This window comes from Streptomyces sp. ADI95-17, assembly GCF_003846175.1.
Lineage (GTDB): Bacteria > Actinomycetota > Actinomycetes > Streptomycetales > Streptomycetaceae > Streptomyces > Streptomyces sanglieri.
The window spans coordinates 969,038-1,025,974 of the sequence record NZ_ML123045.1 but is presented as its reverse complement, the minus strand read 5'-3'; the positions used below and the strand labels follow the sequence as shown (position 1 = coordinate 1,025,974).

53 protein-coding genes are annotated in these 56,937 nt (G+C 71.7%); 21 read left to right on the top strand and 32 right to left on the bottom strand.

Going from position 1 to position 56,937, the window contains the following annotated elements; translation table 11 throughout:
* The first annotated feature begins 74 nt into the window (after positions 1-74).
* Genes EES42_RS12675 through EES42_RS12650 form a run of 6 tightly spaced genes read left to right on the top strand, consistent with a single transcriptional unit; the run spans position 75 to position 6,650 of the window.
* Positions 75-1,253: an ADP-ribosylglycohydrolase family protein gene (locus tag EES42_RS12675; RefSeq protein ID WP_124718530.1), complete on the top strand. Its 1,179-nt coding sequence runs from the start codon at positions 75-77 to the stop codon at positions 1,251-1,253.
* A complete protein-coding gene (locus EES42_RS12670) occupies positions 1,195-2,382 on the top strand; it encodes an ADP-ribosylglycohydrolase family protein (protein ID WP_164495229.1) in 1,188 nt (395 codons plus the stop codon). The genes EES42_RS12675 and EES42_RS12670 overlap by 59 nt, the downstream gene beginning before the upstream one ends.
* Entirely contained in the window at positions 2,379-3,752 is a 1,374-nt protein-coding gene (locus EES42_RS12665) for an ADP-ribosylglycohydrolase family protein (RefSeq protein ID WP_124718226.1), read from the top strand. The genes EES42_RS12670 and EES42_RS12665 overlap by 4 nt, the downstream gene beginning before the upstream one ends.
* On the top strand, positions 3,749-4,633 hold the full coding sequence (gene rbsK, locus EES42_RS12660) for a ribokinase (RefSeq protein ID WP_124718225.1): 885 nt from the start codon (positions 3,749-3,751) through the stop codon (positions 4,631-4,633). The genes EES42_RS12665 and rbsK overlap by 4 nt, the downstream gene beginning before the upstream one ends.
* Complete coding sequence (locus EES42_RS12655; protein WP_124718224.1) at positions 4,630-5,829, top strand: CaiB/BaiF CoA transferase family protein; 1,200 nt, start codon at positions 4,630-4,632, stop codon at positions 5,827-5,829. Before rbsK ends, EES42_RS12655 begins: the two co-directional genes overlap by 4 nt.
* On the top strand, positions 5,826-6,650 hold the full coding sequence (locus EES42_RS12650; protein WP_124718223.1) for an HpcH/HpaI aldolase/citrate lyase family protein: 825 nt from the start codon (positions 5,826-5,828) through the stop codon (positions 6,648-6,650). The genes EES42_RS12655 and EES42_RS12650 overlap by 4 nt, the downstream gene beginning before the upstream one ends.
* A 58-nt stretch (positions 6,651-6,708) precedes the next feature.
* Here the strand turns inward: EES42_RS12650 and lgt are convergent, their stop codons facing one another.
* The 11 genes from lgt to hisI all read right to left on the bottom strand — a co-directional run bounded on the left by lgt (position 6,709) and on the right by hisI (position 15,639).
* Positions 6,709-7,719 carry a prolipoprotein diacylglyceryl transferase gene (gene lgt, locus EES42_RS12645; RefSeq protein WP_124718222.1) on the bottom strand — a complete coding sequence of 337 codons (1,011 nt, stop codon included), beginning with the start codon at positions 7,717-7,719 and terminating at the stop codon, positions 6,709-6,711.
* Between the two features lie 110 nt (positions 7,720-7,829).
* Positions 7,830-8,654 (bottom strand): DsbA family protein, encoded by an 825-nt coding sequence (locus tag EES42_RS12640; protein ID WP_124718221.1) that lies wholly within the window; start codon positions 8,652-8,654, stop codon positions 7,830-7,832.
* 74 nt (positions 8,655-8,728) lie between these two features.
* A complete protein-coding gene (gene trpA / locus EES42_RS12635) occupies positions 8,729-9,541 on the bottom strand; it encodes a tryptophan synthase subunit alpha (protein ID WP_124718220.1) in 813 nt (270 codons plus the stop codon).
* Positions 9,538-10,818: a tryptophan synthase subunit beta gene (gene trpB / locus EES42_RS12630; protein WP_124718219.1), complete on the bottom strand. Its 1,281-nt coding sequence runs from the start codon at positions 10,816-10,818 to the stop codon at positions 9,538-9,540. Before trpB ends, trpA begins: the two co-directional genes overlap by 4 nt.
* Positions 10,819-10,955: 137 nt before the next feature.
* A complete protein-coding gene (locus EES42_RS12625; RefSeq protein ID WP_093543548.1) occupies positions 10,956-11,135 on the bottom strand; it encodes a tryptophan biosynthesis modulator TrpM in 180 nt (59 codons plus the stop codon).
* A 47-nt stretch (positions 11,136-11,182) separates the two neighbouring features.
* Positions 11,183-11,992: an indole-3-glycerol phosphate synthase TrpC gene (trpC, locus tag EES42_RS12620; RefSeq protein WP_124718218.1), complete on the bottom strand. Its 810-nt coding sequence runs from the start codon at positions 11,990-11,992 to the stop codon at positions 11,183-11,185.
* Between the two features lie 124 nt (positions 11,993-12,116).
* Positions 12,117-12,506, bottom strand: coding sequence for a DUF2752 domain-containing protein (locus EES42_RS12615; RefSeq protein WP_241196382.1), 390 nt, complete (start codon positions 12,504-12,506; stop codon positions 12,117-12,119).
* A gap of 191 nt (positions 12,507-12,697) precedes the next feature.
* Entirely contained in the window at positions 12,698-12,946 is a 249-nt protein-coding gene (locus tag EES42_RS12610; protein WP_124718216.1) for an HGxxPAAW family protein, read from the bottom strand.
* Positions 12,947-13,074: 128 nt separating this feature from the next.
* Entirely contained in the window at positions 13,075-13,734 is a 660-nt protein-coding gene (locus EES42_RS12605; RefSeq protein ID WP_124718215.1) for a TIGR02234 family membrane protein, read from the bottom strand.
* A 14-nt stretch (positions 13,735-13,748) separates the two neighbouring features.
* Entirely contained in the window at positions 13,749-15,320 is a 1,572-nt protein-coding gene (locus EES42_RS12600) for an anthranilate synthase component I (RefSeq protein ID WP_266494648.1), read from the bottom strand.
* Positions 15,256-15,639: a phosphoribosyl-AMP cyclohydrolase gene (gene hisI / locus EES42_RS12595; RefSeq protein ID WP_093543499.1), complete on the bottom strand. Its 384-nt coding sequence runs from the start codon at positions 15,637-15,639 to the stop codon at positions 15,256-15,258. The genes EES42_RS12600 and hisI overlap by 65 nt, the downstream gene beginning before the upstream one ends.
* An 84-nt stretch (positions 15,640-15,723) precedes the next feature.
* On the opposite strand from hisI, the gene EES42_RS12590 reads away from it, so the two are divergent.
* Positions 15,724-16,356 (top strand): TIGR03085 family metal-binding protein, encoded by a 633-nt coding sequence (locus EES42_RS12590; RefSeq protein WP_124718213.1) that lies wholly within the window; start codon positions 15,724-15,726, stop codon positions 16,354-16,356.
* A gap of 17 nt (positions 16,357-16,373) precedes the next feature.
* On the opposite strand, the gene EES42_RS12585 is transcribed toward EES42_RS12590, so the two are convergent.
* The 10 genes from EES42_RS12585 to hisD form a co-directional block, all read right to left on the bottom strand.
* A complete protein-coding gene (locus EES42_RS12585; RefSeq protein ID WP_124718212.1) occupies positions 16,374-17,624 on the bottom strand; it encodes an MFS transporter in 1,251 nt (416 codons plus the stop codon).
* Positions 17,625-17,650: 26 nt separating this feature from the next.
* On the bottom strand, positions 17,651-18,238 hold the full coding sequence (locus EES42_RS12580) for an ArsR/SmtB family transcription factor (protein WP_124718211.1): 588 nt from the start codon (positions 18,236-18,238) through the stop codon (positions 17,651-17,653).
* Between the two features lie 158 nt (positions 18,239-18,396).
* Positions 18,397-19,152, bottom strand: coding sequence for an imidazole glycerol phosphate synthase subunit HisF (hisF, locus tag EES42_RS12575; RefSeq protein ID WP_124718210.1), 756 nt, complete (start codon positions 19,150-19,152; stop codon positions 18,397-18,399).
* On the bottom strand, positions 19,149-19,547 hold the full coding sequence (locus EES42_RS12570; RefSeq protein ID WP_124718209.1) for a RidA family protein: 399 nt from the start codon (positions 19,545-19,547) through the stop codon (positions 19,149-19,151). The genes hisF and EES42_RS12570 overlap by 4 nt, the downstream gene beginning before the upstream one ends.
* Positions 19,544-20,269: a bifunctional 1-(5-phosphoribosyl)-5-((5-phosphoribosylamino)methylideneamino)imidazole-4-carboxamide isomerase/phosphoribosylanthranilate isomerase PriA gene (gene priA, locus EES42_RS12565; protein WP_124718208.1), complete on the bottom strand. Its 726-nt coding sequence runs from the start codon at positions 20,267-20,269 to the stop codon at positions 19,544-19,546. The genes EES42_RS12570 and priA overlap by 4 nt, the downstream gene beginning before the upstream one ends.
* Positions 20,269-20,910 (bottom strand): imidazole glycerol phosphate synthase subunit HisH, encoded by a 642-nt coding sequence (hisH, locus tag EES42_RS12560; protein ID WP_124718207.1) that lies wholly within the window; start codon positions 20,908-20,910, stop codon positions 20,269-20,271. The genes priA and hisH overlap by 1 nt, the downstream gene beginning before the upstream one ends.
* Before the next feature lie 11 nt (positions 20,911-20,921).
* Positions 20,922-21,089 carry a hypothetical protein gene (locus EES42_RS44685; RefSeq protein WP_164495228.1) on the bottom strand — a complete coding sequence of 56 codons (168 nt, stop codon included), beginning with the start codon at positions 21,087-21,089 and terminating at the stop codon, positions 20,922-20,924.
* A complete protein-coding gene (gene hisB, locus EES42_RS12555) occupies positions 21,086-21,682 on the bottom strand; it encodes an imidazoleglycerol-phosphate dehydratase HisB (RefSeq protein WP_124718206.1) in 597 nt (198 codons plus the stop codon). The genes EES42_RS44685 and hisB overlap by 4 nt, the downstream gene beginning before the upstream one ends.
* 115 nt (positions 21,683-21,797) lie before the next feature.
* On the bottom strand, positions 21,798-22,931 hold the full coding sequence (locus EES42_RS12550) for a histidinol-phosphate transaminase (RefSeq protein ID WP_124718205.1): 1,134 nt from the start codon (positions 22,929-22,931) through the stop codon (positions 21,798-21,800).
* Positions 22,928-24,250: a histidinol dehydrogenase gene (gene hisD / locus EES42_RS12545; RefSeq protein ID WP_124718204.1), complete on the bottom strand. Its 1,323-nt coding sequence runs from the start codon at positions 24,248-24,250 to the stop codon at positions 22,928-22,930. The genes EES42_RS12550 and hisD overlap by 4 nt, the downstream gene beginning before the upstream one ends.
* 138 nt (positions 24,251-24,388) lie before the next feature.
* Here hisD and EES42_RS12540 point away from each other — a divergent pair, with 138 nt between their 5' ends.
* From EES42_RS12540 to ybaK, 4 genes are all read left to right on the top strand, one after another.
* Positions 24,389-25,990 carry an oxidoreductase gene (locus tag EES42_RS12540; RefSeq protein ID WP_124718203.1) on the top strand — a complete coding sequence of 534 codons (1,602 nt, stop codon included), beginning with the start codon at positions 24,389-24,391 and terminating at the stop codon, positions 25,988-25,990.
* Positions 25,991-26,258: 268 nt separating this feature from the next.
* A complete protein-coding gene (locus tag EES42_RS12535) occupies positions 26,259-27,296 on the top strand; it encodes a hypothetical protein (RefSeq protein ID WP_124718202.1) in 1,038 nt (345 codons plus the stop codon).
* Between the two features lie 5 nt (positions 27,297-27,301).
* Positions 27,302-28,045, top strand: coding sequence for an LON peptidase substrate-binding domain-containing protein (locus EES42_RS12530; RefSeq protein ID WP_124718201.1), 744 nt, complete (start codon positions 27,302-27,304; stop codon positions 28,043-28,045).
* 40 nt (positions 28,046-28,085) lie between these two features.
* Positions 28,086-28,589 carry a Cys-tRNA(Pro) deacylase gene (ybaK, locus tag EES42_RS12525; protein WP_124718200.1) on the top strand — a complete coding sequence of 168 codons (504 nt, stop codon included), beginning with the start codon at positions 28,086-28,088 and terminating at the stop codon, positions 28,587-28,589.
* A 318-nt stretch (positions 28,590-28,907) separates the two neighbouring features.
* Here the strand turns inward: ybaK and EES42_RS12520 are convergent, their stop codons facing one another.
* The 4 genes from EES42_RS12520 to EES42_RS12505 all read right to left on the bottom strand — a co-directional run bounded on the left by EES42_RS12520 (position 28,908) and on the right by EES42_RS12505 (position 33,179).
* A complete protein-coding gene (locus EES42_RS12520; protein WP_124718199.1) occupies positions 28,908-29,723 on the bottom strand; it encodes an ABC transporter permease in 816 nt (271 codons plus the stop codon).
* 34 nt (positions 29,724-29,757) lie between these two features.
* On the bottom strand, positions 29,758-30,486 hold the full coding sequence (locus tag EES42_RS12515) for an ABC transporter permease (protein WP_206433467.1): 729 nt from the start codon (positions 30,484-30,486) through the stop codon (positions 29,758-29,760).
* Between the two features lie 289 nt (positions 30,487-30,775).
* Complete coding sequence (locus EES42_RS12510; protein WP_124718528.1) at positions 30,776-31,750, bottom strand: ABC transporter ATP-binding protein; 975 nt, start codon at positions 31,748-31,750, stop codon at positions 30,776-30,778.
* A gap of 145 nt (positions 31,751-31,895) precedes the next feature.
* The gene (locus tag EES42_RS12505; protein ID WP_124718197.1) at positions 31,896-33,179 is read right to left on the bottom strand and encodes an NYN domain-containing protein; all 1,284 of its coding nucleotides are present in this window, start codon (positions 33,177-33,179) and stop codon (positions 31,896-31,898) included.
* 224 nt (positions 33,180-33,403) lie between these two features.
* Here EES42_RS12505 and EES42_RS12500 point away from each other — a divergent pair, with 224 nt between their 5' ends.
* On the top strand, positions 33,404-33,583 hold the full coding sequence (locus EES42_RS12500) for a hypothetical protein (protein WP_072483193.1): 180 nt from the start codon (positions 33,404-33,406) through the stop codon (positions 33,581-33,583).
* A gap of 94 nt (positions 33,584-33,677) precedes the next feature.
* On the opposite strand, the gene dnaE is transcribed toward EES42_RS12500, so the two are convergent.
* Entirely contained in the window at positions 33,678-37,217 is a 3,540-nt protein-coding gene (gene dnaE / locus EES42_RS12495; protein WP_124718196.1) for a DNA polymerase III subunit alpha, read from the bottom strand.
* A gap of 233 nt (positions 37,218-37,450) precedes the next feature.
* Here dnaE and EES42_RS12490 point away from each other — a divergent pair, with 233 nt between their 5' ends.
* The 6 genes from EES42_RS12490 (at position 37,451) to EES42_RS12465 (ending at position 44,190) form a co-directional block, all read left to right on the top strand.
* Positions 37,451-38,776 (top strand): DUF2252 domain-containing protein, encoded by a 1,326-nt coding sequence (locus tag EES42_RS12490; RefSeq protein WP_124718195.1) that lies wholly within the window; start codon positions 37,451-37,453, stop codon positions 38,774-38,776.
* A gap of 177 nt (positions 38,777-38,953) precedes the next feature.
* Positions 38,954-39,394, top strand: a complete 441-nt coding sequence (locus tag EES42_RS12485; protein ID WP_124718194.1) for a hypothetical protein — start codon at positions 38,954-38,956, stop codon at positions 39,392-39,394.
* Positions 39,395-39,569: 175 nt separating this feature from the next.
* Complete coding sequence (locus tag EES42_RS12480) at positions 39,570-40,289, top strand: hypothetical protein (protein WP_124718193.1); 720 nt, start codon at positions 39,570-39,572, stop codon at positions 40,287-40,289.
* A gap of 46 nt (positions 40,290-40,335) precedes the next feature.
* Entirely contained in the window at positions 40,336-41,151 is an 816-nt protein-coding gene (locus EES42_RS12475; protein WP_124718192.1) for a DsbA family protein, read from the top strand.
* 97 nt (positions 41,152-41,248) lie between these two features.
* Positions 41,249-42,907 carry an alkaline phosphatase D family protein gene (locus tag EES42_RS12470; RefSeq protein WP_124718191.1) on the top strand — a complete coding sequence of 553 codons (1,659 nt, stop codon included), beginning with the start codon at positions 41,249-41,251 and terminating at the stop codon, positions 42,905-42,907.
* A gap of 314 nt (positions 42,908-43,221) precedes the next feature.
* Complete coding sequence (locus EES42_RS12465; protein WP_124718190.1) at positions 43,222-44,190, top strand: zinc metalloprotease; 969 nt, start codon at positions 43,222-43,224, stop codon at positions 44,188-44,190.
* Positions 44,191-44,232: 42 nt separating this feature from the next.
* Here EES42_RS12465 and EES42_RS12460 read toward each other — a convergent pair whose 3' ends face one another.
* Entirely contained in the window at positions 44,233-44,811 is a 579-nt protein-coding gene (locus EES42_RS12460; protein ID WP_124718527.1) for a dienelactone hydrolase family protein, read from the bottom strand.
* Between the two features lie 37 nt (positions 44,812-44,848).
* Here EES42_RS12460 and EES42_RS12455 point away from each other — a divergent pair, with 37 nt between their 5' ends.
* Positions 44,849-45,970: a mechanosensitive ion channel family protein gene (locus EES42_RS12455; protein ID WP_124718526.1), complete on the top strand. Its 1,122-nt coding sequence runs from the start codon at positions 44,849-44,851 to the stop codon at positions 45,968-45,970.
* Positions 45,971-46,003: 33 nt separating this feature from the next.
* On the opposite strand, the gene EES42_RS12450 is transcribed toward EES42_RS12455, so the two are convergent.
* Positions 46,004-47,590 carry a Na+/H+ antiporter gene (locus EES42_RS12450; RefSeq protein ID WP_124718189.1) on the bottom strand — a complete coding sequence of 529 codons (1,587 nt, stop codon included), beginning with the start codon at positions 47,588-47,590 and terminating at the stop codon, positions 46,004-46,006.
* A 240-nt stretch (positions 47,591-47,830) separates the two neighbouring features.
* On the opposite strand from EES42_RS12450, the gene EES42_RS12445 reads away from it, so the two are divergent.
* Positions 47,831-50,146 carry a glycosyl hydrolase family 95 catalytic domain-containing protein gene (locus EES42_RS12445; protein ID WP_124718188.1) on the top strand — a complete coding sequence of 772 codons (2,316 nt, stop codon included), beginning with the start codon at positions 47,831-47,833 and terminating at the stop codon, positions 50,144-50,146.
* A gap of 13 nt (positions 50,147-50,159) precedes the next feature.
* Here EES42_RS12445 and EES42_RS12440 read toward each other — a convergent pair whose 3' ends face one another.
* From EES42_RS12440 to EES42_RS12425, 4 genes are read right to left on the bottom strand one after another with little or no spacing between them, the layout of a single operon-like run.
* On the bottom strand, positions 50,160-50,642 hold the full coding sequence (locus EES42_RS12440) for a GNAT family N-acetyltransferase (RefSeq protein WP_124718187.1): 483 nt from the start codon (positions 50,640-50,642) through the stop codon (positions 50,160-50,162).
* Positions 50,639-51,580: an RluA family pseudouridine synthase gene (locus tag EES42_RS12435; RefSeq protein ID WP_124718186.1), complete on the bottom strand. Its 942-nt coding sequence runs from the start codon at positions 51,578-51,580 to the stop codon at positions 50,639-50,641. The genes EES42_RS12440 and EES42_RS12435 overlap by 4 nt, the downstream gene beginning before the upstream one ends.
* A 23-nt stretch (positions 51,581-51,603) precedes the next feature.
* A complete protein-coding gene (gene lspA / locus EES42_RS12430; RefSeq protein ID WP_124718185.1) occupies positions 51,604-52,206 on the bottom strand; it encodes a signal peptidase II in 603 nt (200 codons plus the stop codon).
* A gap of 58 nt (positions 52,207-52,264) precedes the next feature.
* Complete coding sequence (locus EES42_RS12425; protein ID WP_124718184.1) at positions 52,265-53,083, bottom strand: TraR/DksA family transcriptional regulator; 819 nt, start codon at positions 53,081-53,083, stop codon at positions 52,265-52,267.
* 540 nt (positions 53,084-53,623) lie between these two features.
* Here EES42_RS12425 and ileS point away from each other — a divergent pair.
* Complete coding sequence (gene ileS / locus EES42_RS12420; RefSeq protein WP_124718183.1) at positions 53,624-56,773, top strand: isoleucine--tRNA ligase; 3,150 nt, start codon at positions 53,624-53,626, stop codon at positions 56,771-56,773.
* Positions 56,774-56,937 lie beyond the last annotated feature (164 nt).

The following is a 56,937-nucleotide window of genomic DNA, read 5'->3' as shown; positions in this document are numbered from 1 at the left end:
CCCCCGCCACCTCCGCGCCCGCCTCCCCCGCCGCCCGGCTCCGCACCCGGCCCGCTGTCGGGCACCGGGCCCGGATCGAGGGGCTGCTGCTCGGGCTCGCCGCAGGTGACGCCGCCGGATGGCCCGCCGCCCGGCACCGGGCGGCCCGGATGCCCGAGTGGACCCGGCGCCTCACCCGGGAGCTCGACACCTTCGCCGAGCTGAACGCCACCACCACGCTGCCCGTCCCCATCGCGCTCAACCAGCCGCCCGAACCGCTGCGGCTGGGGCCCTCCGACGACGCCGAATGGGCGGCCTTCGCCGCCGGGACCGTACTCACCTCGGCGGCCGGTCCGCTGCACGGCCTCTCCCCCGGACGCCGGATGCGGGCCGCCATCGACGTCGCCTGGAACGCGCTGGCCGCCGAGGTCGCCGCAGCCGCCGCCCGTGCCCCCGAGGTCGAGTCCGCGGTGCTCCCGCTGCGTGCCCGGATCTCGGTACGGGCCGGGCTCGGCAATCTCGCCGCCGGACTGCGCCCGCCCGCCACCGGCCACGACAACCCGCACTACTTCGACGACGCGGCCTGCGTACGGGCCGCCGTGCTCGCCGTCGCCCACCCCGCCGACCCCGCGGCCGCCGCCGACCTCGCCGAGTTCGACGCGCGCTACACCCAGGACGGCGACGGGGTGCACGGTGCCCGCGCGATGGCGGCGGCGATCGCCGAGGCGCTGGGCGGTGCGGATGTGGACACCGCGGTGAACGCCGCGCTCGCCCAGCTCCCCGAAGGCACCGAGATCGCCCGCAACGCCGCCCACGCCGTACGGATCGCCCGTGACTTCGTCGGCGAGGCGGCGGGCGCCTTCGCCCTGGTCCCGGTGCTGGAGCATCAGATCGTCGACCACGTCTACAGCTACGGGATCGCCGCCGCCGAGACCGTCCCGGTCACCCTCGCCCTGGCCACCGCCGCCCGCGGCCAGATCGCCCAGGCCGTTCCCGCGGCGGCGTGCCTGTCCCGGGTGGCGGACTCGGCGCCCGCGCTGGCCGGCGCGCTGACCGGCGCACTCGGCGGGATCGGTGCCGTCCCGGACGGCTGGCGCGAGGCCTGCCGCACCCTCGCGGGGTGTGCGCTGCCCCGCCTCGCGGGGACCGATCTCATCGAACTCGCCGGGCTGCTGGCAGACACGGAACCGAAGCCCCCGGGTAGACAATTCGGACATGACATCCATGACGCCCACGCTGTCCGAGGCCGGACCCACGACACTCACACTCGATGAACGGATCGCCGGCGCACTCGTCGGCGCCGCCGTCGGCGACGCGCTCGGCGGCCCGGTGGAGGGCCGGTCCCCCGAGCAGATCGTGGCCCGCCACGGCGGGCGGATCGACGGCGTCGTGGGCCCGTGGGACGGCGAGGACTGGCGCACCGCACGCCCCATCGCCCCGTACCACAAGGGTGATGGGCACGTCACCGACGACACCCTGATGACCCATGCGCTGGTGCGGGTGTACGGCGAGGTGCGCGACCATCTCGACGCCTACGCGGTCGCCGGCCATCTCGTGCCCGAGCTGATCTCCCGCCCCCGCTGGATCCCGGAGCTGGAGGCCGAGGCGCTGCCGCTCCAGCGGATCTTCCTCGCCGAGAAGTGGATCGTCGCCCGGCTGCACTACGGCCATGTCGATCCGCGCGAGGCGGGCAACGGGAACATCGTCAACTGCGGTGCGGCGATGTACATGGCCCCGGTCGGCCTGGTCAACGCCGCCCACCCGGAGGCCGCGTACGCCGAGGCACTGGATGTCGCCGGCGCCCACCAGTCGAGCTACGGAAGGGAGGCGGCCGGGGTCTTCGCGGCTGCCGTCGCCGCCGCCTGCGCGCCGGGCGCGACCCCCGCCACCGTCGTCGACACCTGCCTGTCGCTCGCCAAGGACGGCACCCGCTCGGCGATCGAGGCGGTGTGCGAAGCGGCCGCCGGGCACGACGGCTTCGAGTCGGCGCTGGCCCCGCTGCGCGCCGCCGTCGCCCCCTTCGACACGGTCGGCCCCGACTACCGCGCCCCGTCCCTCGGCGCCCGCAGACCCTCCCGGCTGCACGCCATCGAGGAGCTCCCGATCGCCCTCGGCATGCTGCTCGTCGCGGACGGCGACTACCGGCACACGGTGCTCGGCTCGGTCAACTACGGCCGGGACTGCGACTCGATCGCCACCATGAGCGGCGCCGTGGCGGGAGCACTGCACGGCACTCGGACGATCCCCGCCGACTGGGTGACAACGGTCGCCGAGGCCAGCCGCCTCGATCTGCACGCCCCCGCACGGACCCTGGCGGACGTCGCCCGCGAGGTGTTCGTACGGGACACGGCCCGGCGCCGCGCGCACGAGTCGGCGTTCGCCGCGCTTGTGGGTGCGCCATGACCGTACGGGTGACATGGGTGCAGCCGGAGGACCTCGTCGGGCACGAACTGCGCCAGGCGGCCGAGGACGGGCGGGACGCGCGGGACGTCGCACGCCGGTGGTACGAGGCGGGCGGCGCCCCCGCCCCGGAGCGCGCGGGCGCGTCCACTCCGCCGGCGCCCGAGCTGCGGGCGCTCGCCGAGCGGCTGCTCGACGAACTCGCCCTGCTGGACTCGCCGTCGGCGGTGGACGAGCCGACGGACCGGGCCGCGATCCGGGCCGCGTGCCCCGACTGGCCGGCGCCCCGGACGGACGCCCCGGCGGTGAGCCGGGACCGGCTGCACGCCGCCTGGCTGGGCCGGGCGGCCGGCTGCCTGCTCGGCAAACCCGTCGAGAAGCTGCCGCTGGAAGGCATCCGCGCATTGGCCCGCGCCACCGGCAACTGGCCGCTCACCACCTGGTTCACCGCCAAGGGGCTGCCCGCCCCGCTGGCCGCCACCTACCCCTGGAACCGTCGCTCCGCGCCCAACTCGCTGGCCGAGAACATCGACGGCATGCCCGAGGACGACGACCTCAACTACCCCTTGCTCACTGTGCTGTTGATCCAGCGATACGGCCCTTCCTTCACCACCGGCGATCTCGCCAGGCTCTGGCTCGACGAACTCCCGGCGGGCCGGACGTTCACCGCCGAGCGGGTCGCGTACCGCAATCTGCTGGACGGCGTCGAGCCCCCGCACACCGCCAGGTACCGCAATCCGTTCCGGGAGTGGATCGGCGCGCAGATCCGGGCCGATGTGCACGGCTGGACCAACCCGGGCGACCCGGCGGCCGCAGCGGAACAGGCTCATCGGGACGCCGTGCTCAGCCACACCGCCAACGGGGTCTACGGAGCGATGTTCACCGCCGCGGCGCTCGCCGAGGCGGCCGGCGGCGGGAGCGATGTGCACGGGTGCCTGGCCACCGGGCTGCGGGTGGTACCACCGCGATCCCGGTTCGCGCGGGCGGTGCGCTTCGGCATCGCAGCGGCCCGCGACAACGCCGACTTCGACGCGGTGACCGACCGGCTGCACGCCGAGTACGGCCGGTATCACTGGGTCCATGTGCTGCCCAACGCCGCGCTGCTCGCCGCCGCCCTCACTCATGCCGACGGCGACTTCTCGCTCTCCGTCTGCCGGGCGGTGTCCGGCGGCTGGGACACCGACTCCAACGGCGCGACCGCCGGTTCGCTCGCCGGGCTGCTGGCCGGGGCCCCCTCGCTGCTGCCCGACCGCTGGACCACCCCGCTGAAGAACCGTCTCGCCTCGTCCGTCCCCGGTTTCGACTCCATCGGCTTCGACGAACTCGCCGAACAGACCCACCGGCTCACCCACAAGGAGGCACTGTGCCCATGACCGGCATCGCGGTGCTCGGCAGCACCAATATGGACCTCGTCGCATACGCCGAACGGGCCCCGGGACGCGGAGAGACCGTCACCGGACGGGAGTTCCGCACCGTACCCGGCGGCAAGGGCGCCAACCAGGCCGTCGCCGCCGCCCGCGCGGGCGGCGAGGTGACGATGATCGGCGCGGTCGGTGACGACGAGTACGGCGTACGGCTGCGGTCGAATCTGGAGCACGCGGGCATCGACACCGATCTGCTGCACACGGTCGAGGGCCCCAGCGGCACCGCGCACATCGTGGTGGACGACACGGGGGCCAACTCCATCGTGGTGGTCCCCGGCGCCAACGGCGCCGTCACCGCCCTCGGCCCCGGCGAGATGGCCGCCATCGCCGGAGCCGATCTGCTGCTGCTCCAGCTGGAGCTGCCGCTGTCCGCGGTGATCGAGGGCGCCCGGGTGGCCCACGCCCAGGGCGTCCGGACCATCCTCACCCCCTCTCCCGTGCAGCCGCTGCCGTCCGAACTCCTCGACTGCGTCGACCTGTTGATCCCCAATGAGCACGAGGCTGCCGAGCTCTCCGGATTCACCGACCCCCACGCCTCGGCGCGGTACCTGCTCAGCCAGGTCCCCGCGGTCGTCATCACGCTCGGCTCGAAGGGCTGCCTCTACGCGGCCCGGGGCGGCGAACCCGTCGTCCTGCCCGCCCCCGAGGTCACCGCCGTCGACACCACCGGGGCCGGCGACACCTTCGTCGGCACGCTCGCCGTCGCGCTCGGTGAGCGACGGCCCGTGCCCCGGGCGCTGGCCTGGGCGTCGTCGGCCGCCGCGCTGTGCGTACAGCGGCCGGGCGCCTCGACCTCCATGCCGTACCGCACCGAGATCGACGCCGCATGACCGCGCCCGCGCAGGCCCCCCTGACCGGGCTGCGGGTCGTCGACCTCGCCACGCTCTTCGCCGGTCCGCTCTCCGCCACCATGCTCGGCGACTTCGGCGCCGAGGTGATCAAGGTCGAGCATCCGCGCCGGCCCGACCCCTCACGCGGGCACGGCCCCACGAAGGACGGCGTCGGCCTGTGGTGGAAACTGCTCGGCCGCAACAAACGCAATCTGACCCTCGATCTGTCCACGCCCGGCGGTCGCGACATCCTGCTGCGGCTGGCCGCCGGAACGGATGTGATCATCGAGAACTTCCGGCCCGGGACACTGGAGCGCTGGGGCCTGGGCTGGGCGGAGCTGCACGCGGTCAACCCGCGCCTCGTCCTGGTCAGGGTCACCGGATTCGGACAGTTCGGCCCGTACGCGCACCGCCCCGGCTTCGGCACCCTGGCCGAGGCGATGAGCGGCTTCGCCGCGATCACCGGGGAGCCGGACGGGCCGCCCACGCTGCCGCCGTTCGGCCTCGCCGACTCGATCGCGGCACTGGCCACCGCTTACGCCGTGATGGCCGCGCTCGCCGGACGCGAACGCACCGGCCGGGGGCAGATCGTCGACATGGCGATCATCGAGCCCATCCTGACCGTGCTCGGCCCGCAGCCCATCTGGTACGACCAGCTCGGCTACGTACAGCCGCGCACCGGCAACCGCTCCCGCAACAACGCCCCGCGCAACACCTACCGCACCTCGGACGGGCACTGGGTCGCGGTCTCCACCTCCGCGCAGTCGATCGCTGAGCGGGTGATGCACCTGGTCGGCCGGGTCGAACTGATCGACGAGCCCTGGTTCGCCGCCGGCACCACCCGCGCCGAGCACGCCGACGAGCTCGACGAGGCGGTCGGCAACTGGATCGCCCGGCACACCCGCGAGGAGGCCCTATCGGCCTTCGAGAAGGCGGAGGCGGCCATCGCGCCGATCCATGACATCCAGGACGTGATGGAGGACCCGCAGTACCGGGCCCTGGACTCCGTCACCGAGGTCGACGACCCGGAGCTGGGCCCGCTGCGGATGCAGAACGTGCTGTTCCGGCTCTCCGCGACACCGGGCGCGATCCGCTGGGCCGGCCGCCCGCACGGCGCGGACACCGAGGAGATCCTCACCGGGCTGGGCCTGTCGGGCCCGGAGATCTCGGCGCTGCGGGCGGAGCACGTCCTGTGACGGCGGCGGTCCCGCTCACCTGGCTGTACGTCCCCGGGGACCGGCCGGAAGTAGTGCGCAAGGCGCGGGACTCGGGCGCGGACGTGGTGATCGTGGACCTGGAGGACGCGGTCGCCCCGGACCGCAAGGAGTACGCGCGCTCGGCCACCGCCGAGCTGCTCTCCGAAGCGGCCGGGGACACGGCCGTGCCGGTCCACGTCCGGGTCCACACCGAGGCGGACGTCATCGCCCTGGCCGGGCTGCCGGGGCTCGCCGAGCTCCGGCTGCCCAAGATCACGCACGCCGCGTCCGTCCATCACATCGCGGCCGTGGCGCCGGGCGTCGCGCTCTGCCCGCTGCTGGAGTCGGCGCTCGGCATCGAGCACGCGTACTCGGTGGCCGCGTCCCATCCCCAGGTGCGTTCCATCGCCCTAGGCGAGGCGGACCTCCGGGCCGATCTGGGGGTACGGGACGACGCCGGCCTCGACTGGTCGCGCAGCCGGGTGGTGGTCGCCGCCCGCGCGGCCGGACTCGCCCCGCCCACCCAGTCGGTGTTCCCGGACGTCCGGGACCTGGACGGCCTGTGGACGTCCTGCGCGCACGGCCGGGCGCTGGGTTTCCTGGGCCGGGCGGCGATCCACCCCCGCCAGCTCCCGGTCATCGAGCGGGCGTTCCGCCCGACGCCGCAGGAGATCGAGGCGGCGGCGGAGATCGTGGCGGCGGCCGTGGCGGACGAGGGCGCGCTGGCCCTGCCGGACGGCCGGTTCGTCGACGCGGCGGTGGTGGCCTCGGCCCGCAGGACGCTGGCACTGGCCGGTGCATCGGGCCCGTCCGGCGATTGAGGACAAAAGCGTGGGCCCCGGACCAGCGGTCCGGGGCCCACGCACGGGTTCACACGGTTCAGGCGTTCTTCGCCGCTTCCGCGGTGCCGTTCTTCGCCGGCTTCCGGGTGGCGCTGTCGTCGGGGTCGTCGGCACGCTCGGCGTCACCGCCGCCCTTCGAGCCCTCGCCCGCGTCGTCCTTGTCGTCCTTGGCGGTCTCGACGCCCTCGACGCTCTCGGCGTCACCGGCCTCCGCCGCGGCCGCCGCTTCCTCCGCGGCTCCCGGCTCCACGATCTCCTCGCGCCCCGGCCGCACCTTCGCCGAGATCACGAAGTACGCCACGGCCAGCACGAAGACGATCAGCGCGGTCCACACGTTCAGGCGCAGGCCCAGGATGTGGTGGGCCTCGTCGACCCGCATGTACTCGATCCAGCCCCGCCCCGCGCAGTACGCGGCGACGTACAGGGCGAACACCCGGCCGTGTCCGAGCTTGAAGCGGCGGTCCGCCCAGATCACCAGCAGGCCGGCACCGATGCACCACAGCGACTCGTAGAGGAACGTCGGGTGATAGGTGCCGGCGACCCGGTTGGGGCCCTCGCTGATCTTCAGCGCCCACGGCAGGTCGGTCGCCTTGCCGTACAGCTCCTGGTTGAACCAGTTGCCCCAGCGGCCGCAGGCCTGGGCGAAAGCGAGGCCGGGGGCGAGCGCGTCGGCCCAGGCGGGCAGCGGGATCCCGCGGCGGCGGCAGCCGATCCAGGCGCCGACGGCACCGAGCGCGACCGCGCCCCAGATGCCGAGGCCGCCCTGCCAGATCTTGAAGGCGTCGACCCAGTTCTCACCCTCGCTGAAGTACAGCTGGTAGTCGGTGATCACGTGGTAGAGCCGGCCGCCGACGAGGCCGAAGGGCACCGCCCAGACGGCGATGTCGGCAACGGTGCCGGATCTGCCGCCCCGGGCGACCCAGCGCTTGTTGCCGAACCAGACGGCGACGAAGACACCGATGATGATGCAGAACGCGTAGCCGCGGAGCGGGATCGGGCCGAGATCGATCACGCCGGTCGACGGGCTGGGAATATAGGCAAGGTCCATGGCAAGGTCGACGCTACCTTGCCGGGTGGGGCGTACGGCAACCCACCCGACAACGTCTGGGTAACGGGCAGGTCATCGATTCCCCTTGCCGGACCCCGCCCGGGGGCCGGTCAGGAACCCGACGGGGCGGGGGTGACGGCGCCCGGCTTCTTGCCCTTGTTGGCCTCGGCCACCCACTTCTTCAGGTTCGCCTCGGTGATCGGTTCGTTCCCCTTCTTCGGGAAGATCGATTCGCCGTTGAGCAGCGCGGTCGGTGTGCCCTGGAATCCGCCGTTCTGGAACGCCGTGTTGGACTTCTGGACCCAGCTGTCGTGCTTGCCGTCGTTGACACAGCTGCGGAAGTCGGGGGTGTCGAGCTCCGGCACCTTCCCCGCGAGCTCGATCAGCTTGTCGTTGTCACCGAAGGTGTCGACGGACTCCTGCGGCTGGTTGCGGTAGAGCACGTCGTGGTACGCGGGGAACTTCCCGGCGTCCTGTGCGCAGGCCGCCGCGTTGGCCGCCCGCAGCGAGCCGCTGCCGCCGAGATTCCCGTCGATGATCGTGGCGAGGTGGTACTCGACCTTGATCTGTCCGCTGTTCTCCAGCTGGTGGACCGTGTCGCGGAAGGCGTTCTCGAACTGGGCGCAGACCGGGCAGCGGAAATCCTCCCAGATCGTGAGTGTGGACGGGGCGCCGTCCGCGCCGACCTGGATGGCCAGGCTGTCCTTCCCGGTCGCGCCGGACGGGGCGACGAGGGGACCCGCCTCGCTCTTGCCGCTCTTGCCGCCCGAATTCGCGGCGATCACGCCGACGACGGCGGCCAGCGCCAGCACACCCACCACCGCGCTGCTGACGATCAGTGTGCGCCTGCGGCGCTCGCTCTCCCGCTGGCGCTCGCGCTGCTGTACGAGCCGGTCTCGCGCGGCCCTTTTTCCCTGTTCGTTCTTCTCGCTCACACCCGCAGCAACGAACCGGGGAGGCACGTGCGTGCCTCCCCGGTCCAGGTCCACCCGTTCGGATTACACCCGGTTCAGCGCTTTCGAACGCCTTCGGCGAGTTCGCCCGCCAGAGAGCGGACGGCGGTCAGGCCGGCCGCCTCGTCGGGGGCGTCCAGGATCGCCTTGACGAAGGCGGAGCCGACGATCACCCCGTCGGCGAAGCCCGCGACCTCGGCGGCCTGCCCGGCGTTGGAGACGCCCAGGCCGACGCAGACCGGCAGCTCCGTCGTGGCGCGGGTGCGCAGGACCAGGTCCTGAGCCTGCTCGCCGACCGAGGCGCGGGTGCCGGTGACGCCCATCAGCGAGGCCGCGTAGACGAAGCCGGAGCCGGCCGCGGTGATGGTGGCGAGGCGCTCGTCCTTGCTGCTCGGCGCGACGACGAAGACGGTCGCGAGACCGTGCTTGTCGGCGTGCTCGCGCCACAGCGCGGACTCCTGGACCGGCAGGTCGGGCAGGATGCACCCGGCGCCGCCCGCCTCGGCGAGCTCGGCGGTGAAGCGCTCGACGCCGTAGCGGTCGATCGGGTTCCAGTACGTCATGACGAGGATCGGGACACCGGTCGCCTCGTGGGCCTCGCGGACCGTGCGCATCACGTCGGCGATCTTCACGCCGCCGCGCAGGGCGATGTCGTCGGCGGTCTGGATGACCGGTCCGTCGAGCACCGGGTCGCTGTGAGGCAGCCCCACCTCGACGATGTCGGCGCCGCCGGCCACGACCGCCTTCACGGCCTCGATCCCGCCGTCGACGGTCGGGAACCCGGCCGGGAGGTACGCGATGAGGGCGGCCCGGTTCTCCGCCTTCGCCTGTGCGAGGGCGGAACTCAACAGCTCCACATTGCCGCTCACTTGGTGACCTCCTCTTCCCCGTCGGCCACATCGGCCTCGACGACCCCGTCGGCCCCGTCGTACAGCCCGAAGTAGCGGGCTGCCGTGTCCATGTCCTTGTCGCCGCGGCCGGACAGGTTGACCACGATCAGCCCGTCCTTGCCGAGCTCCTTGCCGACCTCCAGGGCGCCGGCCAGCGCGTGGGCGCTCTCGATGGCCGGGATGATCCCCTCGGTGCGGGAGAGCAGGCGCAGCGACTGCATGGCGGCGTCGTCGGTGACCGCGCGGTACTCGCCGCGGCCGATGTCCTTGAGGTACGAGTGCTCCGGGCCGATGCCCGGGTAGTCCAGACCGGCCGAGATGGAGTACGGCTCGGTGATCTGGCCCTCGTCGTCCTGGAGGACGTAGCTGCGCGAGCCGTGCAGGATGCCGGGCTCGCCCGCGGTCAGGGTCGCCGCGTGCTCGCCGGTCTCCACGCCGTGTCCGGCGGGCTCGCAGCCGATCAGCCGGACACCCGCGTCCGGGATGAAGGCGTGGAAGAGCCCGATGGCGTTGGAGCCGCCGCCGACACAGGCGATGGCGGCGTCCGGCAGCCGGCCGGTCCGCTCCAGGATCTGGCGGCGGGCCTCGACGCCGATGACCCGGTGGAAGTCGCGGACCATGGCCGGGAAGGGGTGCGGTCCGGCGACGGTGCCGAAGAGGTAGTGCGTGCGGTCCACATTGGCGACCCAGTCGCGGAACGCCTCGTTGATGGCGTCCTTCAGGGTCCTGGAGCCGGACTTCACGGCGATGACCTCGGCGCCGAGCATCCGCATCCGCGCCACGTTCAGCGCCTGCCGCTCGGTGTCGATCTCGCCCATGTAGATGGTGCATTCGAGGCCGAAGAGCGCGCAGGCGGTCGCGGTGGCGACGCCGTGCTGGCCGGCGCCGGTCTCGGCGATGACCCGGGTCTTGCCCATGCGCCTGGTGAGCAGCGCCTGGCCCAGCACGTTGTTGATCTTGTGCGAGCCGGTGTGGTTGAGGTCCTCGCGCTTGAGGAAGATCCGGGCGCCGCCGGCGTGCTCGGCGAAGCGCGGGACCTCGGTCAGCGCGCTGGGGCGGCCGGTGTAGTTGACCATGAGCTCGTTGAGCTCGGCGGCGAAGGCCGGGTCGTGCTTGGCCTTGTCGTACTCGACGGCGACCTCGTCCACGGCGGCGACGAGCGCCTCCGGGATGAACTTGCCGCCGAACGCACCGAAGTACCCCTCGGCGCTGGGGATCAGACCCTCCGGGTCCGGAATGAAGAAGTCAGATGACATCCGACGTGCTCCTCGACATCGCAATGGGTGGATTCACCGTATGCGCCGTGAGCGGAGCGCCACCGCGACCGGCGATCGGTCGGGCGGTGCGGTCGTACGTACGACTGGAGTGGTGCGGGTACGTCGGCCGGGGCTCGCTACAGCGCGGTCCCCGTGCGCCATCGCATGCCGTTGACCTGACCGGGCTCGTCCCCGATCACGTACCGCACACGCCGGCCGTGCACCCGGCGCGCGGGGGCGCGGCAGCCGCGCGGGCGGCAGCCGCGCGCCAGCGGGGCGTGCGGGTCACGGGCGGCCGTCGTACCGGCGGGGCGCAGGCCCGGCCGGACTCGGTACGCGCAGCGGTCGGCGGTCACGGTTCCGGTCAGCCCCGTCCGTGCCGGAGGGCCGGGTGGGCGCCGGCGGCGACCAGGTCGGCGACGGCGGACCGCGGGTCGCGGCCGGTGACCAGGGATTCGCCCACCAGCACCGCGTCGGCGCCCGCGTTGGCGTACGCGATCAGGTCGTGCGGGCCACGGACACCGGATTCGGCCACCTTGACGATGTGGTCCGGGATCTCCGGGGCGACGCGCTCGAAGGTGGAGCGGTCGACCTTGAGGTCCTTCAGGTTGCGCGCGTTGACACCGATGATCTTCGCTCCGGCGTCCACGGCACGCTCCGCCTCCTCCTCGTCGTGCGCCTCGACCAGCGGCGTCAGGCCGATGGACTCGGCGCGCTCGATCAGGGAGACCAGGGCCTCCTGGTCGAGTGCGGCGACGATCAGCAGGGCGAGGTCGGCGCCGTAGGCGCGGGCCTCCCAGAGCTGGTACGAGGTGACGATGAAGTCCTTGCGCAGGACCGGGATGTCGACCTTGGCGCGGACCGCCTCCAGGTCGGCGAGCGAACCGCCGAAGCGGCGCTCCTCGGTGAGGACCGAGATGACGGACGCGCCGCCCGCCTCGTAGTCCGCGGCGAGCGCGGCCGGGTCGGCGATCGCGGCCAGGGCACCCTTGGAGGGGCTGGAACGCTTGACCTCGCAGATGACGGTGACGCCCTCGCCGCGCAGGGCGGCGACTCCGTCCTTGGCCCCGGGAGCGCGCGCGGCGCGTTCCTTCAGCTCGTCGAGGCTGACACGCGCCTGCCGCTCCGCGAGGTCGGCGCGCACGCCGTCGATGATCTCGTCGAGCACACTCACGCGAGCGGCCCCCTTCCGGGACGGTGATGAGGTAAACAGCAGAACAGGATCAGCCATATCAATGCTATCCGCAGGAGGGCCGTCGGCCCGAATCCGGTCGGCAGATGTCCCACTACCTGGGCATTCAGGGTGCCAGAGCCGAACCGATCGGTAGGTTCCGCACCACCGAGAAGATCAGCAGCACGGCCCCGATCCCCCACCAGACGGCCGGTTTCGCCGCGATGCTCATGGGCCTGCCCCGCCAGGCGCGGACCGCCCAGACCGCCCACAGGACGGCGAAGACGCCGTAACCGACGACGGCGAGCGCGTTGGAGCCGAGGGCGGCGGCGATGTCGCCGTGCGCGACGGCGTGGGCGCTGCGCAGTCCTCCGCAGCCCGGGCAGTAGAGCCCGGTGAACCGGAGCAGCGGGCAGACCGGGTAGTGGCCCGGCTGATTGGGGTCGACGGCGCCGACGTAGCCGAACGCCCCGACGACGACGGCCAGCACGCCCGCCGGGACGGCCAGCCGCCGGATGCGCGAGGGGGGTACGGGGGCCGGGGGGAAGACCGGCGGGGACGGGCGGCCGGGAGCGGGCCCGGAGGCCGGGGCCGGCACTGCGGCGGCGGAGGTAGGCGATGCGTCCACCCGGTGATTGTCCCCGTTGACGCGGAAAGGCGCAGCCCGGGCCGGGCTGCGCCTCGTGCGCGTACGGGTGCCGCGTGGTGTCAGGAGAGCTGCGCCTGCCCGGCGCGGGCCCTGGCCTGGGCCATCTCCGCCGACTCCTTCGGCATGCCGAGGCCCGCGGCCTTCATCGCGAGGCCGACGACACCGCCGAGGAGGACGATGGCGATTCCGGCCCAGAAGCCGACGACGTTGGCCGCGACCATGAAGACGCCTGCGACGCAGAAGCCGATGAAGGAGATGATGACACCGGTCCAGGCGGCCGGGGTGTGTCCGTGGCTGCTGCCCGCCATGAGTTGCTCCTTGTTGGTGATGCGCTGTGGGTATCGCTGTACGCAAAGCTGGTGGCGCTGTTGGTGCCGCCGTGCTGAAAGATCGGCTTCATTGTCCCGTACGTGCGGGTAGGACGTGAGTCTGGGGGTCACGTCTCGCGCGTCGGGTCCTCACCGCGGTCCAGGGCCTTCCAGAGGTCCTCGGGCCGGTCCGGGTCCGGGGCGGTGCGGGCGGCCTTGCGGGGGCGGGGGGTGCCGTCCCGTTCGTACCGTCCCGACATGGTGGGCCAGCGCTTCCCGTAGCGCAGGGCGAGCAGCCCGGCGAGCAGGATCAGCAGGCCGCCGGCCGCGGTGACGTAGGGCCACGCGGTGTGGGTGAGCGCGCCGATGACCGCCGAGGTGTCGCCGGTCGTCTGTGCCGCCTTCTCGTCCAGCGCCGCGCTGTCGGCGGCACCGAGGCAGGCGCTCAGTCCGGCGCCGAGGCCGCTGAGGGCGAGGAGCCCGGCGACCAGCAGCCGGCCGGTGCCGCGGACCGCGAAGACGGCGACGAGGGCGGCCAGGCCGACTATGGCGAGGGCCGCCGGGAGGCCGGTGACGTCCTGGCCGTCGGCGGTCAGGGGCAGCGAGCCGCCGCCGACGGACGCCCGGCCCTCGGCCCAGGTCTGGCCGGAGGCGAGCAGGACGACGGTGGCGCCCGCCGCCCCGAGGAGCAGACCGGCGGCCAGACTGCGACGGCTTCCCGAGGCGTCGGACGCGGTGGCGACTCGGGCACGGGGCTGGGGTACGGGGACAGCACTCACGTACCCCACTATCCCCTACCGCCTCAGCCGGCGTGGAGCCGGTTGGCCGTATGCACCGCGCGGAGCACCGCCGCGGCCTTGTTGCGGCACTCGGTGTCCTCGGCGACCGGGTCGGAGTCGGCGACCACGCCGGCCCCGGCCTGGACGTACGCGGTGCCGTCGCGGAGCAGGGCGGTGCGGATGGCGATGGCGGTGTCGGAGTCCCCGGCGAAGTCGAGGTAGCCGACGCAGCCTCCGTACAGGCCGCGGCGGGTGGGTTCGAGCTCCTCGATGATCTGCATCGCGCGGGGCTTGGGGGCGCCGGAGAGGGTGCCGGCGGGGAAGCAGGCGGTGAGTACGTCGAAGGCGGTTCGGCCCTCGGCGACCCGGCCGGTGACGGTGGAGACGATGTGCATCACGTGCGAGTACCGCTCGATCGACATGAAGTCGACGACCTCGACGGTGCCGGGTGCGCAGACCCGTCCCAGGTCGTTGCGGCCGAGGTCGACCAGCATCAGGTGCTCGGCGCGTTCCTTCGGGTCGGCGAGGAGTTCGTCGGCGAGTGCCTGGTCCTCCTGCGGGGTGGCGCCGCGGTGCCGGGTGCCGGCGATCGGGTGGACCATGGCGCGTCCGTCCTCGACCTTGACCAGGGCCTCCGGGCTGGAGCCGGCGACGTCGAAGCCGTCGAACCGGAAGAGGTACATGTACGGCGACGGGTTGGTGGCGCGCAGCACCCGGTAGACGTCCAACGCGCTTGCCGTGCACGGGGTTTCGAAGCGCTGGGAGGGGACGACCTGGAAGGCCTCGCCGGCCCTGATGCGCTCCTTCACGTCCTCCACGGCGTCCTGGTAGGCCTCGCCGCCCCACAGCGCGGTGTACGGGGGCAGCTCGGAGGGCGGGAGGGCGGCGGGGGCGTTCTCGACCGGGCGGGAGAGGTCCCGTTCCATGGCGTCGAGGCGCGCGACGGCGTCCGCGTACGCCTCGTCGACGCCGGTCGTCAGGTCGTTGTGGTTGATCGCGTTGGCGATCAGCAGGACGCTGCCGTCCCAGTGGTCGAGCACCGCCAGGTCGGAGGTGAGCAGCATCGTCAGCTCGGGGAGGCGCAGGTCGTCCTCGGTGCTGTCGCCGATCTTCTCCAGGCGGCGCACGATGTCGTAGCCGAGGTAGCCGACCATGCCGCCGGTGAACGGGGGCAGTGCGTCGTCGACGACCAGGTCGTGCGGGGTGTGCAGGGTCTCGATGGTGGCGCGCAGGGCCTGGAGCGGGTCCCCGTCGACGGGGACGCCGACGGGCGGGACGCCCAGCCAGTGGGCCTGTCCGTCGCGTGCGGTGAGGGTGGCGGCGCTGCGTACCCCGATGAAGGAGTAACGCGACCAGGTGCGGCCGTTCTCCGCGGACTCCAGGAGGAAGGTGCCGGTGCGTTCGCCCGCGAGTTTGCGGTAGAGCCCGACCGGGGTGTCGCCGTCCGCGAGGAGCCTGCGGCTGACGGGGATGACGCGCCGGTCGACGGCAAGCTTGCGGAAGGTGTCGAGATCCATGGCGGCTGGCCCTTTACTGCGCGAGCGGGAGGACGTCGGCGTCGAAGCAGGTGCGGTCGCCGGTGTGGCAGGCGGCACCCGTCTGGTCGACCCGGACGAGGACGGTGTCGGCGTCACAGTCGAGCGCGACGGACTTGACCTGCTGGATGTGGCCCGAGGTGTCGCCCTTGACCCAGTACTCCTGGCGGCTGCGGGACCAGTAGGTGCAGCGGCCGGTGGTGAGGGTGCGGTGCAGGGCCTCGTCGTCCATCCAGCCGAGCATCAGTACCTCGCCGGTGTCGTACTGCTGGGCGATGGCCGGGACGAGTCCGTCGGCACCGCGCTTGAGTCGGGCCGCGATGGCCGGGTCGAGGTTGCCGGACGGCGGCGGGGTGCTGGGCGTGGGCGCGCTGGTCATGCGCCCATTGTGCCGTGGCCGCGGGGGCGGTTCCGTGCGGCGTCCACTGGGCGGACCGCGCGCGACGGTCGTACGCTGGCGACCATGTCGACCCATGCGAAGCGTGAACGACTCCTGCTCGCCGATCTGTTGGAGGCGGCGGGACCGGAGGCCCCGACCCTGTGCCAGGGCTGGACGGCCCGGGACCTGGCCGCCCATGTGGTGGTCCGGGAGCGCCGTCCGGACGCGGCGGGAGGGGTGGTGCTGGGCGTTCTGAAGAACCGCCTCGACCGGGTGCAGGCGGAGTACGCGGCGAAGCCGTACGAGGAGCTGATCCAGCTGATCCGTACCGGACCGCCGAGGATGTCCCCGTTCGGCCTGAAGCAGATCGACGAGGCCGCCAACACCGTCGAGTTCTACATCCATACGGAGGACGTCCGCCGGGCCCAGCCGGACTGGTCGCGGCGGGAGCTGGACCCGGTGTTCGCCGATGTGCTGTGGGCGCGCGCCGAGCGGACGGCCCGGCTCCTGGGCCGCAGGTCCCCGGTGGGGCTGGTGCTGCGCCGCCCGGACGGCCAGACGGCGGTGGCGCACAAGGGCACCCCGGTGGTGACGGTGACCGGCGAGCCGGGCGAGCTGCTGCTCTTCGCGTTCGGGCGGCAGGACGCGGCCGTGGTCGGCCTGGAGGGCGACAAGGAGGCGGTGGACCGGCTGCACACGGCGGAGCTGGGGATGTAGGGCTTACGGGTCGGGCGTCAGCCCGGGAGTTCCGCGCGGCGCAGCCGGGTGAAGGCCAGGCCCGTCAGCGCTCCGGCGGCGCACAGTGCGGCGCTGGTGGCGAAGACCGGGCCGGTCCCCCAGACCGCGACGGCGGCACCCGTGACCGGGTAGCTGAGTGGGGCGATCGCGTGGGTGAAGAGCGTCGAGACCGAGGTGACCCGGCCGAGGTAGGCGGGTTCGGTGACGGTCTGGATCAGGGCCCCGCACAGCGAGCCGCCGAGGCCCGCGAAGAGCCCGACACAGACCGCCGCGGCGGCTGCGAGGGCCACCGAGGGCAGCTGGGCCAGGGTGCCGATGGCGACCGCGCCGACCAGCACGGCCAGGCACATCACGAGTCCGGCGCGCGGCACCCGGCCGCGCACGGCGAGCAGCAGTGCCGTCGCCCCGGCGCCGGTCCCGAAGGCGGCGATGATCCAGCCCATGCCGGACGCGCCCCAGTGGCGCTCCTCGGCGAGCAGGATCAGGCCGAGGTTGAGCGGCCCGACGAAGCCCAGTTCGCTGACGGCGACGACGATCATCAGCGGTCCGAGCAGCGGGTGGCGGCGGATGTGGCGCAGCCCGTCGGCCAGGTCGTGCCAGGCGGTGCCGGACGGTTCGGCGCCGTCCTGCTCGGGCAGCGGGCGGATCCGCAGGGACAGCAGCAGCGGCAGCGACACCGCGAAGAGCAGTCCGGCCGCGGCGAACGCGAGCGTCGGTCCGCCGAGGGCCACCGCGACGCCGCCGAGCGGGGCTCCGACGACGTTGGCGAGGCGTGTGGCGAGCCCGCGCATCCCCTGGACGCGGGCCAGCTGTCCGGATTCGGTGACCCGGGGCGGCAGGGCTCCGACGGCGGGCAGGAAGAGTGCGTCGACCACGCCGAAGACGAGCGCGACGGCGATCAGCATCCACAACGCGGGCGAGGTGAACAGCAGCGCGCCGGCCAGGCCGAGGACGACCAGGCAGCGGGCGGTGTCGCTGCCGATGACGACGCGGCGCGGCCCGATCCGGTCGGCGAGCACTCCCCCGCCGAGCATCAGCACGGCCCGGGGTATGGAGCCGACGGCGAGGACGACCCCGGTCTGGGTGCCGCCGCCGGTGCGGGCGGCGGCCCAGGCGAGCGCCATGTAGTAGACGCTGTCGCCGATCATCGAGGCGGTGTAGGCGCCGAGCCAGCGCAGCACGTTGGCGTCGCGGTGGGCGGGGCGTCCGGCGGTCCGCGCGGGTGTTCCGGTGTCGGTGACGGTCATGGGGGTCGGCCTCCCGGGACGGCGGGTCAGGGGCGGAACGGGAATGTGTACAGGTGTACGGCGACGTTCTCGCGGCCTTCGGTGTCCCCGGCCTCCTCGCGGGCGCGGCCGAGTTCCTCGTACCGGTCGACCACCTCGTGCATCTCGCGGCTGAGCGCGGCGAGCTCCTCGGCGGTGAGCCGGGCCAGGTACTCGGAGCTGGAGGCGGCGCTGCGCCACTGGAGCGGCCAGCTCGGGGCCGAGTCGAGGTAGCGGCGGTACAGCTCGATGTGCTGGTCGAAGGAGAGCCGGCCGACGGCGGCGTGCGTGGCGGCCTTCTCGGGGGCGTCGGTGAAGTCCTCCTCGTGGAAGTTCAGCCCCTTCGAGGCGGGCTGCCACCAGCGTTCGCGGCCGTCCGCGCCCTGCTGCTCGGCCTCCTCGATCAGGCCGTGGTCGGCGAGCTTGCGCAGGTGGTAGCTGACGAGCGAGACCGCCTCGTCGACCTGGTCGGCCAGTTGGGACGCGGTGGCCTTGCGGGCGATGTAGAGCGCCCGGTAGAGCCGCATCCGCAGGGGGTGGCCGAACGCCTTCAGGGTCTCCAGGTCCGAGACCCGGCGTGATTCCTTGCTTGCCATGCCCCGACCGTAGATGGAAAAGAAAACTTGCGCAATCATTCTTGCGCAATAAAAGCTGCGGAACCCGGGATGGTGGGACGGAGGCCGTGGAAAAGCCCGACGCCGGACGGGACCGGTTCCTCGGCTCCGCCCGGCGTCGGGCTCGTACGTACGGCTGCTCAGCGGACCGGGTGGCCGGCCTCCCTGAGCGCGTCCTTGACCTCGGAGATCCGCAGATCGCCGAAGTGGAAGACGGAGGCGGCGAGCACCGCGTCGGCGCCCGCCTCGATGGCGGGCGCGAAGTGGGCCAGCCGGCCGGCGCCGCCGGAGGCGATGACGGGGACGGTCACGTGCTTCCGCACCGCCGTGATCATCTCGGTGTCGTAGCCGTCCTTGGTGCCGTCCGCGTCCATCGAGTTGAGCAGGATCTCGCCCGCGCCCAGCTCGGCGGCGCGGTGCGCCCATTCGACGGCGTCGATGCCGGTGCCCTTGCGGCCGCCGTGCGTGGTGACCTCGAAGGTGCCGGCGGGGGTGCGCCGGGCGTCCACCGAGAGCACCAGGACCTGGCGGCCGAAGCGCTCGGCGATCTCCCGGATGAGGTCGGGGCGGGCGATGGCGGCGGTGTTGACGCCGACCTTGTCCGCGCCGGCCCGCAGCAGCTTGTCGACGTCGTCGGCGGTGCGGACGCCGCCGCCGACCGTGAGCGGGATGAAGACCTGCTCGGCGGTGCGGCGCACCACGTCGTAGGTGGTCTCCCGGTCGCCGCTGGACGCGGTGATGTCCAGGAAGGTCAGCTCGTCGGCGCCCTCGGCGTCGTACAGCTTCGCCATCTCGACGGGGTCGCCCGCGTCGCGCAGGTTCTGGAAGTTGACGCCCTTGACGACCCGGCCGTTGTCGACGTCCAGGCAGGGGATGACGCGTACCGCGAGGCTCACCGCGCACCTGCCCGGTAGGCCTCGACCTCGACCTCGACGACCAGGCTCGGGTCCACGAAACCGGACACGATGATCATCGACGCGGCGGGGCGGACGTCGTCGAAGAGTTCCTTGTGGGCGCGGCCGACCTCGTCCACGTCCCGGGCGTGCGTGATGTACATCCGGGTGCGGACGACGTCCTCGCGGCCCAGGCCGAACTGCTTCAGCGCGTCGAAGGCGACCCTGAAGGAGGTGACGGTCTGCTCGTACGGGCCGCCCGCGGAGATCTGGCCGTTCTCCACCGAGGTGCAGCCGGCGACCAGGACGAGGCCGTTCGGCAGCTGCACCGCGCGGGAGTAGCCGAACTTCTCCTCCCACGGACCGCCGGAGGAGACGCGGTTGACGGAGTCGCTCATCCGGAGACCACCCGCAGCGCCTCTTCGAGGGTGAACGCCTTCGCGTACAGCGCCTTGCCGACGATCGCGCCCTCGACGCCGTCCGGTACGAGCGAGGCGATGGCCCGCAGGTCGTCCAGCGAGGAGACGCCGCCGGAGGCGACGACGGGCTTGTCGGTGGCGGCGCAGACGTTCTTCAGGAGCTCCAGGTTGGGGCCCTGGAGCGTGCCGTCCTTGGCGATGTCGGTGACGACGTAGCGGGCGCAGCCCTCGGAGTCGAGACGGGCGAGCGTCTCGTAGAGGTCGCCGCCGTCGCGGGTCCAGCCGCGGCCGCGCAGCGTCGTGCCGCGGACGTCGAGGCCGACGGCGATCTGGTCACCGTGCTCGGCGATGACCTTGGCGACCCACTCCGGGGTCTCCAGGGCGGCGGTGCCGAGGTTGACCCGGCGGCAGCCGGTGGCGAGGGCGGCGGCGAGCGAGGCGTCGTCGCGGATGCCGCCGGACAGCTCGACCTTGATGTCCATGGCGCCGGCCACCTCGGCGATCAGCGCACGGTTGTCACCGGTGCCGAAGGCGGCATCCAGGTCGACGAGGTGCAGCCACTCGGCGCCGGCGCGCTGCCAGGCGAGGGCGGCCTCCAGCGGGGAGCCGTAGGAGGTCTCGGAGCCGGACTCGCCGTGGACGAGGCGGACGGCCTGGCCGTCGCGGACGTCGACGGCGGGGAGCAGTTCAAGCTTCGGCATTACAGCGTCTCGATCCAGTTGGTCAGCAGCTGGGCGCCGGCATCGCCGGACTTCTCGGGGTGGAACTGGGTGGCCCACAGGGCGCCGTTCTCCACGGCGGCGACGAACGGCTCGCCGTGGGTGGCCCAGGTGACCCGGGGGGCGCGGATCTTGGGGTTGGTGACTTCCAGGCTCCAGTCGTGCACGGCGTAGGAGTGCACGAAGTAGAACCGGGCCTCGGGGTCGAGACCGGCGAAGAGCCGGGAGTCCTCGGGGGCCCGCACGGTGTTCCAGCCCATGTGCGGGACGACCGGGGCCTTCAGCGGGGCGACGGTGCCGGGCCATTCGTCCAGGCCCTCCGTCTCCACGCCGTGCTCGATGCCGCGCTCGAAGAGGATCTGCATTCCGACGCAGATGCCCATGACGGGGCGCCCGCCGGAGAGCCTGCGGCCGATGATCCATTCGCCGCGGGCCTTCTTCAGCCCGTCCATGCAGGCGGAGAACGCGCCGACGCCGGGCACCAGCAGCCCGTCGGCGTTCATCGCCCTGTCGAAGTCGCGGGTGATCTCGACGTCCGCGCCGACGTGGGCCAGGGCCCGCTCGGCGGAGCGGACGTTGCCGAAGCCGTAGTCGAAGACGACGACCTTCTTGTTGTCGCTCACAGCTCGTTCCCTCAGTCCCAGAGTCCCTGGATCCGCAGAATGCCTGCCAGCAGGCACATCACGGAGGCGAGCGAGAGCAGGACGATGACGCCCTTGGGCATGCCCTGCTTCGCGAAGGAGTAGACGCCGCCGGCCAGGAAGAGGCCGACGACGATCAGGATGGTGTTGAGGCCGGTCACAGCGCGCCCTTCGTGGAGGGGAGTATCCCGGCGGCGCGCGGGTCGTGTTCGCTGGCGTAGCGCAGGGCGCGGGCGAGCGCCTTGAACTGGCATTCCACGATGTGGTGGGCGTTGCGCCCGTACGGCACGTGGACGTGCAGGGCGATCTGCGCCTGCGCGACGAAGGACTCCAGGATGTGCCGGGTCATCGTCGTGTCGTACTCGCCGATCATCGGCGCCATGTTCTCCGGCTCGGTGTGCACCAGGTAGGGGCGGCCGGACAGGTCGACGGTGACCTGGGCGAGCGACTCGTCCAGCGGGACGGTGCAGTTGCCGAAGCGGTAGATGCCCACCTTGTCGCCGAGCGCCTGCTTGAACGCGGCGCCGAGGGCGAGGGCGGTGTCCTCGATGGTGTGGTGCGAGTCGATGTGCAGATCGCCGTCGGTCTTGACCGTGAGGTCGAAGAGTCCGTGCCTGCCGAGCTGGTCGAGCATGTGGTCGTAGAACCCGACCCCGGTCGACACGTCGACCTTCCCGGTGCCGTCGAGGTCTATCTCGACGAGCACCGAGGTTTCCTTTGTGGTGCGTTCCACGCGGCCTACGCGGGGGCTCATGCGTTTGCTCCTTGGTTGTGCTCGCCTCGCCGGGCCGGATCGCGGTCGGCCCCAAGTCGGCTGGGGGTCCGGGGGTCGTCCCCCGGGAGATGCGGTACGCGGCCTGCGCGGGGGCTCATGCGTCGTGCTCCTTCTTCAGTTCGCGTACGGCGTCGAGGAACGCGTCGTTCTCTGCCGGGGTGCCCGCGGAGACCCGCAGCCATCCCGGTACGCCGTTGTCCCGGACCAGGACGCCCCGGTCGAGGATCCGCTGCCAGGCGGTGTGGCTGTCGGCGAAGCGGCCGAACTGCACGAAGTTGGCGTCCGAGTCGGTGACGTCGAAGCCGAGGGCGCGCAGCTCGGTGACGATCCGGTCGCGCTCGTCCTTGAGCTGCGCGACGTATCCGAGCAGCGTATCGGTGTGCTCCAGGGCGGCGAGCGCGGTGGCCTGGGTGACGGAGGACAGGTGGTACGGCAGCCGCACCAGCTGGACCGCGTCGACCACGGCGGGGTCGGCGGCGAGGTAGCCCAGCCGCAGTCCGGCGGCGCCGAACGCCTTCGACATGGTGCGCGAGAGCACCATGTTCGGCCGGCCCTCGATCAGCGGGAGCAGCGAGGCGTGGTGGCTGAATTCGCCGTACGCCTCGTCGACCACGACCATCGACGGCCCGGCCGCCTGCGCGGCGTCGTGCAGCGCGAGCACGGTCCCGGCGTCGACGGCGGTGCCGGTGGGGTTGTTGGGCGAGGTGATGAACACGACGTCGGGCCGGTGCTCGGCGATGGCCTTCTCGGCGGCCGCGACGTCGATGGTGAAGTCCTCGTTGCGCGGTCCGGAGATCCAGCCGGTGCCGGTGCCGCGGGCGATGAGGGCGTGCATGGAGTACGAGGGCTCGAAGCCGATCGCGGTGCGGCCGGGGCCGCCGAAGGTCTGCAGCAGTTGCTGGAGCACCTCGTTGGAACCGTTGGCCGCCCAGACGTTGGCGAGGGAGACCTCGTGCCCGGCGGTGCGGGTGAGGTAGCGGGCCAGCTCGGTACGGAGCTCGACGGCGTCCCGGTCGGGGTAGCGGTTGAGGTCGCGGGCGGCCTCGCGGACCCGCTCGGCGATCCGGTCGACGAGCGCCTCGGGCAGCGGGTAGGGGTTCTCGTTGGTGTTCAGCCGCACGGGTACGTCGAGCTGCGGCGCCCCGTACGGGGACTTGCCGCGCAGTTCCTCGCGGATCGGGAGGTCGTCGATGCGGGTGGTCTTGCGAGGGGTGTCGCTGTTCGTCACTGCTGCGGGACCTTCCAGCCGAACCTGGCCTTGAGCGCGGCGCCGTGGGCGGGGAGGTCCTCCGCCTCGGCGAGGGTCACCACGTGGTGGGTGACCTCGGCGAGCGCGTCGCGCGTGTAGTCGACGATGTGGATGCCGCGCAGGAAGGACTGCACGGAGAGGCCCGAGGAGTGGCAGGCGCAGCCGCCGGTGGGCAGCACGTGGTTGGAGCCGGCGCAGTAGTCGCCGAGCGAGACCGGGGACCAGGGGCCGACGAAGATCGCGCCGGCGTTGCGGACCCGGTCGGCGACGGCCGCGGCGTCGGCGGTCTGGATCTCCAGGTGCTCGGCGGCGTACGCGTCGACCACCTTGAGGCCGTCCGCCAGGTCGTTGACCAGGACGATCGCGGACTGGCGGCCGGCCAGCGCGGGCTCGATCCGGTCGGTGACGTGCTTGGTCGCGGCGATCTGCGGCTTCAGCTCGGCCTCGGTGGCCGCGGCCAGCTCCTCGGAGTCGGTGACCAGGACGGCGGCGGCCATCGGGTCGTGCTCGGCCTGGCTGATCAGGTCGGCGGCGACGTGCACCGGGTCGGCGGTGGAGTCGGCGAGGATCGCGATCTCGGTGGGGCCCGCCTCCGCGTCGATGCCGATGCGGCCCTTGAGGAGGCGCTTGGCGGCGGCGACGTAGATGTTTCCGGGGCCGGTGACGAGGTCGACCGGAAGACATTCGGCCGTTCCGTACGCGAACATCGCGACGGCCTGGGCGCCGCCGGCCGCGTACACCTCGTCGACGCCGAGCAGGGCGCAGGCGGCGAGGATCGTGGGGTGCGGCAGGCCGCCGAAGTCCTTCTGCGGCGGGGAGGCGACGGCGATGCCCTCGACGCCCGCCTCCTGGGCCGGTACGACGTTCATGACCACGGACGACGGGTAGACGGAGCGCCCGCCCGGCACGTACAGCCCGACGCGCTCGACCGGCACCCACTTCTCGGTGACGGTGCCACCGGGGACGACCTGCGTGGTGTGCGTGGTGCGGCGCTGCTCGCGGTGGACGAGGCGGGCGCGGCGGATCGACTCCTCCAGGGCGGCCCGCACGGCCGGGTCGAGCTGCTCGACGGCCTCGGCGATCGCCCCGGCCGGGACCCGGATCGATTCGAGCCGTACGCCGTCGAATTTCTCCCCCCACTCGATCACTGCCGCGGAGCCACGATGGCGTACGTCCTCGCAGATGGGCCGCACCGTCTCCAGGGCGGCTTCCACGTCGAACTCGGCACGGGGCAGCAGGTCGCGCAGGGCTCCGCCCTCGGGGAGGGCATCGCCGCGCAGATCGATTCGAGAGATCACACCGCAATTCTCGCAGACCGGCTCCGGCGTCCGGTCGCCCGTATCACTGGCTGATACATGTCCCGGACGTCACTGCTGACCAATAGCGTTCACGTCGTCACCCAGAGGGAAGAACAGCTCCGAGCGGAAGGGGCAACCGTGACCGAACCGCACGACGGCGATTTTCCGGACGGGCTGAGCGCGGCCGAGCTGGGCATGTGGCAGGCCTTCCGGAACGGCAGCACCTACGATCTGCGCGCCCGCGATCCCGCGCGCGACGATCCGTTCGCACCGCCCGTCTGGGGACCGGAGCGCAGTGTGGACGGGCGTGTCGTCGCCCGGCTGCTGCTCTCGGGGCCGCCGCCGCGCCCCGGCCGGGTGGCGGCGCTGAAGCTCCGGGGTGTGCGGATCACCGGGACGCTCGACCTCGCGGGCGGGCGCGTCTCGCCGTACGTCGAGATGACCGGCTGCCGCTTCGAGAACGAGGTGGTGCTGCCGGAGTGCCACTTCACGACATTGCGGATCGTCGGCTGCGCGATGCCGCGGCTGGAGGCGGCCCGGCTGCGCACCGAGGGCGATCTGCATCTGCCGCGCTGCCGGATCCCGCGCGGCATCCGGCTCACCGACGCCCAGATCGGCACCGATCTGCTGATCAGCCAGATCGAGATCGGCCCGGACCGGGGCGGACGGGCGCTGGCCGGGGACGGGCTGGCCGTCGCCCAGGACCTTCAGGCGGAGCTGATCGAGGCGCGCGGCGAGTTGAGTCTGCGCGGGGCGAAGGTCGGTGGTTCGCTGAGTCTGCGCGGCAGCCGGCTGCGTGGCAGGGAGGGGCGGCGCGCCCTGAACGCCCCTCAGCTGAGCGTGGAGCGGACGCTGTACATGAGCGAGGCGTGGGTGAGCGTGGAGACCGGGATCCAGGGCACCACTCCCCCGTACGGCATCGTCATGGCATCGACCCCGGCGAGCGGCACCCGTTCGCAGTTCCTCGACTGCCGCGGCGGGGTGCGGCTGGACGACGGGCGGTTCGGCGACGCGGTCGATCTGCACAAGGCGAGGTTCGTGATGGCCCGGCACGAGGAGCTCTCGCTGCGCCGGATCGTCACCCCGGAGCTGCGGTTCAACGCGGAACGGCCGGAGGAGGGCCGGGTCGTGCTGAACGGCGCGAAGGTCGTCACGCTGATCGACGTGTCGTCGAGCTGGCCGGGGCCCGGCGGCCTGGCGATGGGCGGTTTCGTGTACGAGAACCTCGTCCCGTACGGACACTTCCCGCTCTCCCGGCGCCTGGAGTGGGTGGCGGCGGCCACCCCGGAGTACGTGCCGGAGCCGTACGAGCGCCTCGCGACGGTGCTGCGCAACTGCGGGGAGGACGCGGACGCCCGGGAGGTGCTGCTGGCCAAGCAGCGGCGGCGGCGCGAGACGCTTCCGCTGGCCGGGAAGCTGTGGGGCTTCATCCAGGACTGGACGGTGGCGTACGGCTACCGGCCGGGGCGGGCCGCGGTGTGGATGGCCCTGCTGTGGGCGGCGGGGGCGATGGCCTTCGCCCAGCACGTCCCGGCGGCGATCAAGCAGGACGAGCATCCGCAGTGGAACCCGGCGCTGTACGCGCTGGATCTGCTGATCCCGGTGATCAATCTGGGCCAGGACGGTTACTGGCGGATGGAGGACGGCTGGCAGTGGGCGGCGGCCGTGCTCGTCCTGCTGGGCTGGATATTGGCCACGACCGTGGCGGCGGGCGCCTCACGGCTGCTCCGCCGGGGCTGACCGGATCCGGCCACGGTGGATCGGGCAGCGGGCCGTCCGGCGGCTCGCGGCCCGTTCCGCCGAACGGCCGGTACGGCGCCCGTACACCGTGGTCGAACGACCGCCCGAGCCGCGTCCGAAGTGCCGTACACCCTCGGCCGGAACCGCAGGAACAAGCCAGATTCCATACTTTCCTTTACTTCTTCTTGACCCGGTCCGATACAACCCATTCACTCGGCACCAAAGCTTCACAGCGAGCCTCTGGCGCCGCTCCGACCAGGGCTTTTCAATGGTCTGCACCATGCCAATCCTTCGTGCTCTGCTCCGCGTCGCACGCGCGGTCCGGCGACCCTCGCAGGGGCCCGCCGGACTGCCCGCCGACGACGAGGTGCTGCTCGACGCCCCCGACGAACGGCTCTCCCCGGCACTCGTCGCCGCCGCACTCGGGGAGTACGGCCCGGCCGCCAAACTCATGGCCACCACCCGGGACGGCGCCGAGTGGGAGAACCGCGACCGGTATCTCGGCCGGCTCGTCACCTTCGCCCGCAGCCGCGACGGCTGGCTGACCGACTGGCTCGCCGCCGCCCCGCACGACCCGGACGCACTGCTCGTCAAGGCCCAGCTGGCGGTCCGCCGGGCCTGGGAGTCGCCGGCCCGGGCCGAGCAGCTGCGCGAGGTGGGGCCGCTGATCTCGGCGGCTGCCGAGAGCGATCCGCGCGACCCGGTGCCCTGGCGCCTCGCGCTCGACCACGCCCGCGGCACCCACGCCACGCACACCACGTTCGAGGCGCTGTGGGGGCAGGCGATCCAGCGCTCCTCGCACCACTACGGCTGCCACGTCGCGGCGCTGCGGTACCTCTCCGCGGCCTGGTACGGCTCGCACCGCGAGTGCTTCGACTTCGCGGAGCGGGCCGCCGAGGACTCGCTGCCCGGCTCGCTGGTGCAGGCGCTGCCGTTGCGGGCGGCCTTCGCCCTGCTGATCGAGGGCCCCGGCACCCGGACCACCTCGGTGCAGGAGGAGCGGATCGACGCGGCGGCGGATCTGGCCATCGAGCTGTCCGCCTCGTTCGAGCCGGGCGACCCGTGGTCCGCCGAGGTCCGCAATCTGCTGGCGTTCGTGCTGGTCGGCCGGGGGCGCTGGGACGAGGCCCTGGAACAATTCCGGCGGATCGGACCGCATGCGGCGTCGTTCCCGTGGTCGTCGGTCTCCGAGGATCCGCTCGGCCGGTTCCTGGAAGCGCGGGACGACACTCGGCTCCGGGTGGCCTGTGCGGCACCATTCGCGGGACGGGCCGACCGGGGCGGGCCCGGTGGCCATTACGCTTGACCGTTGTGACCACCGCTCGCCTGCCTCTGTTCCCGCTGAACGCGGTGCTGTTCCCCGGCCTCGTGCTGCCGCTGAACGTCTTCGAGGAGCGTTATCGCGCCATGATGCGTGAGCTCCTGAAGACCGACGAGGACGAACCCCGCCGGTTCGCCGTGGTCGCGATCCGCGACGGCCACGAGACCGCCCCGACGGGCGCCGGAATGCCCGACGCGGTGAACGTCCCCGCCGAGCGCGGCCCCGCGGACGGCTTCGGCCCCGACCCGGCGCAGACCTTCCACCGGGTCGGCTGCGTCGCCGACGCGGCGAAGATCCGGGAACGGCCGGACGGCAGCTTCGAGGTCCTGGCGACCGGCACCACCCGGGTCAGGCTGCTCTCCGTGGAGGCGAGCGGCCCATTCCTCACGGCCGAGCTCGAAGAGCTGGACGAGGAGACCGGCGAGGAGGCGGGGGCGCTGGCCGAGGGCGTACTGCGGGCCTTCCGCAGCTACCAGAAACGGCTGGCCGGGGCGAGCGAACGGTCCCTGACGACCGGCGCGGACCTGCCCGACGACCCCTCCGTCGTCTCGTACCTGGTCGCGGCGGCGGCCGTACTGGACGTCCCGACCCGGCAACGGCTGCTCCAGGCACCCGACACCGCGACCCGGCTGCGCGAGGAACTGACGCTGCTGCGCGCGGAGACGGCGGTCATCCGCCACCTCCCGTCGCTGCCCGCGGTGGACCTGACCCGCGCCCCGACCCACCCCAACTGATCCGACCGTTCCGACCGTTCCGACCGAGGACCGTTCCCCCGTGGCGAAGAAGCCCAAGAAGCAGCAACAGTCCGGCGGCACCCCGGCCACGGTCGCCCTGACCGCGGCCGGCACGGCGTTCACCGTCCACGCCTACGACCACGACCCGGCCTCCGCCTCCTACGGCGAGGAGGCGGCCGAGGCCCTCGGCGTCTCCCCCGACCGGGTCTTCAAGACCCTGGTGGCGGACGTCGACGGCACGCTGACCGTGGCGGTGGTCCCGGTGGCCGGCTCCCTGGACCTCAAGGCCCTGGCCGCCGCGGTGAACGGCAAACGGGCCACCATGGCCGACCCGACAGCCGCGGAACGCACCACCGGCTACGTGCGGGGCGGCATCTCTCCACTGGGCCAGCGGAAGCGGCTGCGCACGGTACTGGACGCGTCGGCACGCTCCCACGACACGATCTGCGTCTCAGCGGGCCGCCGGGGCCTGGAGGTCGAACTCTCCCCGACGGACCTGGCCGCACTGACGGACGCGGTATTCGCGGACATCGGCCGCGCCTGAGCCCGCCCGGACAGGGCTGCCCGTACTTCTGAACCCGTGCGGACAGGGCCGCCTGTATCTCTGAACCCACCCGGGACAGAGCTGCCCGCCCCACCCCTGAGACCGCCCGGACAGGACTGCCCGCAGCGCTGTGACCGCCGGGGCAACTTGCCCGCCCCACCCCTGAGACCGCCCGGACAGCTCTGCCTGTGCCCCTGAACCCGCCCGGGGCAAAGTCGCCCGCCCCATTCCTGAGCCCGTCCGGCGATTGAGGACCGGGGTCCGGGGCAGAGCCCCGGTTCGGGAAGGGGCGGGTAGGGGACAAGCCCCGCGCAGCGGCTACGCAGGCGGCACAGGCGGCGCACCCTGGCCCGCAGCCCCCCCGGCCCCGTTCACCCCAGGCACACCCGGCGCCTCAGGCGCCTCAGGCGCCTCAGGCGCACCCGGCGCACCCGGCGCACCCGGCGCACCCGGAAACGGATACGCCCCCCACTCCGGCTCCGGATCCCGCGGCCCGAACAGCGCCGTCAGCCCGAGATGCACCGCCATCGCCCCCAGCGGCCAGGCCAGCAGCGCCCCCTTCGCCCGCAGCTGGAGCGGCGCGTCGAAGACCACGCCCTTGCCGACGGCCCGCGCGTGCGCGACCACGTCCTGCGTCGGCCCGAGCCACACCCCGAACCGCCACGCCAGCAGCGAACCGAGCAGCCCGCCCAGCGCGAGCCCCAGCACCAGCGCGATGCCGCCACGCCGCTGGAACCAGAAGACCAGTGCCGCGGAGAGCGCCCCGAAGGCCAGGCCCAGCAGCACGAACGTACCGTCGGCGCCGATCGCCTCCTCGCCCTCGCTGTCGTTCAGGAAGACGGCGGTGCTGTCGGAGATCAGCGGAACCCTGGGCGCCAGCCACAGCCAGAGCAGCCCGAGTGCGATGCCCGAGACGGTCACCAGAGCGGTGACGATCGCGGCCCGACGCAGATCCGGCCCGCGGTCCTTCTCCTCCTGCGACTCCAGCAGGGTCCCCGGGTAGTACCCACCGGCTCCGCCCGGACCACCGGGCCGACCGGGCCCACCGGATCCCCCCGGGCCACCCCAGTTCGGCGGGGTCTGCCAGGGATCGTTGGGCGAGGGCTGGTGAGGCGGCGTCAGAGGTGCGGTCACCGTGCCATCGTGCCAGGCGCCCCCGCGCCGCGCCTCACCGGACCGCTGCCCTGCGGTACGCCCAGGTCGCCGCGGCCAGCGAGAGGACGCCGACCACCGCGCAGACGGCGAGGTCCAGCACGACGACCGCCCAGTCCGGATGGGCGTCGAAGGAACGCGCGAGCGCCTCGACACCGTAGGTGGAGGGCAGCAGATCGCGCGCCCAGCCGACCGGCGTCGGCAGCCGGTCGGCGGGAAGCACACCGAGCAGCAGCGCCGCCGACATGCCCAGCTGGCCGAGCAGCGTGGCCAGCTCCTGCCGGGGCGCGAGCAGCCCCAGCGCCGCGCCCAGCCCCGAGAGCGCCGCCCCGGAGAGCGGGATGACGGCGACGAGCACCCACAGATGCGTCAGCGGCAGCCCGAACATCACGCTGCCGGTCACGGCCGTGACGATCGTGCCGGGCACGGTGAAGGAGGCGTACGCCCCGGCCGCGCCGAGCACCACCGCGGCGGGCGGCACCGGCAGGGTCGCGTAGTGGTCGAGCCCGCCGCCGGCCCGCAGCTGCCCGAAGTACTGGGCGAGGAGATTGAGCGCCACGAAGGCCACGACGAGGACGCTGGAGCCGGCGACGACGGCCCGTGCCTCGGAGCCGCCGTCGACCACCCCGCGCATCAGCACCATGATCCCGACGGACTGGAAGGTCGCGACGAAGAGCAGCGGGATGCGGGCGACCCTGGCCCTGGACAGCTGCGCGCGGTAGACCGCCGCGAGCGAGGGGAACAGCCGGGCCCGCGGGGCGAGCGGCGCGGGCGCCGTCCCCTCGTGACCGGAGCCGTCGCCGAGGAGACCCGCGGGGCCGTCCTGCGCGTTCCGGACGGGTCCGGTCACCGCCTGCGCGGGAACGATGCTCGTCACCTGGCGCTGCTCCTGTTCGCTGCCTGCCCGGCCACGCACCCGCACCCGGTCGTCCCGCTGCCCCCGGCTGTCCAACTCACCCCGGCCACCCCTCCGGCCCCGGCCGTACAGCTCACCCCGGCCGCCCCTCCGGCCCCGACCACCCCATCGGCCCCCGTCATGACTTCACCAGCCCCTTGGTCGCGTCCCCGCCGAGCGCGAGATAGACGTCCTCCAGGCTGGGCGTGGCCAGCGTGAAGTCGTCGAGGGCGGCGAAGGCCGCGCCGCCGGTCACCGCGGCGACCGCGGCCCGCGCCTCGTCGGGTCCGAGCCGCAGCACCCAGCGCCGCCCGGACTCCTGGGCCGAGCCGCGCAGCGCGGCCACCTCGGGTACGTCGAGGGGCGCCCGGTCGCGCCATACCAGCTCCACCCGGACCTCGCCCGCCACACGTTCCTTGAGCCCGACCGGAGTGTCGCAGGCGATGACCTTGCCGCGTTCGATCACGGCGACCCGGTCGAGGACGGTTTCGGCCTCGATGACGTTGTGGGTGACGAGCAGCACCGTCGTGCCGCGCTCGGCCCGGCGCCGGTCCACGGCGGCCCAGACGGCGCGCCGGGCGACGGGGTCCATGCCGGTGGTCGGCTCGTCCAGCACCAGCACCGGCCGCTCCCCCACCAGCGCGGCGGCGAAGCAGGCCAGCCGCCGCTGGCCGCCGGAGAGCTTCTTCAGGGGTCGTCCGGCGATCTCGGTGAGGCCGAGTTCGCCAAGCACGGCGTCGCGTTCGGCGCGGGCGTCCGCCGCTGCGAGGCCGCGCAGCCGTCCGGTGGTCTCGGCGGCGAGCGACACGGTGAGCTCGTCGAGGGCGGTGGACTCCTGCCCGAGGTAGCCGATCAGCCGGGAGGCGCGCTCCGGGTGGCGCACCAGGTCGTGGCCCAGCACGGTGACGCTGCCGGAGTCGGGTCGCATCAGCCCGGTGAGCTGCCGTACCAGGGTGGATTTCCCGGCGCCGTTGGGGCCGAGGAGCCCGAAGATCTCGCCGCGCCGCACGTCCAGGCTGATCCCGTCGGTGGCGCGCACCTCGGGTGTGGCGGGGGTACCGCGGCGGCCGCGGGCTGCGCGATAGGTCTTGACCAGATCACGCACCGCGCACACGGTCCCGGTCGCCGGCTGCGCCTGTGCTGTGCCCGTACTCACGAGGTACGAGGGTACGGGGTCGGATGCCCCGTATTGCGCCCGGGGCCACGCCGGAGGGACCTCGGGCGTGCCCGGGTCGCCCGCCCGCGGCCCGGCTCGGCCGTCAGCCGGCGGACGGGGTCGTGCGCTCCGCCGCGGGGGTGTGCTCGGCGGCGGCCCGGACATCGATCTCCCGCCAGAATCCCGCCCGGATCGCGTAACGGTCGTGCTCGTCGATCTGGTCGTCCTTGTGGGCGAGCAGGCCGAACCGGGCCGCGTAACGCAGCAGCTCGCCGTCGATGCGGTGCGGGATGCGCGGGTACATCGTCGAGAGCTTCTGCAGATGGACGGTCTCCGGGAGTCGCTCCATCCAGCGACGGGCGAAGACCTGGCCGACCTCGAAAGGATCACCGCCGACGGTGGTGATGTCCTCCTCGCGGTCCGCCCAGCGCTGTTCGGCGCTGGTGAGCTGGGCCAGCGTCGGCAGCGAGGCGGTCTCGGCGGGCTCGCCCAGCGGTCCGCCGCGCTCCGCCCAGCTCTTGTCGGAGGACCAGCGCAGGGTCGCGTTGGCAGCCGAGGGCTGCGGAAGGTGCCGGTCGGGCTGGGCACCGGGCCCGCGCAGGCTGCCCGCCAGGTCCTTGGGGGTGGGGACGCCCCGGCCGCCGTGCCCGGGACGGTCGGTGTCGGTGCTCTCCTCGGGCGGTGCCGAGGCGCCGTTGGCGGCGGCCGCCGCCTGGGCCTCCGAGGCGCGCTCGGCGGAGGCGGCGAGAGCGGCCTCGGGCAGCGGCGCGGAGAGGATCGCGGCGATCTCCGGACGGGGCGCGGGGGGCGGGGCGCAGACGCCGCCGGTCTCCTTGGCCCGTACCGCCTGGGTGATCCAGGCCCGGTCGAGCACCCTTCGTTCGTCGGCCTCGGCCACCAGGTCCTCGGACTGGTTGTAGTCGCCGTCGGCGGCCTGGACGGCCCACAGATGCACGGCGACGCCGTGTTCCTTGGCGGACATCAGGCCGGGCAGCAGATCGCCGTCGCCGGTCACCAGCACCACGTCGGAGCAGGCCCGGTTCCTGGCCAGTTCGGTGAGCTCGGCGTGCATCGCGGCGTCGACGCCCTTCTGCGCCCAGCGTCCGTCACTGCGGGTGAGGGCGCCGAGCCGGACGGTGACCCGGGGCATCACACGCAGTCTGCGGTGCTCGGGCTGCGGCACCCGGTCGGGGGCACCGTCGAACCAGTAGATCCGCAGCAGCGGCTGCTGCGTGTCGGCCTCGGCCCGCTCGCGCAGGCCCCGGATGAGGGCCGCGTGGTCGACCGTGATGCGGGAACGGGCGGGCTCTCCGGCCAGCAGGCTCGCGGCTGCGCCCAGCAAGTAGCCGGCGTCCACCAGAACAATGCAACGGTCCACGCGATCCACCCTCTTCCAGAAGTTCGGGTGCGGTCCTTGCCAAGGGTTTCCTTCGAGTCTGCCCGACCGCGCAGGGCTTGACGGCCGGAACTCGATCATCGGCGTGGCGGATCCGGAAAACGGCGCGTCATGCACCCTCACTACGCACGGTAATGATCCAACATGCACGGTTTATCCCGCTATGTGAATCTGAACGCGGTCCTGGCCCCGAGAGTTTCCTTAGGAGGAACACCATGGCCAAGAACAAGAACCGCAAGCAGGGCAGCCAGCAGAACCGCGCGTCCGGTCCGGAGCGCGGTGCGGAAGAGGCGAAGACGACCGCGTACGAGTCTCAGATACAGCCTCAGTCGCAGGCCCAGGGCAGCCCTGCCGATGTTGCCCGTAAGCACCAGCGGCGCTTCGGCCACAACTGACCGGAGACTTCTCCGGTCCGGCCGCCGGCCGGATGAACCGAGAGGGGCGCTCCCGCTTTCGCGGGGCGCCCCTCCCGTACGTCCGTCGGACGGCTCAGCCGGCCAGGCAGGACGGGCCGAGCAGCACCTTCAGGTCACCGAAGAGCGCCGGGTCCGGCTTCACCCGGTGCCGGTCGAGCCGGAGCACCGTGGTCTTGCGGGGGCCCTGGAGCTTGATCCGTACCTCGGTGTCGCCCCGGTGGCTGCTGAGGACCTCGCCGAGGCGGCTGACCATGGGCGGGGTGATCTTGACGGTGGGGATGGTCAGCACCACGGGGGCGTTGGTGCCGGCGTTGGAGATGTCGGGTACCTGCATCTCCATGGCGACCAGCCGGGGCACGTCCTCCCGCTTGTCGAGGCGTCCCTTGACGAAGACGACGGTGTCCTCGACGAGCTGGGTGGAGACCAGCTGGTAGGTGGCCGGGAAGAACATGCACTCGATGGAACCGGCCAGGTCCTCGACGGTGGCGATGGCCCAGGCGTTGCCCTGCTTGGTCATCTTGCGCTGGAGGCCGGAGATGATGCCGCCGACGGTGACGATCGCGCCGTCGGCGTGCTCGCCGCCGGTCAGCTGGGAGATCGAGGAGTCCGCCTTGTCGGACAGCACGTGCTCCAGGCCGAAGAGCGGGTGGTCGGAGACGTACAGCCCGAGCATCTCGCGCTCCTGGGCCAGCAGGTACGACTTCTCCCACTCGATGTCGGAGAACTCCACGTCGAGCCCGAAGCCCGGCTCGTCGCTCTCCTCCTCGCCCATGCCGCCGAAGAGGTCGAACTGGCCCTCGGCCTCCTTGCGCTTGACCTGCACCACGTTGTCGATCATGGGTTCGTGGTGGGCGACCAGGCCCTTGCGGGTGTGGCCCATCTCGTCGAAGGCGCCGGCCTTGATCAGAGATTCGACGGTGCGCTTGTTGCAGACGACCGCCTCGACCTTGTCCAGGAAGTCGGGGAAGGTGCTGTACTTCCCCTTCGCCTTGCGGCACCGGATGATCGAGTCGACGACGTTCTGGCCGACGTTGCGCACGGCGGTGAGGCCGAAGAGGATCACGTCGTCGCCCTGGGCGGCGAAGTTCGACAGGGACTCGTTCACATTGGGCGGCAGCACCTTGATGCCCATGCGGCGGCACTCGTTGAGGTAGACCGCCGACTTGTCCTTGTCGTCCTTGACCGAGGTCAGCAGCGCCGCCATGTACTCGGCGGGGTAGTTCGCCTTGAGGTACGCGGTCCAGTAGGTGACCAGGCCGTACGCGGAGGAGTGCGCCTTGTTGAAGGCGTAGCCGGCGAACGGGACCAGCACGTCCCACAGCGCCTTGATCGCGGCGTCGGAGAAGCCCTTCTCCTTGGCACCCGCCTCGAAGAGGACGAAGTTCTTCGCCAGTTCCTCGGGCTTCTTCTTGCCCATCACTCGGCGCAGGATGTCGGCCTCGCCGAGCGAGTAGCCGGCGACGATCTGGGCGGCCTTCTGCACCTGCTCCTGGTACACGATCAGGCCGTAGGTGAGGCCGAGGACCTCCTTGAGCGGCTCCTCCAGCTCCGGGTGGATCGGGGTGATCTCCTGGCGGCCGTTCTTGCGCTCGGCGTAGTTCGTGTGCGAGTTCATGCCCATCGGGCCCGGCCGGTACAGGGCCGAGACGGCGGAAATGTCCTCGAAGTTGTCGGGCTGCATCTGGCGCAGCAGGGAACGCATCGGGCCGCCGTCGAACTGGAACACGCCGAGCGTGTCACCGCGGCAGAGCATCTCGTACGTCTTGGGGTCGTCCAGCGGGAGGCCGAGCAGGTCCAGCTTGACGCCCTTGTTGGACTCCACCATCTTCACGGCGTCGTCCATGATGGTGAGGTTTCGAAGGCCCAGGAAGTCCATCTTCAGCAGGCCGAGCGACTCGCACTGCGGGTAGTCCCACTGCGTGATGGTGACGCCGTCGGTGTGCCGGACCCAGATCGGGGCGTGGTCGACGATCGGCTCGCTGGACATGATGACGCCGGCGGCGTGCACGCCCATCTGCCGGACCAGGCCCTCGACGCCCTTCGCGGTGTCGATGACCTTCTTGACGTCCGGCTCGTTCTCGTACATCCCCCGGATCTCGCCGGCCTCGCTGTAGCGCGGGTGCTTGGGGTCGGTGATGCCGTTGAGGTCGATGCCCTTGCCGAGGACGTCGGCGGGCATGGCCTTGGTGAGGCGGTCGCCCATCGCGTACGGGTAGCCGAGGACCCGGGCGGAGTCCTTGATGGCGTTCTTCGCCTTGATCTTTCCGTACGTGCCGATCATGGCGACCTTGTCGGCGCCGTACTTCTCCGTCACGTACCTGATCACTTCGACGCGCCGACGCTCGTCGAAGTCGATGTCGACGTCGGGCATGGAGACGCGCTCGGGGTTGAGGAACCGCTCGAAGATCAGTCCGTGCTCGATCGGGTCGAGGTCGGTGATGCCCATCGCGTACGCCACGATCGAACCGGCGGCGGAGCCTCGGCCGGGGCCGACCGCGATGCCGTTGTTCTTCGCCCACATGATGAAGTCGGCGACGACCAGGAAGTATCCCGGGAACCCCATCTGGATGATGATGTCCATCTCGTACTCGACCTGCTTCTGCCGGTCCTCGGGGACACCTCCCGGGAAGCGCCGGTTCATGCCGACGCGGACCTCTTCCTGGAACCAGGTGATCTCCGTGAAGCCGTCCGGGATGTCGAACTTCGGCATCAGGTCGCGCTTCTCGAACATGCCGGTGGTGTCGATCTGCTGCGCGACCAGCAGGGTGTTGGCGCAGCCCTCCTGCCAGGCGTCGGAGGAGTCGACGGCGTACATCTCGTCGGTCGTCTTGAGGTAGTAGCCGGTGCCGTCGAAGCGGAAGCGGTCCGGGTCGGAGAGGTTCTTGCCGGTCTGGATGCAGAGCAGGGCGTCGTGCGCGGTGGCCTCGTGCGCGTAGGTGTAGTGCGAGTCGTTGGTCACCAGCGGCGGGATGTTCAGCTTCTTGCCGATTTCGAGGAGCCCGTCACGGACCCGGCGCTCGATCTCGATGCCGTGGTCCATCAGCTCCAGGAAGTACTTGCCCTCGCCGAAGATGTCCTTGTAGTCGGAGGCGGCCTGGACGGCCTCGTCGAACTGGCCGAGCCGCAGCCGGGTCTGCACCTCGCCCGAGGGGCAGCCGGTGGACGCGATCAGGCCCTCGGACCACTGGGCGATGGTCTCCTTGTCCATGCGCGGCCACTTCTGCAGCCAGCCCTCGGCGTACGCGTCCGAGGACAGCTTGAAGAGGTTGTGCAGGCCCTTCGCGTTGGACGCCCAGATCGTCTTGTGGGTGTAACCACCCGAACCCGAGACGTCGTCGCGCTTCTGGTGCGGCTGGCCCCACTGGATCTTCCGCTTGTGCTTGCGCGACTCGGGGGCGACGTAGGCCTCGATGCCGATGATCGGCGTGACGTTCGCCTTCTGCGCCGAGTGGAAGAAGTCGTAGGCCCCGTGCAGGTTGCCGTGGTCGGTCATCGCGATGTGCGACATGCCCATTTCGTTGCAGGCAGCGAACATGTCCTTGAGCCGCGCGGCACCGTCCAGCAGCGAGTACTGGGTGTGGACGTGAAGGTGCGTGAAGGGCGGCTTGGTCACGGCGCTGTGCCTCCGATGTGCCTGCGCGGCGCGGAGCGCCTCCGTGAGGGGCGGCGGTCGGGCGACGGGCGGGCGGGCGATGACGGGCTGGGGGGACAGCGTGGAAGTCTACGTCTTCGAGGTGACGAACGACGGGCACTCCCGGGTACGGTCACGCGTTGGAAGGGCGGGAGCACTCGTCCCTTTTGTCATGTACTTCGTCACGCACGTCAGGTACCAGGAGGCACCCAGAGATGTCGGAAGCGCAGACCGGCGCGGCGCAGCGCGGGGAGCAGATTCTTGAGGTCTTCGACACCGCGTTCGGGGAGCTGCTGGCCGCCGATCCGGCCGCCTTCCGGGTCAAGTTCCGCAAGATGGCGGGCTCGGCCTTCGCCTTCTACCGGGGCACGGCGTGCCTGTTCTACAGCGACCTGGAGCGGGAGCGGCACGGCGGCCCGTATCTGGACGAGCGGACCGGCCGGGTGTGGATCCACGGCGATCTGCACGCAGAGAATTTCGGCACGTACATGGACGCCAACGGCCGGCTGATCTTCAATGTGAACGACTTCGACGAGGCGTACGTCGGCCCGTTCACCTGGGACCTCAAGCGGTTCGCCGCCTCCGTCGCCCTGATCGGCTACGCGAAGGCGCTGGGCGACGACCAGATCACCGAGCTGGTCCGGGTCTACGCCACCGCCTACCGGGAGCGGATCCACGCGCTGGCGACGGGCGCGAAGAACGACGAGCTGCCTCCGTTCACGCTGGACACCGCCGAGGGTCCGCTGCTGGACGCGCTGCGCGACGCCCGCTCGCTGACCCGGTTCTCGCTGCTGGACTCGATGACGGAGATCCGGGACTTCGAGCGCCGGTTCGCCCCGGGCGGCGGCTCCATCGATCTGGACGCGGCGACGCGCTACAAGGTGCTGGCGGCCTTCGACGGCTATCTGGAGACGCTGCCGGAGTCGAGCCTGACCCGCCCGGACTCGTACCGGGTGAAGGATGTCGTCGGCCGCCGTGGCATCGGGATCGGTTCGGCAGGGCTGCCCTCGTACAACATCCTCCTGGAGGGCAACAGCGACGCCCTGGAGAACGATGTGGTGATCTACCTCAAGCAGGCGCAGACCCCCGCGGTCTCCCGGCACATCACCGACTCGGCGGTGCGCGAGTACTTCCAGCACGAGGGCCACCGCACCGTGATCTCGCAGCGCGCCCTGCAGGCGCACGCCGACCCGTGGCTGGGCTGGACCGAACTGGACGGGGCGGGGCAGCTGGTCGCCGAGGTGTCCCCGTACGCGGTCGATCTGGACTGGTCCGACATCGACGAGCCGGAGGAGATCGCGGCGGTCGTCGCCGATCTCGGCCGGGCTACGGCGACGATGCACTCCGCGGCGGACGACGAGAGCGGCCACTCACTGGTGCCGTTCTCCACCGAGCGGGCGATCGACGCGGCGATCGCGGCCGACGAGGAGGGCTTCGCCGAGCTGCTGGTGGACTTCGCCCACGGCTACGGCGCCCGGGCGCGGGCCGACCACCAGATCTTCGTGGACCTCTTCCGCAACGGCCGCATTCCTGGCCTCTGACCCGCCCCTGGGTGGCCGACGGGAGCCGCTGGAGCTCCGCCCGAGTCCGTGCGGCAACCGTCGGCAGTTGGCCGGATTTCGCCCCCCGCCGGCTCCACAAAAACCCCCTTGGCACCACAGTTTCCCCCTTGCAACGTCACCGGCGTTGATCTTGACCAATCATCAAGGAGGAACCCCGTGAGTCGTCGAGTCACGCTGACCGCTGCCGCCTGCATAGCCGCTGGAGCCTCGCTCCTCGCCGCCCCCGCTCACGCGGCCGAGCGCGACACCTCCGCCTCCGTCGCCGCCGCACAGCCGTCGCAGAACGTCTCGGTCACGGCCAGCGACAGGGTCAAGTGCACCAGCCTGAGCAACGGGCAGCTCTGCATCTCCCTGAACACGAGCCCTTCGCGTATCGAGGTCTTCTACACCAAGAGCGGCGGCTCGACGATCAAGGCGAACCTCGGGTTCCGTGTGGCCACCACGTCCTGGAGCCCGCTGAAGACCATCAGCACCGGCGAGCGGGCCAACGCCACCTGGAACATGAGCTACCCCTGTGGCAAGAAGTACGTGGGGCTGATCAAGGTCCAGGGGCAGGGGACCTTCGAGACCCCCGCGGCCACCCCGCCCTGCGGCTAGGCACCATCCGCGCGCGGTAGTGGGGGCGAGCTGATCCGCAGCCTCCGGCAGGCCGTCGTGCCCGCCCCCGAGGTGGGCCCCACTACCGCGCCCGGCCGTCCGCCCGCCGCCTGTACCGGCCGATCCGCACCCTTTCGGGGGTGGCCCACAGGTGCGCATGCGACACTCCTCAACGATGGACATATCCGGGACGCAGCTCAGAGTCGTTCGCGCGGCGCTTTTCACGGCGCTCGTCGTGACACTCTCCGCTGCGTCCCATGTGCTGCTCTCCCGGGTCCCGCTGCCGCTGACCGCCGTCGCCCTGCTGGCCGGCGTGGTCTTCGCGGTGGCGTACGCGCTGGCCGGCCGGGAGCGCGGCTTCGGGGCGATCGCCGGGCTGCTGGTCCCGCTGGAACTGGCCGCCGACACCATCTTCACCACCGGTCAGCACGTCTGTTACGGCGCGGCCGGCGGCCCGATCGCGGGGCCGCTGCGTTCGGTCGGCGTCGATGTGCTGTGCGGCGGCATGGTCGGCACCGGCACGGCGGGGGCCGGCGCCGGGGTGGACCCGTTCGCCTCGGTGACCGATGCCGGGCACACCACGGCCGCGCTGCTGGCCTCGCCCGGCCCCGCGGTGCCGTGGCTGCTGCTCGCCGCCCATGTGTCGGTCGGCCTGCTCGCCGCGGCCTGGCTCCGGCGGGGCGAGGCCGCGCTGGCCGGCCTGCTGGAGGCGGCCGCCGTCCTGGCGTTCCGGCCGCTGCTGATCGCGGTCGCCGTGGTCGGTACGGCCCGCCGCCCGGCCCGCCGCCGTACCCGGCCCGCCGGGCACGGCCCGCACCTGCTCGTACACGCCCGTCTGCTCGTGCACTCCGTGGGACGCAGGGGACCACCGCGCTCGGCCTTCACCATCGCCTGAGCACGCACCTCCCCTGTCACACCCCTCACTCCATGGAGATACGGACATGAGCAAGCGCAACACCCAGGCCAACAAGGCAGCGGCCCGCGAGCGACTGCGCGCCGAGCGCGAGCGCCAGGCCAAGAAGGACAAGGTCCGCCGGCAGGTCATCGTCGGCGTCTCGATCGTCGGTGTGCTGGCCGTCGTGGGTGGCGTCACCTGGGGCGTCATGCAGCTGAACAAGCCGTCCGGCTGGGAGGCGGCCAAGGACGCGAAGAACGTGGCCGCGCCCAAGAACACCTCGGGCAAGAACGGCACCACCGTCGTCATAGGCAAGTCGACCGCGAAGAAGACCCTGGAGCTGTACGAGGACTCGCGCTGCCCGGTCTGCGGAACGTTCGAGCAGTCCATCGGCGAGACGGTGCACAAGGACGTCGACGCCGGGAAGTACAAGATCAAGTACATCGGTGCCACGTTCATCGACGGCATGGCCGGCGGCGAGGGCTCCAAGAACGCGCTGAGCGCGCTGGGCGCCGCGCTCGATGTCAGCCCGGAGGCATTCCTCGACTACAAGGCCGCGCTCTACTCCGCGAAGTACCACCCGGAGGAGACCGATGACAAGTTCAAGGACGACTCCTACCTGATCAAGGTCGCCGACTCGGTGGACGCGCTGAAGGGCAACGCCGCCTTCCAGAAGAACGTCAAGGACGGCACGTTCGACAGCTGGGCGATGAAGATGTCCGAGACGTTCGAAAAGAGCGGCGTGCGGGGCACCCCGACGCTCAAGATGGACGGCAAGAAGCTCACCGACGGTCAGAGCGAGAACGCTCCGATGACGGTGGAAGCGTTCAACACCGCGATCACGGCCGCGCTGAAGGGCTGACCGGCCGGCGACATCCAGGCAGCGGCTCCCCGACGGGCAGGCGAACTTCCTTCGTTCGCCTGCCCGTTCGGCTTACCGGTCAGTAGGGTGCTGCTCCGTGACCAGTCGACACCCTTCCCCGCCGTTCTCCGCCCCCAGCCGCCGCACGGTCGTCAGGGCCGCTGCCGCCACCGCCGTCGCGGCCCCGGTGCTGGGCTCCACCGCCGCCCGTGCCGCGGACGGCCCCGCCTTCCTGCACGGCGTCGCCTCCGGCGATCCGCTTCCCGACGGCATCCTGCTCTGGACCCGGGTCACCCCGTCCCCCGACGCGATACCCGGTTCGGGCCGCGGCGCGGACACGGCGGTGCGCTGGGAGGTCTCCGAGGACAAGGACTTCGCCCAGGTCGTGGCCCGGGGCACGACCGTCGCGAGGGCCGCGTCCGACCACACGGTCAAGGCCGATGTGCGGGGCCTGGCCCCCGCCACCGCGTACTGGTTCCGCTTCTCGGCGGGCGAGGGCACGCAGACCGTCTCCCCGGCCGGCCGCACCCGGACGGCCCCGGCGGCCGGTGCCGCCACGCCCGGCGTGCGCTTCGGCGTGGTGTCCTGCGCCAACTGGGAAGCCGGGTACTTCTCCCCGTACCGCCACCTCGCCGCCCGCGCCGACCTGGACGCGGTGCTCCACCTCGGGGACTACATCTACGAGTACGCGTCGGGCAGTTACCCGGACGCGAAGTACGTCGTACGGCAGCACGAGCCCAGGCACGAGATCCTCACGCTCGCCGACTACCGCACCCGGCACGCCACCTACAAGACGGACCCCGATCTCCAGACGCTGCACGCCACGCATCCGGTGATCGCGATCTGGGACGACCACGAGTTCGCCAACGACGCCTGGTCGGGCGGGGCCGAGAACCACACGCCGGGCACCGAGGGCGCCTGGGCGGACCGGGTCGCGGGCGCCAAGCAGGCGTACTTCGAGTGGATGCCGGTCCGCGCCTCCACCGAGGGCACCGTCTACCGACGGCTGCGCTTCGGCAACCTGGCCGATCTCCACCTCCTCGACCTGCGCAGCTTCCGCTCCCAGCAGGCGGGGACCGGCAGCGGTGCGGTCGACGACCCGGAGCGCAGCATCACCGGGCGGGCACAGCTGGACTGGCTGAAGTCGGGGCTGGCCGGCTCGGACGCCGCCTGGAAGCTGGTGGGCACGTCGGTGATGATCTCGCCGGTCGCGTTCGGCTCCGTGCCGGCCCATCTGCTGGAGCCGCTGGCCGAGTTGCTGGGGCTGCCCAAGGAGGGCCTGGCCGTCAACGTCGACCAGTGGGACGGCTACACGGACGACCGCAAGGAGCTGATCACCCACCTGCGGGACCGGTCGATCACCAACACGGTCTTCCTGACCGGTGACATCCACATGGCCTGGGCCAACGACGTGCCGGTGAAGGCGGCGACGTATCCGCTCTCCGCCTCGGCCGCCACGGAGTTCGTGGTGACGTCGGTGACCTCGGACAACATCGACGACATCCTGCACGTGGCACCGCAGACGGTCTCGGTGGTCGCGGCCGCCGCGGTGAAGGCCGCCAACCGCCATGTGAAGTGGGTGGACATGGACTCGCACGGCTACGGCGTCCTGGACGTGACCGCCGAGCGCTCACAGATGGACTACTACGCCGTCTCCGACCGGACGAAGCGGGACGCGACCTCCGCCTGGACGCGTTCGTACCGGACGCTGAGCGGGACACAGAAGGTCGAGCGGGTGGACCGGCCGGTGCGCTGAGGCACTACTTTCAGCCACTCACTCATTTGTTGACGGCACATTACGTCGCTACGGCGGGTGGTGCGTCCCATGGACCGAATGGGGACACACCACCCGCCGGGGTAACGCCTACGGTTACGTCGCTGTCTCAAACTCTGGAACACGAAGAAGATTCCGCCCGGTTTCCACCCTTTGGTAAATAGCCGATTGGGCCTGATCATTCCTCCTCGGGGCCTGACATGCGCACGTAATCTCCCGGCGGCGGGTGAGGAAATGCCTCCCCCAGACATCCGCGAGGAGTCCACGTGCGCGCTCTTGTCCTTATATCGCCGCGTATGCGAAACCGTGCGATCGGCACCGCCGTCCTGGCCGGAACCTTGGCCCTGGCACCGCTCTCCGCTCCCTCCGGCTCCGCCGCCTCGGCCGCCCCCAAGAGCTCCGCGTCCGCCGCCCAGAAGTGCGGGGACGAGGCCGGCGCCGGCGCCACGGCGCGCGAGGCCCGCCCCGCCGGCGCCGCCCACACCGACGACCCCAATGAGCTGACCGCGAGCCAGGCCAAGGCCATGGACGCGCAGTTGAAGCAGAGACTCGCGGACCGCCGGGTCAGCGGCCCCTCGCTCGCCGCGGGCGCGACCATCCCGGTCTACTTCCACGTCGTGCACTCCGGGACGACCGGCAAGCTCAGCGCGTCGGCGATCAGCAGCCAGATGAGCGTCCTGAACGCCGCCTACAGCGGACAGGGCTCGGGCAACACGAACTCCGGCTTCCAGTTCACGCTGGCCGGCACGGACTACACGGACAACAGCTCCTGGTACAACGGCGTCTCCCCGGGCTCCGCCGCCGAGACGGCCATGAAGTCCTCGCTGCGCAAGGGCGGCGCGAACGCCCTCAACATCTACACCGCCGACCTCGGCGGCGGTCTGCTGGGCTGGGCCACCTTCCCCAGCTCGTACAAGTCCAACCCCTCGGACGACGGCGTGGTCATGCTCGACGCCTCGCTGCCCGGCGGCTCCGCCACCAACTACAACGAGGGCGACACCGCCACCCACGAGGTCGGCCACTGGATGGGGCTCTACCACACCTTCCAGGGCGGCTGTAACGGCAACGGCGACTACGTCGCCGACACCCCGGCCGAGAAGAGCGCCGCGTACGAGTGCCCGACCGGGCGGGACACCTGCACCAACAAGACCGGGGTCGACCCGATCCACAACTTCATGGACTACACCTACGACTCGTGCATGACCCAGTTCACCGCGGGCCAGGTGCAGCGGATGAGCGACAGCTGGACCGCCTACCGGGGCTGATCCGTCCGAGGGGCCCCGCGCGGTGCGGGGCCCCTCCCCGCGTCAGAGCGTGGCGAGGAAGCCGAGCGCGACCTTCCAGGCCAGCTCGGCCGACGCCCGGTCGAAGTCGGGCAGTTCGGGGTCCGTGAAGAGATGGCCGGCGCCCGGGTAGCGGTAGACCTCGACATCGGCGCCGGTCCGCTGCATCTGCAGGTACCAGGAGTTCAGCCAGTCGTGCGTCTCGAACGGGTCCGGGTCGGCGACGTGCAGCTGTACGGGCAGCTCGTCCACGGAGGCGTTCTCGGCGATGTCCGAGGTGCCGTGGAACATCAGCAGACCGCGGGCCTTCTCGTCGCCGAGTGCCAGGGTCTGCGCGGTGGAGGCACCGAACGAGAAACCGGCGTACACCAGGCCCCGGTCGGAGTAGGGCGCGGCGGCCAGCACGGCCCGCCTGAGCAGTTCGTCCTTGCCCACCTCTTCCTTGAAGGCCAGGCCTTCCTCGACGGTGTCGAACGTGTGCCCCTCGAAAAGATCGGGCACCTGCACTTCGTGCCCGGCGGCACGAAGCCGGTCGGCCGCCGCGTGCACCGCGGGGCGCAGACCGTACGTCGAGTGGAAAAGCATGATGTTCATGAGACCCATGGTGCCAGCTACGGTCGAGGGCATGGAGAACGACGGGATGGAGAACGTGCTGCGCCCGCTGGTCGTCGTCGGCGGCTCGGTCCTGATCACGCTGCTGGTCGGCTGGCTGGTCGATCTGCTGCTCAGACGGGCCGACGGCCGGCACCCCGACACACCGTTGTGGGGGCTGCTGCGGCGCTGCCGAATACCGCTCCAGCTGACGCTGTGCACGGCGCTGCTGCGGGGCTCGTACACCCACACCCGGCTCGAATTGATCAACGATCACCGGGCGGGGATCGGTCAGGTCCTGTCGCTGGTGCTGATCGGGGCCTCGGCCTGGCTGGTGGTGCGGATCGCGACGGCCGTCGTCGACTCCCTCTACGCGAGGTACGCCGCGAACACCCCGGACCCGGCGCGGGTGCGGCGGGTGCGGACCCAGGTGACGCTGATCCAGCGGGTGGTCACCGCGATCGTGGCGGTGGTCGCCATCGGCGCGATGCTGCTGACGTTCCCGGCGATGCGGACGTTCGGCACCTCGATGCTGGCCTCGGCCGGTGTGCTCGGCATCGTCGCGGGCGTGGCCGCCCAGTCGACGCTCGGCAATCTCTTCGCGGGGCTGCAGATCGCCTTCGGCGACATGGTGCGCATCGGTGACACGGTGGTGGTGGACGGCGAGTGGGGCACGATCGAGGAGATCACGCTGACCTTCCTCGCGGTGCGGACCTGGGACGAGCGTCGGATCACGATGCCGGTCTCGTACTTCACCAGCAAGCCGTTCGAGAACTGGTCGCGCGGTGGTGCGCAGATGACGGGCTCGGTCTTCCTGCATCTGGACCACTCGGCCCCGATCGAGGCGATGCGCGAGCAGCTGCGGGACATCCTGGGCGAGTGCGCCGCCTGGGACGGCCGTGACTGGTCCCTGGCCGTCACCGACACCACACCGTCGACGATCCTGGTCCGCGCCGTGGTCACGGCGAAGGACTCGGGCGACATCTGGACGGTGCGCTGTGCCGTACGGGAACAGCTCATCGGCTGGCTGCGCGACCACCATCCGTACGCGCTGCCGAAGGTCGCGACGGCGCCCGCGGTGCTTCCGCCCGAGAAGTGGCCGGATCCGCACCGCCCGGCGCACGGGAGGCCGTCGGACCTGGACAGATCACCGCGCACGGGACTCGGCTGACGGGGAGCGGCCGGCCGTGCTGCCGGTCCCGTCTCACCGCAGGCTGCGGACGTCCAGCTGGCGCAGTACCCGGTCGACGATCTCCGGGTCCGCCCCGGCCTCGTTGCGGGCCGACAGCACCTCGTGGCGGGCGGCCGACATCATCTCGCGCTGGACCCGGCTGACCGCCTTGAAGCGCTCGGCCCGCTTCGCGTACGCCTCGCGGCGCTCGTCGTCGACCATGTCGGGACTGATCCGCGCCCCCACGTCGTACGCCAGCCGCTGGAGCCGCTCGGTGACCTCGTCCGGGAACTCCTCGACCTCCTGGATCTCCTTGAGGCGCTGCTTCGCGGCCTTCGCGGCGCGGATCGCGAGGTCCTTCTCCAGGGCCTCCTCGGCGTCCGTGTCCGCCTTGACCCGGAGCTTGCGGACCAGCCACGGCAGGGTGAGCCCCTGCACGACGAGCGTGGCCATGATCACCGCGAAGGCGATGAAGACGATCTCGTCGCGGCCCGGGAACGGCTTCCCGTCGTCCGTCTCCAGCGGGATCGCCAGCGCCAGCGCGACCGAGGCCACTCCGCGCATCCCGGCCCACCACATGACGACGGTCTCCCGCCAGCTGGTGGGGATCTCCTCGCTGACGTCGCGCCGGGTGTGCAGCCGCTTGGCGAGCCAGGTGGCCGGCAGCAGATACAGCAGCCGTACGCCGACGACGACCACGACCACGGCGAGTCCCCAGCCCAGCATCTGGAGTTCGCGCCCGTCCGCCGTGCCGAAGACGTTGTGCAGTTCGAGGCCGATCAGCCCGAAGGCGACACCGGTGACAAGGGTGTCGACGATCTCCCAGAAGGTGCGGCCGGTGAGCCTGCCGAGCACGTCGTCGGCGTCGGCGGTGTGCTCGGCGAGGAAGAGCGCGGTGGTCAGCACGGCGAGGACGCCGGAGCCCATCAGCTCCTCCGCGAGCACGTAACTCACGAACGGCACCAGCAGGGTCAGGCCGACCTGGAGCGTGGCGTCGCCGAGCAGCCCCATGAGCTTGATGGTGAGCCAGCCGAGCACCAGCCCCACCGCCACGGCCACCACCGCGGAGAGGATCAGCAGCCCGAAGGCCTCCGGCAGTGAGAAGCTGCCGCTCACCGCGGCGGCGATCGCCACGTGGTACAGCACGATCGCGGTCACGTCGTTGAACAGGCCCTCGCCCTCCAGGATGGAGACGAGCCTGCGCGGCAGCCCGACCGATCCGGCGACGGCCGTCGCCGCGACCGGGTCGGGCGGGGCGACGAGCGCGCCGAGCGCCACGGCCGCTGCGATGGGCAGCCCGGGGACGATCGCGTTGGCGACCGCGGCGACCGCTGCCGTCGTGACGAAGACCAGCGCCACGGCCAGCAGAAAGATCGGTCGTTTATTGGCGGCGAACTGCCGCCAGGAGGTTCGCTGCACAGAGGCGTAGAGCAGCGGCGGCAACAGCGCCGGAAGGATGATCTCGGGCGGGATGTCCACATTCGGCACGAAGCTGAGGAAGGCCATGCCGACCCCGGCGAGCGTCATCAGCACCGGCGCGGGCAGCCCCAGACGCTCCCCCAGTGGCACCGTGACCACAGCCCCGAGCAACAGCAGGAGGAGCAGTGCCATTTGGTCCACGGGAGGCCTTCCGGGGGGCGGGGCACCGATCCCTGTGATCGGCGGAACTGGAGTCAAAGCCTGCCACGCAGGGCCCGTAATCCAGACAACACCCCCCGATTCCCGCCTCCTCGACCAGCATTCCTCCGATGTATCTGCGGTCGAACCTCTTCCGCTGCCTCCTCGGGGCGGGCAGTATGCGGCGTGCGTGATTCAAGGACAAGAACTCTCACCACGTACATGACTGGCAGGAGAGACCCCGTGACCGCGTTCTCCCGAAGGCATTTCGTCTCCACCGCCGCTGCCGGAACATCCGCACTCTGGCTGGCCGGCTCCCGTACCGCATGGGCGGCGGCCGGCCCCGTACCGACGGAGCATCCGGACATCGACATCCACGAGCGGACCGTCCGCGACGCCGCGATGACCTGGCGCACGCTCCCCACAGGCTGGCAGGAGGCCCCGTTCCTCGCCAACGGACAGCTCGGCGCCCAGCTGTACGCCGGGACGACCGCGAACACGCTGAAGCTGATGATCAGTCACAGCCAGGTGCAGGACCAGCGCGGCCAGTGGCGCGGCGGCATCGGCTTCTCCCGCCTCCCCGTCGGGTACTTCACCCTGACCCTCGCCGGGGAGATCACCGACGTCGACTGGACGCTGGACCTGTACGACGCCGAACTGCACGGCACCGTCACCACCACCCGGGGCTCGCTGGCCTTCTCCGCCCTGGTCCACAACGACACCGGGGCCCTGCTGGTCTCCACCCGCCCCACCCCCGGCGAGGAGTCCGCGGCCTGGAGCTTCCAGTGGCTGCGGGCCGCCACCACCCGTACCAGCGGCAGGCCCGAGGACTACACGCCCAATCCGGATCCCCGCACCGGCGACGGCTTCGTCGAGCAACCGCTGCTGGCCGGCGGCGGCTGGACCACGGCCTGGCGCGAGCGGCGCGAGGGCACCGGCCGGCTGCTCGCCGCGCACCTCGTGTACCGCTTCCCCGGCCGGGTGTCCGAGGCGACGGCCGACGCGCTGCGGGCCGTGGACCGCACCCTGGCCACCGAACCGGACCGGCTGGTGGAGCGGCACCGCCGCTGGTGGCACGCGTACTACCGGCGCAGCTTCCTCTCCGTGCCGGACAAGCGGCTGCAGAGTTTCTACCTCATCCAGCTCTACAAGCTCGCCGCGTCGACCAGGGCCGACGGCCCGACGATCTCCGAATGGGGTCCCTGGTTCCCCGAGGTCGGCAACAACTGGACCGCGGTCTGGTGGAACCTCAACGTCCAGATCGGCATGGCCCCGATCCACGGCTCCAACCACCCCGAACTCGACTCGGTGACGGGCGCGTTCCGCCGCTTCGAGCACCACCTCCCCACCTCGGTCCCGGCCGATTACCGCGACGGCGAGAGCTACGCGCTGGGCCACCCCTCCGACTGGCAGCTGCGCGCGGGCGACACCTACGACGTCGGCGCCCCCGGCTCCTCCCACGTCTCCGACAACTTCGGCAATCTCACCTGGGCCCTGCACAACGTCTGGCAGTCCTACCGGCACTCCATGGACCTGCCGGTGCTGCGCGACGTGGTGTACCCGATCCTCGCCAAGGCCATCAACTTCTACGCGCACTTCCTGCACGAGGGCCCGGACGGCAGGCTGCACCTGCCGGAGACCCGCTCCCCCGAGTACGCCAACGCCGCGGACTGCACCTACGACCTCTCGCTGATCCGCTGGGGAGTGCGCACCCTGATCGCCTCGGCGCAGCTGCTGCGCAACGGTGATCCGAGGCTGAAGCGCTGGCAGGACATCGAGCGGCGCCTCGCCCCGTACGCCGAGGACCCGGCGGCCGGCGTCATGATCGGCAAGGACGTCCCGCTGGCGGGCTCGCACCGGCACCACTCGCACCTGCTGTGGCTGTACCCGCTGCGCGAACGGAGCTGGGACCGGGCGGAAGACCGTGAGGTGATGCGGCGCTCCATGGACCACTGGGTCTCCATGCAGGAGCTGTGGCACGGCTACAGCTACGCCACCGCCTCGTCCATGTACTCAACCATGGACGAGCCGGAGAAGGCCCTCGACTTCCTGACCTTCTTCACCGATCTGAACGTGGTCGCGGACTGCGCGATGACGGTCAACACGATGTACCGGGAGGGCAGGAACCTGGCCCTGGAGAGCCCGCTGTCCGCTGCTCAGTCGATGCTCGACATGGTGGTGCAGAGCCACGAGGGGGTGGTGAAGGTCTTCCCGTCCGTCTCGGCGCGCTGGGCGGACGCCTCGATCGCGTCACTGCGCACCCAGGGCGCCTTCCTGGTGGACGCGGACCGCTCGGGCGGTGCCACGCGCTGGGTACGGGTGCACAGCGAGGCGGGCGCACCGCTGACCCTGGACCACTCGGTCACGGGCCGGATCGAGGTACGGGACGCGCACGGGCGCCCCCTGCGCTGGCGGGAGACCGGGCCGGGCCGGATCACGCTCGCCCTGCCGCGCGGCGCCACGGCGGTGATCACTCCGCGGGGCGCTCCCCGCCCGCGGACGGTCCCGCGCGACGTGCCGTCGAACGGCACGTGGACCCGCTGGGGCCTGCCGGGGTAGGGCTGTCCGCGCCTCAGTCCCGCAGGGCTCGGCGCATCGCCCGGTGGGGGATGCCCGCGTCCGGGAACTCGGGGCCGTACGCGACATAGCCGAGGCGTTCGTAGAAGCCGAGCGCATGGGTCTGGGCGTGCAGGTCGACGGCGTCCAGACCCAGCCCACGGGCCGCGTCCTCGATGGCCCGGACCAGCGCGCCACCGACCCCGAGGCCGCGCGCCTCCCTGGTCACCGCGAGCCTGCCGAGCGAGCCGACGGCCGGGTCGCCGCCGGTCCGGCCGGCGGCGGCCGGACCGTGCAGCAGCCGCCCGGTGCCCAGCGCCGAGCCGTCCGCCGCGACGGCGACGACATGCAGGGCGACCGCGTCGAGCTCGTCGTACTCGATCTCCTCGGGCACCTCCTGCTCACCGACGAAGACGGCCTTGCGGACCAGGAAGCAGGCCGCGAGGTCCTGCTCGTCGACGACGGTGCGCGTGGTGTACGGGGCGGGCTCCGAGGTCATTCGCTCTCCGCCGCGATCTTGTCCAGGGCCTGCTGGAGGTCGTCCGGGTAGCCGCTGGTGAACTCCACCCAGCTGCCGTCGGACGGGTGCTCGAAGCCGAGCCGGACGGCGTGCAGCCACTGCCGGGTCAGGCCGAGGCGCTTGGCCATCGTCGGGTCGGCGCCGTAGGTGAGGTCGCCGACGCAGGGGTGGCGGTGGGCGGACATGTGCACCCGGATCTGGTGCGTACGGCCCGTCTCCAGCTTGATGTCCAGGAGGCTGGCGGAGCGGTAGGCCTCGATGAGGTCGTAGTGCGTCACGGAGGGCTTGCCCTCGGCCGTGACGGCCCACTTGTAGTCGTGGTTGGGGTGGCGCCCGATGGGGGCGTCGATGGTGCCGCTCATCGGGTCCGGGTGGCCCTGCACCAGCGCGTTGTACTTCTTCTCCACGACCCGGTCGCGGAACTGCGCCTTCAGCAGGGTGTAGGCCCGTTCGGACTTGGCGACGACCATCAGGCCGGAGGTGCCGACGTCGAGGCGGTGGACGATGCCCTGGCGCTCGGCGGCGCCGGACGTCGAGATCCGGTACCCGGCGGCGGCGAGACCGCCGATGACGGTCGTGCCGGTCCAGCCGGGGCTCGGGTGGGCGGCGACGCCGACCGGCTTCACGATCACGACGATGTCGTCGTCGTCGTGCACGATCTCCATGCCCTCGACGGGCTCGGCGACGATCTGCACGGGAGCGGGCGCCTGCGGCATCTCCACTTCCAGCCAGGCCCCGCCCTGGACCCGCTCGGACTTCCCGACCACCGAGCCGTCCACCTGCACCTTCCCGGCGGCCGCCAGCTCGGCGGCCTTGGTGCGGGAGAAACCGAACATCCGGGAGATGGCGGCGTCGACACGCTCGCCCTCCAGACCGTCGGGTACGGGCAGGGTTCGGACCTCGGGATACGTACTCACCTGTCGAGTATGCCTTGCCGGCACTAGTCCTTGTGCACGGTGCCGTCGGGGTCCAGGCCCTTGAAGGAAAGGATCACGATGAGGATGCCGCCGCAGACGATCGCGGAGTCCGCGAGGTTGAAAACGGCGAAGTGAGCAGGGGCGATGAAGTCCACCACCGCGCCCTGGAAGGTGCCGGGGGCGCGGAAGATGCGGTCGGTGAGGTTGCCGAGCGCACCGCCGAGCAGCAGGCCGAGCGCGATGGCCCACGGCAGGCTGTAGAGCTTGCGCGCGAGCCGGGCGATCACCACGATGACGGTCGCCGCGATGCACGTGAAGATGATGGTGAACGCCTCGCCGATGCCGAACGCGGCGCCGGCGTTACGGATCGCGCTGAGCTGGAGCCAGTCGCCGATGAGCTCGATCGGCTCGTGGTGCTCCAGCTTCGCGACCACGATCATCTTGCTGCTCAGGTCGAGGAGATAGGCGAGCACGGCCACGGCGAAGAGCACCATGATCTTGCGCTTGCCCCTGCCCGGGGCGGTCTCCTCGACCTGTCCCTCGGCCCGGTCCGCGGCCTCGTCCCCTTCTGTCCCCTCAGCATCGGGGATGTCCGGCGTACCGATGATGCGCTCCGCCTCTGCCACGTGAATCCCTCAACCTAGGTTCCTGACTGAGGACGAGGGTACGACACACCGCCCGGGATCAACCGCGTCGCTCCTGCTTCTGTTTGTCCTCGACACAGAGCGTGGCGCGCGGGAACGCCTGCATCCGCGCCTTCCCGATCGGGTTGCCGCAGATCTCGCACAGTCCGTACGTCCCGGCGTCGAGCCGGGCCAGCGCCCGCTCGGTCTGCTCCAGCATCTCCTGGGCGTTGGCGGCGAGCGACATCTCGTGCTCGCGGGTGATGTTCTTGGTGCCGGTGTCCGCCTCGTCGTCACCCGCGCCGTCGCCGGAGTCGCGCATCAGCCCGGCGAGCGCGGCGCTCGCGGCCTCCAGTTCACTGCGCAGCCGCAAGGTCTCGCTGCTCAGCTCGGCCCGCGCCTCGGCGACCTCCTCCGGGGTCCAGGGGTCCTCGCCCGGCCGGACCGCCAGCTCGCCGGGGGCTGTCGCGGCGGCCCCGCGGGCCGGGGGCACGGGCGCCCCGCCCGTGCCGGCCGTGCGGGTCCGGGCCGCGCTCTTCTTGGCTACCACCGTGTGGGCTCCCGTCTTCCCGGCGGCCTCGGCCGCCCCCTCGGCCGCGTCGGCGGCCTTCTTCGAAGCCTTCTTGGCTGCGCTCTTCTTCGCAGGTGCCTTCTTGAGCGGCGCCTCGTGCCCGGCGTCCGCCTGCTCGACGGCCGCCGCCTTCCTGGACGCCGTCTTCTTCGCGGCGGTTCTCCCCGCCGCGGCCTTCGTCGCGGCGGTCTTCGTCGCACCGGCCTCCGGGACGGTCTCCATGCCCGCGTCGCCACCCGTCTCCCCGGCCGCCGCGCCCGTGGATCCGGCCGACGCCGTCTTCTTTGCGGCGGTCTTCTTCGCCACCATGGCCGCGGCCCCTTCACATATTGTGATCTTGCACGCGAATCGTGCTGGGACGATAAATCGACCCCAGCCCCGCGGCAACGGGGCACGCCGCCGAATCGCTCCTCCCCGCGCCCGGATCCCGACCTGCCTGCATCCGTTGTGCCCAGCTCACGGCCGGGTAATCCGCCTCCGCACGCCCCTCCCGGACTCCGTGCACCCGCGTCTGGCCATTCGGGTCATGCCCCGTCCGCCGCGTTAAACCGGTCGGCCGTCCCCCGTACGGGCCCGTACACTGGCCTCAGCGAGAGGCGTGGATGGGACGAGTAGCGTCGTACGCAGCCAGGAGCGACCCGGGGACGGTGGAAGCCCGGGGGCGAGCGCGTCGTGAAGATCACCCGGAGCCGTCGGAAGAACGCCGCCAGGCAAGTAGAACCGGCATCGCGCCCCAATGAGGGGGCCACGGGCGCACACCCGGGGCCAAGGAGGGTGGTACCGCGGGAGCCGATGAGGCCCTCGTCCCTCCGACGGAAGTGGAAAACGTCCGCCGGAGGAAGTCCGCCCATGACATCGCCGCAGTACCACCAGGTACCCGCCCAGGTCGACCTGCCCGCGCTGGAGCACGCCGTGCTCGATTTCTGGCGCGACAGCAAGGTCTTCGCCAAGAGCCTCGAACAGTCCGAGGGACGCCCCGAGTGGGTCTTCTACGAGGGCCCGCCCACCGCCAACGGCATGCCCGGCGCCCACCACATCGAGGCCCGCGTCTTCAAGGACGTCTTCCCCCGCTTCCGGACCATGCAGGGCTACCACGTCGGCCGCAAGGCCGGCTGGGACTGCCACGGACTGCCGGTCGAGCTCGCGGTCGAGAAGGAGCTGGGCTTCAACGGCAAGAAGGACATCGAGGCGTACGGCATCGCCGAGTTCAACGCCAAGTGCCGTGAGTCCGTGACCCGCCACACCGACGCGTTCACCGACCTCACGACCCGCATGGGCTACTGGGTCGACCTCGACGACGCGTACCGCACGATGGACCCCGAGTACGTCGAGTCGGTCTGGTGGTCGCTGAAGGAGATCTTCAACAAGGGCCTGCTGGTCCAGGACCACCGTGTCGCCCCCTGGTGCCCCCGCTGCGGCACCGGCCTCTCCGACCACGAGCTGGCCCAGGGGTACGAGACGGTCGTCGACCCGTCGGTCTTCGTCCGCTTCCCCCTCACCTCCGGCCCGCTGGCCGGCGAAGCCTCCCTGCTCATCTGGACGACCACCCCCTGGACCCTGGTCTCCAACACCGCCGTCGCTGCGCACCCCGACGTCACCTATGTCGTCGCGACCGACGGCGAGGAGAAGCTCGTCGTCGCGCAGCCGCTGGTCGAGAAGGCGCTGGGCGAGGGCTGGGAGACCACCGGCGAGAGCTTCACCGGCCGCGAGATGGAGCGCTGGACCTACGAGCGCCCCTTCACCCTGGTGGACTTCCCCGCCGAGGCGCACTACGTGGTCAACGCCGAGTACGTGACGACCGAGGACGGTACGGGTCTGGTCCACCAGTCCCCCGCCTTCGGCGCCGACGACCTCGTCGTCTGCCGCTCCTACGGTCTGCCGGTCGTGAACCCGGTCCGCCCCGACGGCACCTTCGAGGAGGGCCTGCCGCTGGTCGGCGGGGTCTTCTTCAAGAAGGCCGACGAGGCGCTCACCGAGGACCTGGCCGCCCGCGGCAAGCTCTTCCGGCACGTCCCGTACGAGCACAGCTACCCGCACTGCTGGCGCTGCCACACCGCGCTGCTCTACTACGCGCAGCCGTCCTGGTACATCCGCACGACCGCAATCAAGGACCGGCTGCTCCAGGAGAACGAGAAGACCAACTGGTTCCCGGACTCCGTCAAGAACGGCCGCTTCGGCGACTGGCTGAACAACAACGTCGACTGGGCGCTGTCCCGCAACCGCTACTGGGGCACCCCGCTGCCGATCTGGCGCTGCGAGGACGGCCACCTCACCTGCGTGGGCTCCCGCACCGAGCTCGGCGAGCTGGCCGGCACCGACCTCTCGGGCCTCGACCCGCACCGCCCGTTCATCGACGAGATCACGTTCACCTGCACGCACGAGAACTGCCAGCTGGAGGCGTACCGCGTCCCGGAGGTCATCGACGCCTGGTACGACTCGGGCTCGATGCCGTTCGCGCAGTGGGGCTACCCGTACAAGAACAAGGAGCTCTTCGAGAGCCGTTACCCGGCGCAGTTCATCTCGGAGGCCATCGACCAGACCCGCGGCTGGTTCTACACGCTGATGGCGGTCGGCACCCTGGTCTTCGACAAGTCGTCCTACGAGAACGTGGTCTGCCTGGGCCACATCCTCGCCGAGGACGGCCGGAAGATGTCCAAGCACCTGGGCAACACCCTCGAACCGATCCCGCTCATGGACCGGCACGGCGCCGACGCGGTCCGCTGGTTCATGGCGGCCGGCGGCTCCCCGTGGGCGGCGCGGCGCGTCGGTCACGGCACCATCCAGGAGGTCGTCCGCAAGACGCTCCTCACGTACTGGAACACGGTCGCCTTCCAGGCCCTGTACGCCCGTACATCGAACTGGGCGCCGTCCGCGGCCGACCCGGCCCCGGCGGACCGCACGGTCCTGGACCGCTGGCTGCTGAGCGAGCTGAACGCGCTGGTGGACCAGGTCACGCAGGCTCTGGAGGGCTACGACACCCAGCGCGCCGGCAAACTGCTGTCCGCCTTCGTCGACGACCTGTCCAACTGGTACGTACGCCGCTCGCGCCGCCGCTTCTGGCAGGGCGACAAGGCGGCGCTGCGGACCCTGCACGAGGTCGTCGAGACGGTGACCCGGCTGATGGCCCCGCTCACCCCGTTCATCACCGAGCAGGTCTGGCAGGACCTGGTCGTCCCGGTCACTCCGGACGCCCCCGAGTCGGTCCACCTCTCCACCTGGCCGAAGGCGGACCTGTCGGCGATCGACCCCGCCCTCTCCACGCAGATGGCTCTGGTCCGCCGCCTGGTCGAGCTGGGCCGGGCCACCCGCGCCGAGTCCGGTGTGAAGACCCGTCAGCCGCTGTCCCGCGCCCTGGTCGCGGCGTCCGGCTTCGAGACGCTCTCCCCCGAGCTGCACGCCCAGATCACGGAGGAGCTGAACGTCTCCTCGCTGGCCTCGCTCTCCGAGGTCGGCGGCTCGCTGGTCGACACGACCGCGAAGGCGAACTTCCGGGCGCTCGGCAAGCGGTTCGGCAAGGGCGTCCAGGCGGTGGCCAAGGCGGTCGCGAACGCCGACGCGGCGGCCCTCTCGCTGGCCCTGCGCGAGGGCACGGCCTCGGTCGAGGTGGACGGTGAGACGGTCGCCCTCTCCCCAGACGAGGTGATCATCACCGAGACCCCGCGCGAGGGCTGGTCGGTGGCGTCCGACTCGGGCGCGACGGTCGCCCTGGACCTGGAGATCACCCCGGAGCTGCGGCGCGCGGGCCTCGCCCGTGACGCGATCCGCCTCATCCAGGAGGCCCGTAAGAACAGCGGCCTGGACGTCGCCGACCGCATCGCCGTCCGTTGGACGTCGGCCTCCCCCGCCACGGTGGAGGCCCTGACCGAGCACGCGGCCCTGATCGCGGACGAGGTCCTGGCCCTGGACTACGCCCAGGGCCAGGCGGACCCGACGTACGGCGAGCCGTTCGAGGACGAGGGCCTGGCCCTGGCGTTCCGCCTCCGCAAGACGGAGCAGTAACCCGCGAACAACAGGAGGGCCCGGCCGGACACCAGAAACCAGTCCGCCCGGGCCCTCCTGCCGTCCCCTCAGCCTCTCGGCACCTCGCTCCCACGCGGTCCCGAAACCTCGCCTCCACCCCGCCCGACGCGTCGCTCCCCCGTCCCGACGTCGCTTCCAGCCCG

Bases quoted from the DNA above. Each gene is read 5' to 3' on its own strand.
- EES42_RS12585 (WP_124718212.1), bottom strand. From the start codon at position 17,624: ATGACCGTCACCGACACCGGAACACCCGCGCGGACCGCCGGACGCCCC.
- hisB (WP_124718206.1), bottom strand. From the start codon at position 21,682: ATGAGCCCCCGCGTAGGCCGCGTGGAACGCACCACAAAGGAAACCTCG.
- EES42_RS12535 (WP_124718202.1), top strand. From the start codon at position 26,259: ATGGTCTGCACCATGCCAATCCTTCGTGCTCTGCTCCGCGTCGCACGC.
- hisI (WP_093543499.1), bottom strand. From the start codon at position 15,639: ATGACCAGCGCGCCCACGCCCAGCACCCCGCCGCCGTCCGGCAACCTC.
- EES42_RS12500 (WP_072483193.1), top strand. From the start codon at position 33,404: ATGGCCAAGAACAAGAACCGCAAGCAGGGCAGCCAGCAGAACCGCGCG.
- rbsK (WP_124718225.1), top strand. From the start codon at position 3,749: ATGACCGGCATCGCGGTGCTCGGCAGCACCAATATGGACCTCGTCGCA.
- ileS (WP_124718183.1), top strand. From the start codon at position 53,624: ATGACATCGCCGCAGTACCACCAGGTACCCGCCCAGGTCGACCTGCCC.
- trpB (WP_124718219.1), bottom strand. From the start codon at position 10,818: ATGTCATCTGACTTCTTCATTCCGGACCCGGAGGGTCTGATCCCCAGC.
- EES42_RS12490 (WP_124718195.1), top strand. From the start codon at position 37,451: ATGTCGGAAGCGCAGACCGGCGCGGCGCAGCGCGGGGAGCAGATTCTT.
- EES42_RS12670 (WP_164495229.1), top strand. From the start codon at position 1,195: ATGACATCCATGACGCCCACGCTGTCCGAGGCCGGACCCACGACACTC.
- EES42_RS12610 (WP_124718216.1), bottom strand. From the start codon at position 12,946: ATGGCGGGCAGCAGCCACGGACACACCCCGGCCGCCTGGACCGGTGTC.
- EES42_RS12590 (WP_124718213.1), top strand. From the start codon at position 15,724: ATGTCGACCCATGCGAAGCGTGAACGACTCCTGCTCGCCGATCTGTTG.
- EES42_RS12480 (WP_124718193.1), top strand. From the start codon at position 39,570: ATGGACATATCCGGGACGCAGCTCAGAGTCGTTCGCGCGGCGCTTTTC.
- priA (WP_124718208.1), bottom strand. From the start codon at position 20,269: ATGCCGAAGCTTGAACTGCTCCCCGCCGTCGACGTCCGCGACGGCCAG.
- EES42_RS12475 (WP_124718192.1), top strand. From the start codon at position 40,336: ATGAGCAAGCGCAACACCCAGGCCAACAAGGCAGCGGCCCGCGAGCGA.
- EES42_RS12425 (WP_124718184.1), bottom strand. From the start codon at position 53,083: ATGGTGGCGAAGAAGACCGCCGCAAAGAAGACGGCGTCGGCCGGATCC.
- EES42_RS12460 (WP_124718527.1), bottom strand. From the start codon at position 44,811: ATGGGTCTCATGAACATCATGCTTTTCCACTCGACGTACGGTCTGCGC.
- EES42_RS12655 (WP_124718224.1), top strand. From the start codon at position 4,630: ATGACCGCGCCCGCGCAGGCCCCCCTGACCGGGCTGCGGGTCGTCGAC.
- lgt (WP_124718222.1), bottom strand. From the start codon at position 7,719: ATGGACCTTGCCTATATTCCCAGCCCGTCGACCGGCGTGATCGATCTC.
- EES42_RS12570 (WP_124718209.1), bottom strand. From the start codon at position 19,547: ATGAGCGACTCCGTCAACCGCGTCTCCTCCGGCGGTCCGTGGGAGGAG.
- EES42_RS12580 (WP_124718211.1), bottom strand. From the start codon at position 18,238: ATGGCAAGCAAGGAATCACGCCGGGTCTCGGACCTGGAGACCCTGAAG.
- EES42_RS12665 (WP_124718226.1), top strand. From the start codon at position 2,379: ATGACCGTACGGGTGACATGGGTGCAGCCGGAGGACCTCGTCGGGCAC.
- EES42_RS12455 (WP_124718526.1), top strand. From the start codon at position 44,849: ATGGAGAACGTGCTGCGCCCGCTGGTCGTCGTCGGCGGCTCGGTCCTG.
- EES42_RS12465 (WP_124718190.1), top strand. From the start codon at position 43,222: ATGCGAAACCGTGCGATCGGCACCGCCGTCCTGGCCGGAACCTTGGCC.
- EES42_RS12440 (WP_124718187.1), bottom strand. From the start codon at position 50,642: ATGACCTCGGAGCCCGCCCCGTACACCACGCGCACCGTCGTCGACGAG.